The following is a 47548-nucleotide window of genomic DNA, read 5'->3' on the forward strand; positions in this document are numbered from 1 at the left end:
AAACTCAGTGACAGTTTACCCGTCTGTTGACGGGTAACTGAAGTGACTTTAAACATACAAGGGCATCAGGCCGCACGTTATTAACCGCGATTACGCATCACCCCTTCCTGCACCGTCGAGGCGACCAGGACCCCGTCCTGGGTATAAAACTCACCGCGCACAAACCCGCGCGCGCTCGACGCCGACGTACTCTCCACGCTGTAGAGCAGCCACTCGTTCATGTTGAAGGGGCGGTGGAACCACATGGAGTGATCGATCGTCGCGACCTGCATCCCCTTTTCAAGGAAGCCGACGCCATGCGGCTGCAGCGCCACCGGCAGGAAGTTAAAGTCAGACGCATAGCCCAGCAGATACTGATGGACGCGGAAATCTTCCGGCACGGTGCCGTTGGCGCGGATCCAGACCTGACGCTTTGGCTCGGCGGTGTGGCCTTTCATCGGGTTGTGGAACTCCACCGGGCGGATCTCCAGCGGCTTATCGCAGAGAAACTTCTCTTTGACCTGCGGCGGCAGCAGATGCGCCAGCGCGCGAGCGATATCCGTTTCCGATTTCAGATCGTCCGGGGCGGGTGCTGGAGGCATGATTTTCTGATGCTCATAGCCCGGTTCCGGCGCCTGGAAAGAGGCGGTCATGTAAAAGATCGGCTTGCCGCTCTGAATGGCCGCGACGCGGCGCGCGCTGAAGCTGTTGCCGTCTCGCAGCACTTCAACGTCATACACGATAGGTTTTGCGCTATCGCCAGGGCGCAAGAAGTAGCTGTGGAACGAATGCACCAGACGGTCTGCCGGGACGGTCTCCTTTGCCGCGTACAGCGCTTGTCCAACGACTTGACCCCCGAAGACCTGGCGCAAGCCTAAATCTTCGCTCTGTCCGCGATAGAGTCCTTCCTCGATTTTTTCCAGATTCAGTAATGTCAGCAGATTGTTCAGTGCCTGACTCATAGTTGTCCTCAATAAGCGCCGTAGCGAAAGATAGGCAGAGTATAACGCAGAAACGAAAGTGGTCCGATGGGTAGAATAATCTGAATATCGGCACGTTTTCAGGCATAAATCGGTGATCTGTGCCACACTTGAATACGTTATGTGATTGAAACGACATCGGATGGGATCGATCCCGCTGGTGCATTGATGATAAGGAGACTTCAATGAAACTCGTGCCTATGCTAAGTGGTGTGGCGATTGCGGTGGCGTTGTCCGCCTGTGCCGGCAAGAGCGCCCAGGTGCCAGTGCCCGCAGCAGACCCGAACGGGATTAATACCCTTTCGCAGCAATCCATTCAGCAGCCTAACGTTTCAGGTACCATCTGGATTAAGCAAAAAGTTGCGTTGCCGCCGGATGCGGTATTAACGGTGACGCTGTCTGATGCCTCTCTGGCCGACGCGCCGTCGAAGGTTCTGGCTCAGCGTGCCGTTCGTACCGAAGGCAAGCAGGCACCGTTTAGCTTCGTGTTGCCGTATAACCCGTCTGACGTGCAGCCTAAAGCCCGTATTCTGCTGAGCGCAGCGGTAACCATCAACGGTAAGCTGGTCTTTATCACCGATACGGTCCAGGAAGCGATTAACAACGGTGGGACTAAAATCGACCTGAACCTGGTCCCTGTGCAGCAGACCGAAGTACCGGTCGCACCGCAGACCAATCAGCCGTCCCTCCCAACGCCACCGACCCAGATGTAATACGTGCCTTTCCCCTCTCCTCCTGGAGAGGGGATCAGTACACCCAGCGAAACTTTTGCAAATCGATCTGACCCGACCCTGACACTTGTACCCCCTCTGAGAGTAACGCCTGACGCTGACGCTGGAGATCCGGTCCGGTGAGCGAGATGTCGCCATGACGGTTCACCACCCGATGCCAGGGCAACGTACTGCCTTCCGGCAGCCGTTTCAGGACGCCTCCAACCTGTCGCGCCGCGCGCGGAGAACCGGCCAGACGCGCGACCTCGCCATAGGTGGTCACATAGCCTTCCGGGATTGAGGCCACGATTTGCCATACGCGCTGTGGAAAGGAGTCGTGTTCGTCCATACCTTCACCTTGAGGAGTTGCTGGAAAGCTATGGTAAACGAAGATCGCCCTGATTGCTGCGCCGGTTTGCGCAAGAAACCAGCATCCGGTTCCGGGCGGCTTGCAATTGGGCCTTCGCACAGGGATAATGCGCCAGCGCGTTGGTTATCAACGCTCTCAATGGGGGCTCTGTTGGTTCTCCCGCAACGCTACTCTGTTCACCAGGTCAGGTCCGGAAGGAAGCAGCCAGGGCAGACGACGTGTGTGCCGGGATGTAGCTGGCAGGGCCCCCACCCATTTATGCTAAGTACATGATATCCATCATGTAACCCTCTGTTCTCGTGCATTGAAATGGCGGTGATACAACTTTTATGTATCACTTAGGACGCTAATCAATGTCGCATCTTATGCTTTCCCGTCACGGGATCTGGTGCTTCCGTGTAGACAACCTGAACCCAAATCAGACGCTAAAAACGGAAAGTTCGTGGCGGTTTGTGCCGATCCATTCTCAGCTGTTAGCGCTTGGTCTGCTTGATTTCATCAATGACAGGAAAGGGCATTTGTTCTCTGTTTGCACTTGGGCAGCTATGGTCACTATTTCAGTCGTTGGTTTACACGGTTCCGGGGTAAGCATGGTTTGCCTGAGTATCATTCATTGCGCCACTACGCCGCCACAACATTTAAGCAACATGGCTTCCCAGAGCAGTTCGCCTCCCAGGTACTCGGGCAATCAAACGCTACAATTGCTTATAACCGATACGGGAAAGGCGTTAATGTTTCGCGGCTGGTTGAACTGGTGGAGGCTCTACAGAACAAAAAACTATGTGAGCGCAAAGCGGAGGCTGAATTTCCTCCGCTCAGGCTCGATATTACGGTTTTGGGAGAGTCTTATCTGTCTCGCAACGGCTAAGAGGTAGAATTTTAGAACTGTAGATCTGTGTCACCTTCTTATCGTTTTTATTTACGTCAACTCGAATACATGAGCAACCATACCCATAGTTGCCGTTGGTTTTAACAAATTGGTCATCCGGGAAACCCTTTAATTTTTCGATGCCTGGGGCAGAATATCCACCTTGCAACGAAATACCAGCCGCAACTCACTGGCAAAAGCATGACTGCTTAAAATCTGTAAGGCCAATGGTAAAAATTTTCTCATTGCCATTACTCATTGCTGTTTTTTGGACCAACATCCGTGTTTGTGGGCTTGAGAGTGTCAGAATGAACCCAGCCAGTAATGGGATTACCATTTTTTTTGAAATACATGATTGAAGAGAATCCGTTGTAATCTGCATAAACGTTGACCAAGTCCCCTTGTACGATAAAGAGATCTTTAATCCGACAGCTTTCATCAGGAGCACTGTAAAAATAAGTTCTACCAGTATTTTTAATCACATACCCTGAGTTGTCAGAAGGTATTTTTTCCTGTTTTTTAGCGGCTATGTTATCAGCATCGCTGCATTTTGAATTTTGGGCTGGTAATAACCTAAAATCATCTGGATCGCTGCCTTGGTTTGTGTAAATTAGGCCATCAGATTTGCTTATGCGTAGATCAAATAATTTTGCTGATGCCCCTGTATCTCCGCCGCATTCTGGCTTTGAATGATTTTCGCGAACAGGGATTAGAACATAGGCATCATTACTACTATCAATATCAAATGCCAGGCACTCACCTTTGACTGGAGTTAGGTGGTAATCACGGATAGCATCATATGCCTTGAGTACCATTTCATCGTTTTCCGAGCCAAACGCAGAGAAACAGAACCAGACTGAGAATAATAAAAAAAACTTATTTATCAAATTCATATAAATCATACCGTTCCATAAGGTGGATAAGTTTTGGGGCATAATCGGGATCAGTTGCATAGCCGGCTTTAGCAATTTCAGTGATGAATTGGTTTGGCTCAGTGGTGTAACTGAATGCAGGCTTGTATCGTTTGTTTTCGTTCAAAAAACGACCGTAATCATCAGCCGACTCAGCGTAATCTGCGTATGCGCGAAAAGTATCTTTAATATGGATTATCTTACCGTTGATTACTTCAGTTGTCCCAAATGACGTACTGTTCCCGCTAGGTGACTTACCTTTAATGCCAAAGTATGCATTATTTTTGACATGTTTCCCCCAGCCGGATTCCAAAGCTGATTGTGCGAGTAGCACTGACGCTGGAACACCCCATTTAGCTGCGGCAAGCTCTGCTGAATTTGAAGACATGTCAAGAAATTCTTGGACATTTTGAGGTCTGTTTACATTTTTCCGTGACTTAATTTTTATCGCATCGAGAAATACCAGTGGGTGCATATGCCACAGGGTTTCTGTCATCTCCGGCACTTGGTTCATCCAGCGCATGCCTTCCAGATAACTCACCGAATAATCATACCATTCAGGCGCGTCCTGTTTTAACGACTGCAAAAATGTTTGCCAGATAGGGTCACTCGGGCTGAAATACCACTCGCTGGGGTGCTTAACAATCATCTTATCTTTCACATCCCGGTAAGACGGGTTATGAATGGCGCTCAGATATTCTTGCGATGAGTAAGGGCTGATATTGCCATCTATCCGGTACAGTAACCGCTGGTAATTATGCGGCACAGCACGGTGGGTTATCCTCGTGTCCTTACTGGAAGCCTGAAACAACGCATCATAAATCTTGCGGACAAGGCCCTTTGGCGGTGTCTTACCGTCCAGATGGTCAAAGCTCACGGGGGGTTCATCAACCGCTGTTGCAAAGCCCCGCTTTTCAAGGTCGTACTGAGACAGCATTTCTACAGAGGTATCGCTTTTCGGTACATAGCCGTTGGCATAGGACAGAAACCAGTATTCGGTCTTATCTGCGTCCTGCTCTGTTCTGATCTGTTTCACTTTCATAATGGCCTCGCCACGTGTGCTTCTGCCGTCAGGCGTGATGGCTCTGGTGGCCAGGTTTTTGGCACACAGCGGGGTTCCGTCCGGGAACTTTACGTAAACCGGATTATCTTTGCCGACACGCTCCGGGTTTTGCAAAAAGGCGGGTAAGTTCTTATCGGTGCTTATACATTCAATATGCACCTGGTGGCGTTTGTTATAACCGCCATCCTTTGGTAACTGAAAATACCCCATATGGCCCACGGCATCCCCAGCCTTAATCGGGTAAGGGGTCGGGCAGACTACTTTATCAAACTGCATGACCTCTTTTGCCGGAGGCAGCAGGTTAGCCCACCACGCCGGGCGTAGCGGGCCGCTGTCCGGCAACAGATTACCTTTATCGCACACGGTCCAGAGCATATCCCTGGCCTTAAGGGTCATTTTATCGTTTCTCCCCTCCACCAGCGACACATGCGCGTACTGTCGCCCGTTGGCGGTCATATGGGCGGCAGGGTCTGCCTTATTCCAGTTCACATGGGTGCCGGGGGGCAGTGTCGCCGCGACCCACTGCAGGGAATCATCAATATAGGCGCGCAGATGTTGACCGTCAGCGACTTTATACACCCCGCTTTCATCGGAATAGGCCGACCACGGCGCAAGATGAATATACGCCGTATAGAATGTCAGGGCGCTGGCGGCGGTCTGTCCAGGCTGAACCTTATGTCTGACCAGGACAAAAGAGGCAGAGTAAGCCAGTTCACCAGATTCCCATTCAAGGGTCTGGTAATCTCGGTTTACCCGGTAGGCCACCACCTCACCATCTACCATGCAGCGTACCGGCTGTTCGCCTTTATAGGGAACGGGGTAATCAATAGCCTCCTGTGGTGACTTTCCGCTCAGGGCGCACCACGGAGTGGTTTCATCGGTGATATGAATGCCACCGTGCCACATGGCGTTAGAGCCAATGAGGTAATGGCCTGTGGATTCCCCCTGAATATGGGTCCGGAGATCGTCAAGATTACTGAAAACCCCGCCTCGGTTATTTTTCGGTACAGGCCAGCGGATAGTTGGTATCAGAGAACCATTATTCGGCCGTGACATACTAATTCCTTGTACTTTAAATGGTTAAACAGTGCTCATCATACAACGCTCAGGGCGTAACCAAAACTTCCTTAATTTGATCAATTTGTTACTGACTGCCGCTGTAGATATGAAAAATCCCCGGCTCTTGGGGCCATGTGCCAAGCAACTGCTTAGGCCGCTAACCATTTTGCTAGGATCTGTGGAAAATATCACGGGGCTGACTCACCCAGAGATGGGCATTCCTATCCGATGCAGTACATTGCCACAATAGGGCGTTTTACTGTTCATTTTCTGGTCCATTTCACATAATGTTTTTTTATAAGTACTTGACTGTTTTAGTCAGGCAATACCTTTCGGCACGTTGACGTAAAGTAGGGTATACAGCTGCGATTTCACCAACAAAAGGAAAGCAATCAGGAGGATTCGGGGTGAGTTCTCTTGTTCGATTATTTTGGATGAGTTTGCCAGTTCACCACACAATTTCAGGTTTCAGGGCTTTGAATCTGCCAGCGTGTCAAACATGATGAAAGTACAATTCCCTGTTTGTCAGCAGGCATAAAACCATTCCAGCGACATTACCACAACGAGCTGAAGGTCAGCCATCGATAGACGATATTTCCCGGTGAGCCGTCACCGTTATGTACCATTTACCACAAGCGCAAGCAGGCACTGCTACCCCTCCCTGACTTCACCAGAAGCGCTACATGGCGCGTCCCTTATACAAGTAAAGTTCCACAGCACAAGCCCAGCGCCCCGCTAGGATGTTCCCACAGGCCCAAAATGGAGGGTTTTCAGTTGTTTTGCGAAGAAAATTTTTTTTTCGGTATGGAAGGGCGGATCGGTGATTATGTTTAGCCACAACATGGTTGACGAATCTGTCATTATCCACACAAGCTGCGCTATTACTGGCTTCGTTATGTTCATTACAAGAGGACGTTGACTGGATCAGGATCTTCCATCTACCCGTAGGATCAGTAAGTCAGCATTAATAACTGCTATTAATGAGTTATTTTAGGGGGGGCAGGGTTTACGGATCGCTTAACTTCAGCCGATCTGAAAGGTTACTGTAAGCCGGGCAGCACTATTGAGCAGTCCCTTGATGAGATTGAGGCCAATAAGTTTATTCAGATGCGTGCCAAGTTTGAACGCTCCCGCGAATACGCCTATTGGCAGGCTTTGATTTTCAATAAAGTTAACGCTTGGGGGACTCAGCAGCCAGAAATCGATTGGTCGTTAGAATTCTCCCTGAACCAGCGAACCGCTGACCTTCATCAGGATGTTGGTGATGATCCTATGCGTGATATTGACGATCAGATTAGTGCTACAAAAGCATTGATGGGTGGTTTGACTCAATATCTCCGTGGCTGGTTTCTGCTGTGCGGCTCTGATGTCTATCGTGCTGTTCGCTGTCATCCCCAGATTCGCGAGTTACTCGTCTATTCAAATGGGCTTTCCGATGTGCTGTTCCCGTCTGACGTTCTGGCGGGCTTCAGTTCCTTTATGTTGGGTTCTGTACGTCTGATTGAGGTTAGCGATTCAGCGTTTAGTGGTATTAAGTCAAACGAAGCTTTCCTTGTTCCGGTCTTTGGTAATGCTCCGGTTGAGCAGAGTTTGCCTATGGGTCGTTTCGTTGGTCCATGTGCTCGCCATCTGGAAATCTCAGCATCTGGTGTTATTGAAGATTTGTACGCTTTCCGCGCCTACGATGAACTTCGTAATCGGAATTTATATAGTGAATACAGCCTGTTAGCCTATAACTTTAGGCCCGACCAGGTTTGTAAGATGACACTGGTTCCGGTCGAGTATGGTAAATAGCGGCAATTGTGGGAGCGCATTGCTCCCGCGGCCGGGCGAGGCAAAGGAAAGGAGAAACACACATGCACATGAAACTGTTCAATTCGAAAGGTCTACCACTTCTGGCAATGAGCCTTGATAATCGATCCGACAACTGGTTGAATCTGTCAGCCATAGCAAGATACTACAATGTTCCACGGAGTACATTTTTACAGCGTGTGAACGATTACGGCTGGAAGTCGGCTTATGCACACTATGAACAGCAGCGAAAGACCAAACTGAAACATTGAGGCTGGGGCAACCCGGCCTTTTTTGTGTCTGTCGCATGAGAAAACGGCTTGCCTGAGCCTCTTTGGTGATACAAAATCATTTCCCCACCGCTTTTTAGTGCATTGAAATACATAGGTTTTGTTAGAAAAATTTTAGCTGGCAGGGCCCCCACCCATTTCTGCCCTCATCAGTTTCTCCCGCTTCGCCTTTCTCCTGAATCGCTATCCCCGCAATAATATTGTGCCTATATTCTGTAATATATATTTCATCGCACTGAAGTATTAATGTCATAAACCTGTAATAATAGACTGTCATTTTATGATTGGACGGTTATTTTCTTCCATAACTCAAAAAAATATATATCTGGATAACATTGTTAACTTCGTGTATTAAATAAAGTACTTATTCCGAAGGGAAGTGACAAACATGGCTACAGCGGTATTAAACGTTAAAATTGATGACGCGCTAAAAGAAAGGCTTCGCCACTATGCGGAACTTAATAACGAGAATTTAAGCGTGACGACAGAGAAACTGCTGCTGCTGGCGTTCGAAGCAGTAGAAGAGGCGGGAGTATCGGAAGAGGATATTGATAATCAGCACACGGAAGAAGAGAGCGTTTCTCCTTTTACTCCTAAAGAAATCAAAGCTCTACGTAAACTTCTGAAGAAGAGAAAATGAAACAACAACTGTCAACTGCCAGCGACTACAAAGAGGCCTGCGATCTGTTGCGTTCAGGCTACGTGAAGCACGTTCGTCTTGGCTGGAATGTCGGAAGCGATGAGTTCTTTCGTATTGCGTCTGACTGGTGTGATACTGGCGCAAAAATAAAGAAAGACGGTGAAAACTTCGTTATTTCACTAAAAGGTTTTCCTATTCCTGCTCAGCACTAAATCCTGACGGGTGAAAACTGCTGACTGTCTCCATGACAGTCAGCAGTTTTTATTTTTTTATGATCTGCTTCAAAAGTTTTAATATTAGATCACGCTGCGTTTCAATGATGGCACGTTTTTATTCAGGGCGAGCCATAACGGTTTGATCCTCAGCAACGCCTCCTCAAGCTCTGCCGATTCAAGCGAGAAGGGCATCCGCAAATAGCGGTCAAACGCGCCGGATAAACCAAACCGCGTGCCGGTCCCCAGATTGATCCCCAGAATCTCAGCCCGCGCGGCAAGCTGCGTCGCCAGCATGCCCGGAAGTTCAATCCAGTAAGAGAGCCCGCCTTCTGCTTCATGGAATGTCCAGTCCGGGAAGTGTTCGCGCAGCAGTTCACCGCATCGATCCCGACGTTCCGCCAGCATCTTCCGGCGTGCGGGCAGAAACGTCTCGCTGTTGTTAATCAGCCACTCCATCGCCAGCTGTTCCAGCAGCGGCGAGCCTAAATCGAGCGTATCCCGCGTCTGGGCAAGCGTGGCGATCGTGCGCGAGGAAGCGCGGATCCAGCCGAGACGCAGCCCGCCCCAGAAGCTTTTGCCGCCAGAGCCTAAGGTGATGACGGTAGCCTGCGGGTTAAAGGCGGCCAGCGGTGGCGGGGGAGGGGCATCAAACCAGAGATCCACCATCGTTTCATCCACCACCAGCGCCGTGCGGGTTTGGGCGGCAATATCCGTGATGGCCTGACGGGTGGCGATATCCATACAGCGCCCAGTGGGGTTGTGAAAATCAGGCATCAGATACGCCAGGCGCGGTGCCGTCTGGGCAAGCGTCGCCGCGAAGCCGTCCGTATCCCAGCCGGTTTCCGGCAGCGATACCCCCACCGGCCGACACTGCGCGCCCTGAATGGCGGCAATCGCCAGCGGATAGGTGGGATGATCGACCACGACGCGGTCCCCCGGCCCGGTCATCATCCGCAGGACCAGCGCAAAGCCGCTGACGGCACCGTTGACCACCATCACTTCGTCTGCGCGGGTGGGAAGACCCCGTTCGGTATAGCGTGCCGCTATGGCTTCCTGAAGCGCAGGCAGCCCAAGCTGGTCGTAGCCCGTCAGCGAGAGGTGCTGGGTAATAGCCGTCAGCGCATGGGCATAAGCCTGGTGGATCTCCGGCCCGGCATGGAGGGCGGCAGTGGAGAGATCCAGCGCGGCGCTCGCCGCTGAAAGGGTGGGAACGGCGCGCGTATCGGGGAGGATAACGCGCGACCCGCTGCCGTGGCGGCTTTCCAGGTAACCCTCCTCGCGCAGGTGGGCGAGGGCGCTGCTGACTGTGGTCCGGCTAACGCCCAGCGCAGTGGCGAGCTCGCGCTCGCCCGGAAGCCGCGTATTTAAAGCCAGACGTCCATCAAGAATGAGCAGACGCAGCGCGTCGGCCAGCTGTCGCCAGAGCGGGGTGCGGGATGAGGTTTGCTGCCAGTGCCCTAAAAGGCGTACCAGAGACTGGCTGCCGAAGCGACGTGATGACATATGCAGTCCACTATTTAAAAACTGGACATTAATCATAGTGCCATTTTAGGCCAGGATGAAAGCCTGGTTCACGGGAGAAGAAAAAAATGGTACGTCGTCTGCTACAACTCTATGTCGGTTTAGGACTGTATGGCCTTTCCACCGCAATGTTCATTCGTTCCGATTTGGGTGTCGATCCCTGGGATGTTTTCCACCTTGGGGTGGGGATACAGCTGGGGATGACGATCGGGACGGTGATCATTTTGACCGGCGCAGCGGTACTGCTGCTGTGGATCCCCCTGCGTCAGATGCCGGGTCTGGGCACGATCAGCAACGTGATTTGCATCGGTCTGGCGGCGGACGCCAGCATGGCGCTTATACCGGAACTGGATTCATTACCCGTTCGAATTGCTTTCCTGGTGTCGGGCATCGTGATGAACGCGATTGCGACCAGTATGTACATCGGCGCCGGTTTCGGGCCTGGCCCGCGCGACGGCCTGATGACCGGCATTCATGCCCGTCTGGGTTGGTCCATTCGCAGCGTGCGCACCTCAATTGAAGTGACCGTCCTGCTGATTGGGTGCGTGCTTGGCGGCTCCTTTGGGGTGGGTACCGTCCTGTATGCCCTGACCATTGGCCCGCTTATCCAGCTCTGCCTGCCCTGGTTCCGCCAGAAGCCGCGCATTGCTGAAATCGCCCGGCCGGAGCGGGTTGTTTAATTTTGCGAAGCGCTCACATGCTTTAGCGGCGTCGCTGTGCCAGAATAAGGGCACGATAAACGCGATGCCAGAATGCATGAAAGCTATCACCCTTTATGATGTCGCCCTCCTTGCGGGGGTCTCTTACCAGACCGTTTCCCGCGTCATTAACGACGCGGAGCATGTCTCTGCCCGCACGCGAGAAAAGGTGCAGCAGGCGATGGCGGAGCTGCACTACGTGCCTAACCTTCGGGCACAGCAGCTGGCGGGTAAACGCACCCGCACGCTGGGTTTCATCACGACTGACCTGGCCCTGCACGCGCCTTCGCAAATCGTGTCGGCGGTAAAATCCCGTGCGGCGGAACGGGGGGCGAGCGTCCTTATCTCCATGGTGGAACAGCCCCAGCAGTGTCAGGCCGCGCTTCAGGCGCTGCTGGCACAGCGGGTGGACGCGCTGCTGGTGAATGTGCCGCTTGACGATCCCCATGCCGAAGCGCTCAGGGCGCTGGCATCGCCGGTTCCGGTGCTCTTTCTCGATGTATCGCCCTCAGCGCAGGTAAACAGCCTCGTGTTTAACGCGGAGCAGGGGGCGCGTCTGGGCGTGGAGCATCTGCTTTCGCTGGGGCATCAGCGCATTGCCCTGCTGAGCGGGCCGGAAAGCTCGGTCTCTGCCCGGGCGCGCCTGGCGGGATGGAAAGCCGCTCTGGGACGCGCGGGGCATGAGGCCGCTGCGGTGGCCTGCGGTGACTGGAGCGCGGCCAGCGGTTATGAGAAGGGACATTTGCTGTTGTCTGCGGCGACGTTACCGGACGCGATTCTGGTGGCGAACGATCAAATGGCGCTCGGGGTGATGCGCGCCTGCGCGGAAAAAGGGGTAGCGATTCCGGGCCAGATATCGGTGGTTGGGTTCGATGATACGGCCGACAGCGCCTGGTTTTCTCCGCCGCTGACGACCGTTCGCCAGGCGTTTCGCGAGGCGGGTGAACGCAGCGTCGAGTGGCTGCTGGCTCCCACCGGGGACGAGGCGTGCTGGCAGATTCAGCTGCCGGTGACGCTGGTTACCCGTCATTCCAGCGCGCAACGCACGCCGCAGCAGGCCGAACGCGAGGAGCTGGCGCTGCAGCTCAGAAGCCTGGCGCTGCTCGCCGAGCAGCTTGCCCGAAAATAAGACTTTTGTGATCTGACTCGCTACCCTGCGATGGAACGCTTTACCGCCGCAGTGTGCCAGGGCATGTTAACCAAAAATTGTGAGCGCTTCGCAAAGAGGTTGATATGTTTAACATCCCCACGCTGACCCTCAGCGCCCTCCTGACCCGTCGGGACTGGGAAAACCCCGGCGTCACCCAGTGGAACCGTCTTCCCGCACACGCGCCGCTACACGGCTGGCGCAGTGAATCTGCTGCCAGGGAGGATACTGGATCCCTTAGCCGGCACTCTCTCAACGGGCAGTGGCGGTTTAGCTACTTTACCGCGCCCGAGCAGGTTCCTCAGGCGTGGGTAAGCGAAGATTGTGCAGATGCCGTCGCGATGCCCGTGCCGTCTAACTGGCAGATGCAGGGGTTCGACACGCCTGTCTATACCAATGTGACCTATCCTATCCCCGTTAACCCGCCTTTTGTGCCGCAGGAAAACCCGACCGGTTGTTACTCGCTCACATTTGAGGTGGATGAGGTCTGGCTTCAGAGCGGGCAGACCCGAATTATCTTTGACGGCGTGAACTCGGCGTTCCATCTGTGGTGCAACGGAGAGTGGATAGGCTATTCCCAGGACAGCCGGCTACCCGCCGAATTTGACCTCTCGACGGCGTTACGCCCCGGGCAGAACCGCCTGGCGGTCATGGTATTGCGCTGGTGCGACGGCAGCTATCTGGAAGATCAGGACATGTGGCGCATGAGCGGCATCTTCCGCGATGTCTCCCTGCTGCATAAGCCGGAGACGCACATTGCGGATTATCATGTAGTCACCGATCTAAATGCGGAGCTGGACCGCGCGGTGCTGAACGTGGAGGTCGCGCTGGCAGGCGCGGGCTACGCGGAGTGCGACGTGGCGATAACGCTGTGGCGCAACGGTGAACGCTGTGCCAGCGCGACACAACGGCCAGGCTCTGCCATCGTGGACGAACGCGGCAGCTGGGCCGAGCGGCTAGCGGTGGCGATCCCCGTCGAGCGCCCCGCGCTGTGGAGTGCTGAAACCCCGGAACTGTATCGCCTGACGATTACGCTTCTCAATCCGCAGGGAGAGGTGCTCGAGGCTGAAGCGTGCGACGTTGGCTTCCGCCGCGTTGAAATCAGCAACGGCCTGCTGAAGCTCAACGGGAAACCGCTGCTGATCCGCGGGGTTAACCGGCACGAGCATCATCCTGAAAACGGTCAGGTGATGGACGAAGCGACCATGCGTCGCGATATCGAAATCATGAAGCAGCACAACTTCAACGCCGTGCGCTGCTCGCACTATCCGAACCATCCGCTGTGGTACCGGCTTTGCGATCGCTACGGGCTGTACGTCGTTGACGAAGCCAATATCGAAACGCACGGCATGGTGCCGATGAGCCGCCTTGCTGACGATCCGCGCTGGCTGCCCGCGATGAGCGAGCGCGTGACCCGCATGGTGCAGCGCGATCGTAATCACCCCTCAATCATTATTTGGTCGCTGGGCAACGAGTCTGGCCACGGCGCGAATCACGATGCGCTGTACCGCTGGCTGAAAACCACCGATCCGACGCGCCCGGTGCAGTATGAAGGCGGCGGCGCGAACACGGCAGCGACCGACATTGTCTGCCCGATGTACGCCCGGGTCGACTGGGATCAGCCCTTCCCGGCAGTGCCTAAATGGTCAATCAAGAAATGGATCGGCATGCCGGACGAAACGCGTCCGCTGATCCTATGTGAATACGCCCACGCGATGGGTAACAGCTTCGGCGGGTTTGCGAAATACTGGCAGGCGTTTCGCAGCCATCCTCGCCTGCAGGGTGGGTTCGTCTGGGACTGGGTCGATCAGGCCCTGACGAAGCAAGATGAAGCGGGCAATCCGTTCTGGGCATACGGCGGCGATTTTGGCGATAAGCCGAACGATCGGCAGTTCTGCCTCAATGGCCTGGTGTTCCCCGACCGCACGCCGCACCCGGCGCTTTACGAGGCGCAGCGCGCCCAGCAGTTCTTCACCTTTACGCGGGTCAGCGCGACTCCGCTGGTGATAGAGGTGCAAAGCGGCTACCTGTTCCGCCACACCGATAACGAGGTGCTGAGCTGGACGGTTGCCCGCGACGGGGAGGTGCTGGCTTCGGGCGAGGTAACGCTGGCGATGGCGCCTGAAGGCACTCAGCGTCTGGAGATCCCCCTGCCGGAGCTGAACGCCGGACCGGGTGAAGCCTGGCTGAACGTTGAAGTGCGCCAGCCGCGGGCAACGCCGTGGTCACCGGCAGACCATCGCTGCGCGTGGGAGCAGTGGGAGCTTCCGGCTCCTCTCTTTATTGCTCCGCCAGCCCAGGCGGGCGAGCCTCCGGTGTTAACGCAAAACGATCGCATCCTGGAGATCGCCCATCGTCAACAGCGCTGGCGGTTCGATCGCGCCTCCGCAAGCCTGAGCCAGTGGTGGCGAGATGGCGTGGAACTGCTGATTTCACCGCTGACGGATAGCTTCAGCCGCGCGCCGCTGGATAATGACATCGGCGTGAGCGAAGCGACGAAAATCGATCCGAACGCGTGGGTTGAACGCTGGAAAGCGGCGGGCATGTACGATCTCACCTCCCGCGTACTGTCTTGCGATGCAGAGCAGCTTGCTCGCGAGGTGGTGGTCAACACCCTGCATGTCTGGGAGTACCAGGGTAAAGCGCTGTTCCTGAGCCGTAAAACCTGGCGGGTGGACGAGCAGGGCATACTGCATGGCGATATTCAGGTCGATGTGGCGTCTGATATCCCTGAACCGGCGCGGATTGGCCTGAGCGTTCATCTCGCCGAAACGCCTGAAGCCGTTTCCTGGCTGGGGCTGGGGCCGCATGAAAACTACCCGGACAGAAAGCTCGCGGCGCAGCAGGGGCGCTGGACGCTGCCTCTCGAGGCCATGCACACGCCGTATATTTTCCCGACGGAAAACGGCTTGCGCTGCGATACCCGCAAACTGGTACTGGGAAACCACCAGATGAGCGGCGATTTCCATTTCTCGGTCAGCCGCTATAGCCAGCGGCAGCTACGAGAGACCACCCATCATCATCTGCTGCGCGAAGAGCCGGGATGTTGGCTCAACCTCGACGCCTTCCATATGGGCGTGGGCGGCGACGACTCCTGGAGCCCCAGCGTTTCGCCGGAATTCATCCTGCAGACGCGCCAGCTTCGCTATGCCTTCAGCTGGCAGCAGAACCTTTAACTGACCGGGAGAGGCGGCCACCGGGCGTGGCCGCAGTCTTATGCCAGAATGCCGCTCAGGCCGTGCAGGCTCATGTAAATCCCTACCACGGTAATCAGCGCGGCAGAGATCCAGGGGGCTTTGCGGGAGAACTCGCTAAACCCGGGCCAGCGTTTTGTCGCGTGTTTGAGGCTTAAGGCGGCAATCGCGCCGGAAGCGACCAGGGTCAACGCCAGGCCAATACTGAAGCTGAACACCAGCGTCGCGCCGAGGGCAAAGTGCTTCAGCTGCAGGCAGATGAGCAGAACGGTGATGGAGGCCGGGCAGGGGATAAGCCCGCCGGTCAGGCCAAACATCACGATCTGTCCGGTAGTGACGTTTTGACCGCTGAAGCGCCGGTTAATATCCTGCGCGTGAGCGCGCTGGTGGGCGTCCTGCCACTCTTCTGCAATCAGCGTGTGCTCGTGGTGATGATGATGATCATGATGGTGGTCATGGTCATGGTCATGGTCATGGTCATGGTGGTGATCATGGGCGTGATGATGATGATCGTGCGGCTGGCTCTCTTTCCAGGCTCGCCACGCCATCCACAGGGCGATCGCCACGATCAGTACGCCGGAGATCAGCTGGAACCAGGGTTCGGACGTATGCGCATCCCAGCCTCGACCAAACCACAATCCCGCCATCGCAACGAGCCAGACCACCGCAGTATGGGAGAGCGTTGCCGCCAGCCCGAGCAGCACCGCCTGTTTCAGCGTGCCGCGGATCGCCACAATAAAGGCGGCCATCATGGTTTTTGAGTGGCCCGGCTCCAGGCCATGCAGCGCGCCGAGCAGGATAGCGCTGGGAATAAACAGCCAGGCATTGCCCTGCTGAAGGAGTGAAGCAAAATCGGTCATGGGAAATTCCGGAGTGAAAAACGTGCGGAGATACTACTCCCCCCCAGTAGCAATATACTACCCCCCAGTAGAAAAATACTCAGGGGGAGTCGAGCGTGATATGCTTTAAAAGCTAAAAATAAGGGATGCAGAGATGTCACATACCGTTCGCGACAAGAAAATGTTATTGACTCGCCTGAAGAAAATTCAGGGGCAGAGTGCCGCGCTGGAAAAAATGCTTAACAGCGATCACGAATGTGCCGACGTATTACAGCAGCTCGCGGCGATCCGCGGGGCGGTCAATGGAATGATGATGCAGGTGATCGAAGGGCATTTAACCGATCATGTCGTGAAGGAGCCTGAAGAAGCGCAGCGTGAAGCCGATCTTGGCGTGGTGCTTCAGGTGATTAAATCCTATCTCAAGTAGCGTGCGTGGCGAGGTTATTTTCTGCCCAAAGTATAAATTCCGTTTTTGGCAGCGCTTTACTGTAGTACCAGCCCTGGCCGTACTGCACGCCGTGTCTGTGCAGCCAGGCGAGCTGCCCTTCAGTTTCAATACCCTCCGCCACCATCGCCAGCTTCAGCGACTTCGCCATTTCAATAATGTGCGGCGTCACGTTTTTATACTCCAGCGCATCCACGAAGGACTTATCAATCTTGAGCGTGTCGACGTCGAGATCCTGCAGATAGCTCAGGCTGGAATAGCCCGTGCCAAAATCATCAATATAGACGGGGTGCCCCGAACGGCGGAGTGCGGCGATAGCCGGTGCGCTGATTTTTGGATCGGCAAAGCCGCGCTCGGTGAGCTCAAGGGCAATTTGTTTCGGATGGACCTGCCACTTATTCAGCAATTGGCTCAGCAGCGGCGGCAGCGTGCCGGAGGTTAAATCGGCGGGCGCGAGGTTGATGGAGATGTGCCGATCGGCATGCAGGTGCAGCCAGGCGCCCATGTCCTCGAACACCTTTTCGATGACGAGCTGCGTCAGCTGGGAGATAAGCCCGGTTTGTTCCGCAAGAGGAACAAAAATATCCGGTGAGAGGCTGCTTCCGTCCGGCTGGGGCCAGCGCGCCAGCGCCTCAGCCCCCACGATTTTACCGCTACAGAGCGCCACGATGGGCTGATAGTGAACCACAAAATCGCGGCTGTTAATGGCGTCCAGCAGGCGATTACGAGGCGACTGGATACGGCGCAGTATTCGCAGGACGAAGAGCGCGGCCAGCAGGCTTATCAACATGCCGAACGGTAACCAGAAGAGAAGCTGCCGGTGCCAGGTTTCAGCCAGGGGTTTGAGCGCTGCCCAGGCGACGATGGTAAACCCCAGCTCGGGGATGGGCTTCATGACGTACATTGAACCCTTGTACTCTATGCTGGTCATTTCCGTGCCTCCGATCGTGTCGCGAACGTGCGGATCGAGGGGATTGCTGCTGGCAAAGATGAGGTGCGTTGCGCTGCCTACCAGGGCGGCATCAACCGCGATATCCCCGAAGGGGATCACATCGACCAGCGAGGCCGGATCGACCATGACAAGGTAATGACCTTTTCCCAGCACGGTCATGTAGCGATGAAACCCAAGATCGTTTTGCGCGGTTAACCACGCGCTGTAGCCGTCCTCGGTAATGCGCATTGGCGGAGGGAAAGGGTTGGCATGGCTGGTTTGCTCCAAGGAGGAGCAGAGCGGTTGAAGGTTATCGATATAGATCACCTCCTGCACGTAGCGCCAGGAGAAAGCCGCCCGGCGCATCTCCCTTAACTGCAACGGGCTGCACGGTGCGCCCTGAAAGCCCTGCAGATGATTGAGCGCTTCTTTTGCCTGAGCCACGACCCGATCGGTTCGAATCTGCACGCGCGAGGCGTAGTTTTCCAGCGCATCGACAAAATCATCTTCCGCCTGGCGATGGGCCAGCCAGATGCTCAGGCAAATGGGGACCAGCACGGAAAAGATAAGTACGCCAGTCACCAGACTGACCAGATGTAGGGTTTTCATGCTGTCGTGTCCTTCCTCGTATACCCGTTCCTGGGCGCTGAGTTCCCTGCCTGAAGAGAAAGATTTTACCGCGAAATGATATAGTTATAGCATGCGGGGGGCGCGATTTTCATTTTATCTCCGACAAACCAGAAAATATCGTCAGACGAGAGGGGTTGTTTTTTCAACTTTGCCTGGATATTATTTTGTTATGTTATAACAAAACACAAAGGATTTACGATGAAACCCGATATCCACCCAGCCTATCGCACCGTGGTCTTCCACGACACCAGCGCGAATGAATACTTCAAGGTTGGCTCAACCATTAAGACCGACCGCGAAATTGAACTCGACGGTGAAACCTATCCGTACATCACCATCGAGGTTTCTTCAAAATCGCACCCGTTTTATACCGGTAAGCAGAAAACGTTCTCCACCGACGGCAGCGCAGCGCGCTTCCGCAAGCGTTTTGGCGGTTTTCTCAATGCGAAACGGGGTTAATCATGAAGGTACTTAACTCATTGCGCAGTGCAAAACAGCGTCACCCGGATTGCCAGATAGTCAAACGCAAGGGACGCCTGTACGTGATTTGCAAATCCAATCCGCGCTTTAAGGCGGTTCAGGGACGTAAAAAAAGACGCTAGACGCGCGTTTCTCGCCAGCTTTCCAGGGTTCGTTTCTGTTTGCCATCGGCAGTAAAATTGTCGATGGCAAGCCAGCTTTCAAACGCGCTCGCCAGCGCCGGCCACTCTTTATCGAGAATCGAAAACCAGTCGGTATCCCGGTTGTGGCCTTTTATGACCAGCGCCTGGCGAAAGCGCCCCTCAAACTGAAAGCCCAGCCGCAGCGCTGCTTTACGGGAAGGTTCGTTCAGGCTGTTGCACTTCCACTCATAGCGCCGGTACCCCAGGGTATCGAACACATACCGCATCAGCAGGTATTGCGCTTCCGTCGACATTGGCGTGCGGCTTAAGAGAGGAGAGAAGTGAACGTGCCCCACTTCCACGACCCCGTTTTTAGGATCGATCCGCATCAGAGCCAGCGTTCCGACCGGCGCCCGGGTCTGATTATCAATCACGGCAAAGTGCATCGGGTCAGACAGGTCGCCTACGCTCGCTACCCATTCTGCAAACGCCTCTGCGGTGGCATCGGGTTCTCGCAGCAGCCACGTCCAGCTGCGCGTATCTTCGGCCAGGGAATACGCAGAGAACAGCGCGTGGGCATGCGCCGCGCGCAGTGGCTCAAGCCGACAATAGCGGCCTTCGAGGACCACACGGGACGGATGCGGGCGCGGTTGCCAGTCGTTTAAGGGGATACCGACAGGCTGTCCAAACTCATTGAATGTATTCATCTTTATTTCCATGACGTTGAAAAGATCTCCAGATTAGTGAATTGCTGGTTCCCTAAAAAGAACCACCAGGCTATGTTTTTCTGGTACCACAAGGAGGAGAGATGAACATACCGGGTGATGAGCTTTACGCTTTGCTCCATGCTGCGCTAAAAAAGCGTGGGCAAGAGACGCTCCAGCGCGCGCTCTATCATGCTTTGCGGGAGGCGATACTCTGCGGCAGGCTTCGGTCCGGGAGCCAGCTGCCCGGTTCGCGAACGCTGGCGCAGCAGATCTCGGTTTCCCGAAACACGGTCAATGCGGCGCTGGACCAGCTCACGCTCGAAGGCTATTTGCTGCGTAACCGTCAGGGGACACGGGTGGGGCAATTCGCTCATCGTACGGTTTCCCGGACGTTGCCGGATCCTGACGTCAGGCTGACAAAACGTGTCACCCTGCTGCCCGCGGCTGTGCCGCGCGACACGCCGGTGATGGCGTTCACGCCGGGAACACCTGCCATAAACTATTTCCCCCTGCCGCTGTGGCGGCGATTGTACGATCGTGTCCTGCGCGAGGAGGGGAGTGCCCTGCTGGGGTATGGCGACCCGGCCGGAGAACCGTCGCTGCGGGCCGCGATTGCCCGGCATCTTGCACTGTCACGCGGTATCGGCTGCGACGCCAGCCAGATTGTCATCACGGAAGGGGCGCTTGAGGGCGTTAATCTCTGCACCCTGCTGCTGAGCGAGCCGGGGGACGTTGCCTGGGTAGAAAACCCCGGCTATAGCGGGGCGAAGAGTGCGTTTGTTAAAACCGGCCTGAGCATGACGGGGATCCCGATTGATGACGAGGGGATGCGCTGGGAGGGGCTGAATGCACCGTCTCCCACGTTAATTTTTACCTCACCTTCACACCAGTTTCCCTACGGAAGCGTGCTCAGTGCCCGACGGCGGCTGGCGCTGCTGGAGCTGGCCCGGCAGCACAACGCGTGGATCGTTGAAGACGATTACGACAGCGAATTCCGCTATGCCGGTGAGCCCGTACCGGCAATGCTGGGAATGGTCAACAATGCGCCCGTTGTGTATCTGGGGACGTTTAGCAAAACGCTATTCCCGTCGCTTAGAATGGGGTTCATGGTATTGCCGCCAGCGCTGGCGAAAGCGGCTCGCCCGGCCATCGGCTCGCTGCTGCGCGGCGGCCATCGTGCGGAACAGCGTACGCTGGCGCTGTTCATCGAGGAGGGTCACTATGCCCGCCATCTTGCCGCCATGCGTCGGCTTTACCGTAAACGCTACCGCCAGCTGCGGGAAGCGCTGGCCGCAGAGCTTCATTCCCCGCACCGTATTCTGGCCGGGGAAGGCGGGATGCACCTGACGCTGGCCATAGACGGTATTGACGATCGGAGGCTGGTGGAGCAGGCAAGGGCGTTTCAGCTGGCGCCTGCGGCACTGAGCGGGTATTACCTGGAGGCGAAGCAGGGGCAAACCGGTCTGGTTTTAGGTTACGGCAATACCTCTGCTTCTCAGTTTGCGCCGGGGATCCGACGCCTGCAGGCGTTAATTACGCAGCAGCGGGGCGGGAAAGGGTAAAGACGTCATAGAAGGAGAGCTGACCTTTGGTAGAGACCATTTTCTGCAGCTTCTCTTTTTGCACGGTTTCAACGGCCGGAGAGTGCATGATGCTGTCGATCAGCTCCGCTGGAACGTAGCGCGTGTTATACCATTCGCCGTTATAGCAGACCCGGAAATCGAGGACGTCGATATCTTCGTAACGGTAGCGCGGATTCACGTCAAAAAAGAAAAAGGCGTTAAAGACGACAAACAGGACAACCAGCAGCCAGACGGAGTCCACCAGCGTTTCAGACTTGAGCATCACAATCAGCGTCGCCAGCCAGGCGGCATACATGGCGACAAACAGTCCAGGATGTTTGCGGATAAAGCTAATGCTGAAGCGCGGGCGATTGTCGCGCTTTTCGCGGAGGTTAAGATCGTCGATGGTGGCGGTAAGCAGGCGCTGTATCTCGGTCATTTTTTGCCTTCATGAGAGTTGACAATACAGGGTGTCTGCCAATTTTAGGGGAGCCATCAGGCTGAAAAAAGTAACAGTCTGGCGCTAAAAGACCATAACAGTTGACTCCCCGGGACCTCACAGCGTTTTGATGATTTTTGCCGGGTTGCCCCCCACGACGACGTTAGCCGGGACGTCTTTCGTCACCACGGCGCCGGAGGCCACCACCACATTATCACCAATGGTGACGCCAGGGTTAATGACCGCCCGACCACCTATCCAGACGTTATTGCCAATGCTGACCGGTTTTCCAAACTCCACGCCGCTGTTGCGTTCCTCCGCGTCCAGCGGATGGGTTGCCGTATAAATATGAACACCCGGCGCGAGCATGCAGTTATCGCCAATATGAACGGGGCAGACGTCCAGCATTACGCAGTCGAAGTTAGCGTAAAAGTTTTTACCGAGATAAATGTTATATCCGTAGTCGCAGCGGAAGCTCGGTTCTATATATGCGCCTTCGCTTTTGCCCAGCAGTTCCGCCAGAATGTTCTGGCGTTCTGTTTTTTCATCAGGCGCGGTGTGGTTAAAGCGGTAAACCAGATGGCGGGCCCGCAGTCGGTCTGCCCGTAACGTCTCATCGCCGGGGCGGTAATGTTCACCGGCAATCATTTTCTGTTTTTCTAAGCTCATTGGAAACCTCGCTGGATGGGATTACCGCAGAGTAATCGGAACAGGCCAGGAGGGGAACGTTCCCGAAAAGCCGATGTGACTGGCGTCACAACATTGCTGCTGCTGAACGCGTTTTACATGGATACCTGGCCTGAGCACAGGGAGCATAACGGGATAGGTAAAAAACGGAGAACGTGGCGTAGAACTCTACAGACACTCTTCAACGATTAACGGACAAATTTCCATACAGATGTAGGGATTTTGTCATACAGCTTATTCATGGTCAGTTCAGCCAGACGATGGTCAGCGGCTGAATAAAATACCGCCAGTTCATTATCAGAAAGCTCGTATTTATTCTTTTCAATGACGCGCTCGAGCGTGTCGATTGACTGACAACGTCGTAAGCGCATCAAATAATCGATCTTTGTGAGTGGTTTATCAGACATAAATTCACCTTAGTAATTGTAATAATTTTAACAGGAAAGACTAACCGGGTTAGCTCTGCTCACGTTGATGAAACAGCGGAATAGCCGGTTTCCCGATTTACGCCATTTTTGCAAATCCTGGGCGTTAATGCCGTAACTGCTGAACAACATAAAGGTGTCGTCCAGGTATTCATCAATTTGCTCAATGAGCTTATTATCTTCATTGTACTTAATTTTATAATTAAGTGCGAAGGTTGCGATATGCTCTATCAGCTCATTCAACTGTAAATTGATGGCAGACGTTGGGTCGTTTACCCAGCCATGGTTGCTTTCATCAAGATTGGCAAGGCAGTCATGGTACAAGGATTCGCAGAGAAATTTCAACTGCGCGATATCATGCCTTTTTGGCGAGTACTCGTCCATAGCGCATCCCCTTTTGAGTGATTTCTTACTCACCGAACATCATTGTCGGGATGGATACAACTGACTTAGCTACATGAGCGCTGTGTTCCTGATAACCTAACTATAAGCCACTCCTTCCTGGATTTCACCGCGCTATTACGAAAAATTACAAATAAAACCGCAGACTGCGAGCATGTACGCAAAGGGGCATCCTGAACTCAACTTTGTTAACCCAATTAATGCGCGCGTTTTATCGCTTCCTTACGTTTCATTGGTTTAGCAAAAATGATGAGAAAAGTTCGGATTCAGTCTTTTCTTTGTAAGAACTTTTTATTAGGAATATTCCTAATCGCTTAAGCGGGGAAATGAAATTAAAAAAATCCTAAATTCACCGATTAAGTTATCAGTTAATTATGATATGTCTAATTAAGATGGCAGAAAATAAATAGAGCGACAATAAGCGTAATTTATGATTTTTTCTGAAAAAGAAAAAGGCCGCTAATGCGGCCTTTTTATCATGTGAAACCGGTATCAGTGAGGTTCTACCGAATGACTGTGTTCAACATCTTCATTCTTGCGGCTAAAGCGGCGGCGAACCACCACGAAGAACACCGGAACGAAGAAGATAGCCAGTACGGTCGCGGTAACCATGCCGCCCATCACACCCGTACCTACCGCGTTCTGCGCGCCGGAGCCTGCACCTGAGCTGATAACCAGCGGCAGTACGCCGAGGATAAACGCCAGTGACGTCATCAGGATTGGGCGCAGACGCATACGAACCGCCTCAAGCGTCGCCTCAATCAGGCCTTTACCCTCTTTCTCCATCAGATCTTTGGCGAATTCAACGATAAGTATCGCGTTCTTCGCCGACAGGCCAATGGTTGTCAGCAGGCCTACCTGGAAGTAAACGTCATTGGTCAGCCCGCGGAACGTTGCCGCAAGCAGCGCACCGATAACCCCGAGCGGTACCACCAGCATAACGGAGAACGGAATCGACCAGCTCTCATACAGTGCCGCCAGACACAGGAACACCACAATCAGTGAAATGGCGTACAGAGCAGGGGCCTGGTTTCCGGACAGACGTTCCTGATAGGACATGCCGGTCCAGTCATAGCCGATACCCGCAGGCAGTTTACTTGCCAGCTCTTCCATCAGGTTCATGGCTTCACCGGTGCTTCGGCCCGGCGCGGCCTGACCGAGGATCTCCATGGATGGCAGACCGTTATAGCGTTCCAGACGCGGCGAACCGTATTCCCAGCGTGACGTTGAGAATGCCGAGAATGGTACCATCTGGCCATTGCTGCCGCGCACGAACCAGCTGTTGATGTCGTTTGGCAGCATGCGGTACTGCGCCTCTGACATCACGTATACTTTCTTCACGCGACCGCGGTCGATGAAGTCGTTAACGTAGCTACCGCCCCAGGCCGCGCCCAGCGTGGTATTGATGTCGCTGATGGATACGCCCAGCGCCTGGGCTTTCTCCTGGTCGATATCGATTTTGTACTGCGGGGTATCTTCCAGGCCGTTTGGACGTACGCCGACCAGCAGGTCAGGGTGCTTGGCCACTTCGCCAAACAGCTGGTTACGCGCCTGCGTCAGTTTTTCGTGACCCAGACCGCCCTGGTCAATCAGCTGGAAGTCGAAGCCGGTCGCGGTACCCAGTTCAACAATCGCTGGCAGGTTAAAGGCGAAGACCATAGCATCCTTAATCTGCGAGAAGGTGCCCATTGCACGACCGGTAATGGCCTCAACTTTGTTCTCTTCGCCCGGACGTTCAGACCAGTCTTTCAGAGAAACGAAGGCGATACCGGTGTTCTGGCCACGACCCGCAAAGCCAAAGCCGTTAACCGCAAACACGGACTCAACGTTCGCTTTCTCTTTAGTAAGGTAGTAGTCCGTCACTTCATCCAGCACTTTCTGGGTACGCTCTTGCGAAGCACCTGCAGGAAGCTGCGCCATCGTCAGGAACACGCCCTGGTCTTCATCCGGCAGGAAAGAGCTTGGCAGACGAACGAACAGATAGGCCATGCCGACGACAATGATGATATAGAGCAGCAGGTAACGACCGGTGCTGCGCAGGATGTTGCCCACGCTGTCGGTGTAGTGGTGCGTGCTCTTATCAAACATGCGGTTAAACCAGCCGAAGAACCCTTTATGCTCGCCGTGACCGCCTTTCTGAATTGGCTTCAGCATGGTGGCACACAGCGCAGGCGTCAGGATCAACGCGACCAGCACCGACAGCGCCATCGCGGAAACGATGGTAATCGAGAACTGACGGTAAATTGCACCGGTTGAGCCCCCGAAGAAGGCCATCGGAATAAATACCGCCGACAGCACCATCGCGATACCGACCAGCGCGCCCTGGATCTGGCCCATTGACTTACGGGTCGCTTCCTTCGGCGGCAGACCTTCTTCCGCCATGACGCGCTCGACGTTCTCTACCACCACGATGGCGTCATCCACCAGCAGGCCGATGGCGAGCACCATCCCGAACATCGTCAGGGTGTTTATCGAGTAGCCGAATATCGACAGGATCGCAAAGGTCCCGAGCAGAACAACCGGCACGGCGATGGTTGGGATCAGCGTCGCGCGGAAGTTTTGCAGGAACAGGTACATTACCAGGAAGACGAGAATAATCGCCTCAACCAGGGTTTTAACCACTTCGTGAATCGAGATTTTAACAAACGGCGTGGTGTCGTACGGGTAAACGATTTTCAGACCTGACGGGAAGAAAGGTTCCATCTTCTTCAGCTCTGCGCGGATCGCCGTGGCGGTGTCCAGGGCGTTAGCGCCTGTCGCCAGTTTAATACCCAGACCGGAAGCCGGTTTACCGTTGAACTTCGCGATGATGTCGTAGTTCTCGCCGCCCAGCTCAACTTTCGCCACGTCGCGTAGGCGAACCTGCGAACCGTCCTGATTCACTTTCAGGAGAATTTTGCTGAACTCATCGGCAGAGGTCAGACGGGTCTGCGCGATGATCGAGGCGTTAAGCTGCTGGCCTTTCACCGGCGGCGTACCGCCTAACTGACCGGCTGCGACCTGGGCGTTTTGTGCTTTAATCGCGCTGATCACGTCAACCGGGGTCAGCTGGAAGTTGTTCAGCTTATTCGGATCCATCCAGATACGCATCGCGTACTGGGAACCGAACAGCTGCACGTCACCCACGCCGGAAGTACGGCTGATGGCGTCCTTCATGTTGGCGCCCACGTAGTCGGAAATATCCTCCTGCGTCATGGTGCCGTTGGTGTTGATAACGCCGACAACCATCAGGAAGCTGCTGGACGATTTCTCGACGCTCACCCCCTGCTGTTGTACTTCCTGCGGCAGCAGCGGCATCGCCAGCTGCAGTTTGTTCTGCACCTGAACCTGCGCAATGTCAGCATCCGTACCTGACTGGAAGGTCAGGGTGATCTGCACTGTACCGGTGGAGTCACTGTTTGAGGACATGTACATCAGGTTATCGATACCGTTCATGTTTTGTTCGATAACCTGGGTGACGGTGTCCTGTACCGTTTTCGCATCAGCCCCCGGGTAGGTTGCGGAGATGGTCACCGCCGGTGGCGCAATCGTTGGATATTGCGCGACAGGCAGCTTCAGGATCGCAAGTCCCCCGGCCAGCATGATGATAATGGCGATCACCCACGCAAATATGGGGCGATCGATAAAGAAATTAGGCATGTCTTAACGGCTCCTGTTTAAGTTAAGACTTGGTTTGTTCTGACTGGCCAGCGGCCGAAGCCTGTTGTTTATCGTCAGACTTCACTTCCTGTGCTTTAACCTGCGCGCCAGGACGAACTTTTTGCAAACCAGTAACAATCACGCGATCGCCATCTTTCAGACCTTCCGTCACAAGCCATTTATCGCCAATCGCCTGGGTGGCGGTGATATTGCGCGTTTCGACTTTGTCATCAGCCCCGACAACCAGCGCGCTCGCATCGCCGCGTGGCGTACGGGTCACACCCTGCTGTGGAACCAGAAGTGCGGTTGGGTTGGTACCTTCTTCCAGACGCGCGCGAACAAACATACCCGGCAGCAGATTTTTGTCAGGGTTCGGGAAAATCGCACGTAGGGTGATGGAACCGGTGGTCTGGTCAACCGTCACGTCAGAGAATTCCAGGGTACCTTCCTGCGGGAACTTGATGCCGTCGTTGGTAATCAGCTCCACTTTGGCTTTGCCGTTTTCCTGTTTCAGGGTGCCGTTAGCCAGCTCCTGTTTCAGGCGCAGGAAATCATTGCTGGACTGCGTCACGTCAACGTAGATCGGATCGAGCTGCTGCACGGTCGCCAGCGCGGTGGTCTGACCGTTCTGCACCAGTGCGCCTTCCGTGACGGAAGACTTACCAATACGACCGCTGATAGGGGAGGTCACTTTGGTATAGGCCAGGTTAATGCGCGCGGTTTCGACGGCCGCTTTCGCTGCCACTACGGCCGCGTTAGCCTGCTGTGCATCTGCCAGGGCGGTATCGTAATCCTGTTGGCTGATGTACTTAGTACCGAGCAGTTTCTGGTAGCGGTTCAGCGTCAGCTGGGCGATTTTGGCTGCGGCTTGCGCCTTCGCCAGGTCGCCTTTCGCGCTTTCATACGATGCCTGATAGGTTGCTGGATCAATCTGATACAGAGACTCACCGGCCTTCACATCACCGCCTTCGGTGAAGTTACGCTTCAGGATAATGCCGCTAACCTGAGGACGTACTTCCGCAATACGGTAAGCATTTGTCCGGCCTGGTAATTCGGTGGTGATTTGTAGAGGTTCAGATTTGAGCGTCACGACGCCTACTTCTGGCGCCTGCTGAGCTCCTTGTTGAGCCGGTTTGTCGTCACATCCTGTTAGCGCTAAGCTGCCTGAGAGCATCAGAACGACCGCCAGAGGCGTTAACCCTCTGTTTTTGTTCATATGTAAACCTCGAGTGTCCGATTTCAAATTGATCAAGGGTCCTGAGTCTAAAACCCATTGCTGCGTTTATATTATCGTCATGCTATGGTACATACATTCACAAATGTATGTAAATCTGACTCCTGTAAATTCACCCACCTATGGCACGAAAAACTAAACAACAAGCGCTTGAAACCCGACAACACATACTTGATGTGGCAATACGTTTGTTCTCGCAGCAGGGTGTTTCTTCTACCTCGCTGGCACAAATTGCTCAGGCTGCCGGTGTGACGCGGGGCGCGATTTACTGGCATTTTAAGGACAAGTCAGATCTGTTCAGTGAAATCTGGGAGCTTTCAGAGTCCAGCATTAGCGATCTCGAGAGTGAGTATCGGGCAAAATTCCCTGACGATCCACTCTCAGTATTAAGAGAAATATTAGTATATATCCTTGAAGCGACGGTAGTTGAAGAACGTCGCAGATTAATGATGGAAATTATTTATCATAAATGCGAGTTCGTGGGCGAAATGGCGGTGGTGCAGCAGGCGCAACGCAGCCTCAGCCTGGAAAGCTATGACCGTATCGAACAGAACCTCAATCAGTGCATGCAGGCCAAACTGCTCCCGGCCAACCTCATGACCCGTCGGGCGGCAATCCTGATGCGCAGCTACATTTCAGGCCTGATGGAAAACTGGCTTTTCGCGCCACAATCCTTTGATCTCAAAGAAGAAGCCCGCAGCTACGTGGCGATTTTACTGGAGATGCTGCAGCTCTGCCCCACGCTGCGCAACGACGCGCCTTCGCTAACGGCCTGATCCCTCTCCAGGATTTATCTCAGAGGGTAACGTTCGCGCTATTCTGCTTTCGGCGAGCGTGATATTCTTCACGCCGGACTATTTTCGGTCATCTTCTGACATCATTCACAACTATGCTGCCCATCAATCGCTCGCAACATCCTGTTTTTGCATTGCTCCTTGCGATGCTGTTTTTCTTCGCCACGGCGCCGCTGACCTGGGCCCGCGCCGATAACAGCAATGATATTCCCTCGCGCGCCGATGTTCAGTCGCAGCTCGACTCGCTGAACAAGCAAAAAGAGCTCTCGCCTCAGGAGAAACTCACCCAGCAGGATCTGACGGAAACGCTGGAAACGCTGGATAAAATTGAACGCGTCAAAGCTGAAACCACCCAGCTTCGCCAGAAGGTGGCGCAGGCTCCTGAAAACATGCGTAAAGCGACGGAATCGCTGAATGCCCTGAGTGACGTTGATAACGACGACGAAACGCGCAAAACGCTCGCCACGCTCTCCTTACGCCAGCTTGAGTCGCGCGTCGCACAACTGCTCGACGACCTGCAAACCGCGCAGTCCGATCTCGCCACCTATAACAGCCAGCTTGTCTCTCTGCAGACCCAGCCCGAGCGCGTGCAAAATGCGATGTACGCCGCGTCTCAGCAGCTGCAGCAGATCCGCAACCGCCTCAACGGCACAACGGTAGGAGAGGGAACGCTACGTCCGACGCAGCAAACCCTGCTGCTGGTTCAGCAGACCTTGCTCAACGCGCAGATTGATCAGCAGCGTAAAAGCCTGGAAGGGAATACGGTGCTGCAGGATACGCTGCAGAAGCAGCGTGATTACGTCACCGCGAACATTAACCGTCTGGAACACCAGCTTCAGCTGCTGCAGGAAGCGGTCAACAGCAAGCGCCTGACGCTAACGGAAAAAACCGCCCAGGAAGCCGTATCCCCTGACGAAACCGCCCGCATTCAGGCCAATCCGCTGGTGAAGCAGGAGCTTGAGGCCAACCACCAGCTTAGCCAGCGCCTGATACTGGCGACGGAAAACGGTAACTCGCTGGTTCAGCAAAATATCAAAGTGAAGAACTGGCTGGATCGCGCGCTGCAGGCGGAGCGCAACATCAAAGAGCAGATCGCGGTCCTGAAAGGCAGCCTCCTGCTGTCGCGTATTCTCTACCAGCAGCAGCAGACGCTCCCGTCCGCCGACGAGCTGGAGGACATGACCAACCGCATTGCGGATTTACGTCTGGAACAGTTTGACGTCAACCAGCAGCGCGATGCCCTTTTCCAGAGCGATACCTTTGTCGCCAAAATTGAGGAAGGGCATTCCAGCGACGTGAATCCGGAAGTGCACGACGCGCTGCTCCAGGTTGTCGATATGCGTCGCGAGCTGCTGGACCAGCTCAACAAACAGCTGGGTAACCAGCTGATGATGGCCATCAACCTGCAGATCAACCAGCAGCAGCTGGTGAGCGTCTCGAAAAGCCTGCAGGAGATCCTGACCCAGCAGATTTTCTGGGTGAACAGCAACAAGCCGATGGACTGGGACTGGATTAAATCCTTCCCTGAGACGCTGAAAACGCAGATCAAGAGCATGAAAATTACCGTGAACTGGGAGAAAGCCTGGCCTGCGGTAATGATTGCTTTGCTGGCCGGTTTACCGCTGCTTCTCATTGCGGGGATGATTCGCTGGCGTTTGAAATGGCTTAAACAGTACCAGGCGAAGCTGGCCTCCGAAGTGGGTCAGCTGCGCAATGACAGCCAGCTCCATACGCCAAAAGCGATTCTGATCGACCTGATTCGCGCCCTGCCGGTGTGCCTGATTATTCTGGCCGTGGGCCTGATTCTGCTCACCATGCAGCTCAACGTCAGCGATCTGCTGTGGGCGTTCAGCAAAAAACTGGCAGTGTTCTGGCTGGTGTTTGGCCTGTGCTGGAAGGTGCTGGAAAAAGACGGCGTGGCGGTGCGTCATTTCAACATGCCGGCGCAGCTGACCAGCCACTGGCGGCGTCAGATTGTGCGCATCAGCCTGGCGCTCCTGCCGCTGCACTTCTGGTCAGTTGTCTCCGAGCTTTCCCCGCTGCATCTGATGGATGACGTGCTGGGCCAGCTGGTCATCCTGCTGAACCTGCTGCTGATTGCGATCCTGATGTGGCCGATGTGCCGCGACAGCTGGCGTGATAAAGAGTCCCACAATATTCGCCTGGCCACCGTGACGGTGCTGGCGATCATTCCGCTGGCGCTGATGGTGCTGACGGCAACGGGCTACTTCTATACCACGCTGCGCCTGTCCGGGCGCTGGATTGAAACGGTCTATCTGGTGATCGTCTGGAACCTGCTCTATCAGACCGTGCTGCGCGGCCTGAGCGTGGCGGCCCGCCGTATTGCCTATCGCCGCGCCATCGCGCGTCGTCAGCATCAGGTGAAAGAGGGGGCCGAGGGCGCGGAGCCGCAGGAAGAGCCGACCATCGCGCTGGAACAGGTTAACCAGCAGACGCTGCGCATCACCATGCTGGTGATGATCGCCCTGTTTGCCGTGATGTTCTGGGCTATCTGGTCCGATCTTATTACCGTTTTCGCCTATCTCGACAGTATTACGCTCTGGCAATACAACGGAACCGAAGCGGGCGCGGCGGTCATGAAAAGCGTGACCATGGGCAGCCTGCTGTTTGCGCTGGTGTCGTCGGTGGTGGCTTGGGCGCTGATTCGCAACCTGCCGGGCCTGCTTGAAGTGCTGCTCCTGTCGCGTCTGAATCTTCGCCAGGGGGCGTCGTACGCCATTACCACGATCCTTAACTACGTCATCATTATTGTTGGGGCGATGACGGTATTCGGTTCGCTGGGCGTCTCGTGGGATAAACTGCAGTGGCTGGCGGCGGCCCTGTCGGTCGGTCTGGGTTTTGGCCTGCAGGAGATCTTCGGTAACTTCGTGTCCGGCCTGATCATCCTGTTCGAACGCCCGGTGCGTATCGGCGATACCGTTACCATCGGCACGTTCTCGGGAACGGTCAGCAAGATCCGCATTCGTGCCACCACGATTACCGATTTCGATCGCAAAGAGGTGATCATCCCGAACAAGGCGTTTGTGACCGAGCGTCTGATCAACTGGTCGCTTTCCGACACGGTGACGCGCGTGGTGATCCGCCTGGGCGTAGCCTATGGATCGGATCTGGATAAGGTGAAAGAGGTGCTGCTCAAGGCGGCGTCTGAGCATCCGAAAGTGATGCACGATCCGGCTCCGGCGGTCTTCTTCACCACCTTTGGCGCGAGCACGCTGGATCACGAGCTGCGTTTATACGTGCGCGAGCTGCGCGACCGCAGCTACACGGTGGATGAGCTGAACCGCTCTATCGATCGCCTGTGTCGTGAAAACGATATCAATATCGCCTTCAACCAGCTTGAGGTTCACCTGCGCAACGAGAAAGGTGATGAGCATACGGAAGTGAAGCGCGAGATTAAGGGTGATGACCCTCACCCTAACCCTCTCCCTTGAAGGGAGAGGGAATAATCTGGTGCGGTCTGCTTTTGCTTTTACCCTCTCCCCTCAGGGGAGAGGGCCGGGGTGAGGGGGAAGTTTCCCCTCAAAATCCCGCCGCACAATCTCCAGCGCCTTCAGCACCGTCTCCGTCGGGATCTCATGATTCTCCAGCAGCATAATCAAATCGACGGCCAGCTTGACCTCATCGGGTGCATTTTCCAGTGACATGGGTGTGGCTCCTGTTAGCGGGTCAAACGTCCAATGACGCGTTCAATCTCGTCCAGCGCCTGACGGCAGCGGACGATGCGTCCTTCCAGCGCGCTAATCTCGCGCATCAACAGCTGCTGCTCTTCCAGCGTTTCGCTGTTGTTCAGCCGCACTTCGCGCTCGCGCTTCATCTCAAACAGTCGGCGCTCAAACTCCTGGTTCTCCAGCCGCTTGCGCTGCCATTTGCCGAGCCCCGGCGAGGCGCTGTCCCAGGCGCGCAGCGGCCAGGCGGCGATTTCGCGATGCAGGGCGATGATCTGCTCGGTGAGATGCTCGGCAAGCCACGCCACCTGTTCCTGCTGTTTATTCTCAACCGCATGGCTAAGCTCGTCGAGGTTGGTCTGCGCTTCGGCAAGGTAATCCTGAAATACGGTGCTGCGGGTGCGAAAAAGCTGCCGGTCAAAGCGCGGTTTCAGCGTGGCGTGCCCCATCAGCGGCGTCGCCTGCGCCCGCAGAGCAATCAGCTGATTTTGCAGCTTCTCAAGAAGCAGTGCTGTTTTCAAGACGCTCTCCAGTGGTAAAGTAGCCGTTCAGTTTGATAACGATTCGCATTATGCAGCGTACTATTTTAATCATCATTGGCTGGCTGGCGGTAGTGCTGGGCACGCTGGGCGTGGTTTTGCCCCTGCTGCCGACCACGCCGTTTATCCTGCTGGCGGCCTGGTGCTTCGCCCGCTCGTCTCCGCGCTTTCACCACTGGCTGCTCTATCGCTCATGGTTTGGCGGCTATCTGCGGCACTGGCAACAGCACCGGGCCATGCCGCCCGGGGCGAAGCCGCGCGCGATCGCGGTGATCCTCATCACCTTCGCCATTTCATTATGGCTGGTGAAAATGATGTGGGTGCGGATCCTGCTGCTGGTCATCCTGACCTGCCTGCTTATCTTCATGTGGCGGATCCCCGTGGTTGATGAAAAGCAACAAAAGCACTGAAGCCTCATAATGGCTGTTGCAATTATTGCGTACAGCCAGTAAATTCGACCGTTTTCGAGCACAGGCGCGCCTGGTTAAAGGTTAAACAATTGTTGCCTTTACCCACTACGTTGCGCGCCGTGAGTAACACTGTTTCATTTAGGCACAAACCGATGACCGCAACTGCACAGCAGCTTGAATATCTGAAAAACAGCATCAAAAGCATCCAGGACTATCCAAAGCCTGGCATTCTTTTCCGTGATGTCACCAGCTTGCTGGAAGACCCGAAAGCGTACGCGCTCAGCATTGAACTGCTGGTCGAGCGTTATAAAAACGCCGGGATCACCAAAGTAGTAGGTACCGAAGCCCGTGGCTTCCTGTTCGGCGCACCGGTTGCGCTGGCGATGGGCGTGGGTTTTGTGCCGGTGCGTAAGCCGCGCAAGCTGCCGCGCGAAACCATCGCAGAAAGCTACGAGCTGGAGTACGGCACCGATCAGCTTGAGATCCACGTTGACGCGATCAAGCCTGGCGACAAAGTGCTGGTGGTGGACGATCTGCTGGCAACCGGCGGCACCATTGAAGCGACCGTGAAGCTGATCCGCCGTCTGGGTGGGGAAGTGACCGACGCGGCCTTCATCATCAACCTGTTCGATCTCGGCGGTGAACAGCGTCTGGAAAAACAGGGCATCACCAGCTACAGCCTGGTGCCTTTCCCGGGTCATTAATCCCGGTTTTCACAACCTCGCTCAATGGGTGAGGTTGTGATAGCATTCCCCTCCATAAATTCACCTTCCAGCGTTGCAGAGCCTGCCCATGAGTTATCAGGTGTTAGCCCGTAAATGGCGACCACAAACCTTTGCTGACGTTGTCGGTCAGGAACATGTGCTGACGGCCCTGGCGAACGGCTTGTCGCTAGGTCGCATCCATCACGCCTATCTTTTCTCCGGCACCCGCGGCGTCGGCAAGACCTCTATTGCCCGTTTGCTGGCAAAAGGTCTCAACTGCGAAACCGGGATCACCGCCACGCCGTGCGGCGTGTGCGATAACTGCCGGGAGATCGAGCAGGGGCGTTTTGTCGATCTGATCGAGATCGACGCCGCCTCGCGCACCAAAGTGGAAGATACCCGCGATCTGCTCGACAACGTGCAGTACGCCCCGGCGCGTGGCCGCTTCAAGGTCTACCTGATCGATGAAGTGCACATGCTGTCGCGCCACAGCTTCAACGCCCTGCTGAAAACGCTGGAAGAGCCGCCCGCGCACGTGAAGTTCCTGCTGGCGACCACCGATCCGCAAAAGCTGCCGGTCACCATTTTGTCACGCTGCCTGCAGTTCCATCTGAAGGCGCTGGATGTCGAACAGATCCGCGCGCAGCTTGAGCACATTCTTGATGAAGAGAAGATTGTCCACGAACCGCGCGCCCTGCAGCTGCTGGCCCGCGCGGCGGACGGCAGCCTGCGCGATGCGCTAAGCCTGACCGACCAGGCGATTGCCAGCGGTGACGGCAAGCTCTCCACCGAGGCGGTCAGCACCATGCTCGGCACGCTGGATGACGATCAGGCGCTGTCGCTTATCGAAGCGATGATTGCCGCTAACGGTGAACGCGTGATGTCGCAGGTGAACGCGGCCGCTGCCCGCGGTATTGAGTGGGAAGGGCTGCTGGTTGAAATGCTCAGCCTGCTGCACCGCGTGGCGATGCTCCAGCTTTCTCCGTCGGCGATTGGCGCGGATATGGCCGCCATTGAACAGCGGATGCGCGAGCTTGCCCGCACCGTGCCGCCTGCCGACGTGCAGCTTTACTACCAGACGCTGCTGATTGGCCGCAAAGAGCTGCCGTTTGCCCCGGATCCGCGTATGGGCGTAGAAATGACGCTGCTGCGCGCGCTGGCGTTCCACCCGCGCATGCCGCTGCCGGAGCCGGACGTGCCGCGCCAGTCATTTGCCCCGGTCGCCCCGACGGCGGTGATGTCGCCGCAGCAGGTGCCTCAGCAGCCGACGCCGCCACCGCAGCAAAACGTGCCGCTGTCGGATGCCACCAGTTCGGTGCTTGCCGCGCGCAGCCAGCTGCAGCGTGCGCAGGGAGTAACCAAACCAAAAAAGAGTGAACCGGCAGCGCCAGGAAGAGCGCGGCCGGTGAACAACGCCGCGCTTGAACGACTGGCCTCGGTAACGGAGCGCGTACAGTCGCGTCCGGCACCGTCCGCGCTCGAGCAGAAAGCCCCGGTGAAAGAAGAGGCTTACCGCTGGAAGGCGACCACCGTTGTCGACACGGTGAAGGAAGAGGTCGCCACGCCGAAAGCGCTGAAAAAGGCGCTGGAGCATGAGAAAACGCCGGAGCTTTCCGCAAAGCTTGCCGAAGAGTCCATTGCGCGCGACGCCTGGGCCGCCGAGGTCAGCAAACTCCAGCTGCCGAAGCTGGTTGAGCAGGTTGCGCTGAACGCCTGGAAAGAGCAGGACGGCAATCAGGTGCGTCTGCACCTGCGCCCGGGTCAACGGCACCTTAATTCCCCTGGCGCGCAAAAGGTGCTGGCCGAGGCGCTCGCCGCTTTACAGGGTGCGCCGGTTGAATTGACTATCATTGAAGATGATAATCCGACAGTGAAAACGCCGCTCGAGTGGCGCCAGGCCATTTATGAAGAGAAGCTCGCGCAGGCGCGCGAGGCGATTATTGCGGATAACAACATTCAGACCCTGCGCCGGTTCTTCGACGCCGATCTGGATGAAGAGAGTATTCGCCCCATTTGATCGTGAGTCTGACTTACGGTTGTAATCCTTAAACGTGAAAGAAGAGAGAAGCCTATGTTTGGTGGAAAAGGCGGTCTGGGTGGCCTGATGAAGCAGGCTCAGCAGATGCAGGAAAAAATGCAGAAGATGCAGGAAGAGATCGCTCAGCTGGAAGTCACGGGTGAGTCCGGTGCCGGTCTGGTCAAGGTGACCATCAACGGCGCGCACAACTGCCGTCGCGTGGAAATCGACCCGAGCCTGCTCGAAGACGACAAAGAGATGCTGGAAGATCTGGTTGCTGCCGCGTTTAACGATGCCGCTCGCCGTATCGACGAAACCCAGAAAGAGAAAATGGCCTCCGTTTCCAGCGGCATGCAGCTGCCGCCGGGCTTCAAGATGCCGTTCTGATGCAAACCAGTCCGCTGCTCACGCAGTTAATGGAAGCACTGCGCTGCCTGCCGGGCGTTGGCCCGAAGTCGGCGCAGCGCATGGCGTTTACGCTATTGCAGCGCGACCGCAGCGGCGGGATGCGCCTGGCGCAGGCTTTGACCCGCGCCATGTCGGAAATTGGTCACTGTGCGGATTGCCGCACCTTTACCGAGCAGGACGTGTGTAACATCTGTACGAACCCGCGCCGTCAGGAAAACGGCCAGATTTGCGTGGTGGAGAGTCCGGCGGATATCTACGCCATCGAACAAACCGGGCAGTTTTCCGGCCGCTACTTCGTGCTGATGGGGCATCTCTCCCCGCTGGACGGTATTGGCCCTGATGATATCGGTCTTGACCGCCTTGAACAGCGTCTTGAGTCCGAAACCATCAAGGAGGTGATCCTCGCCACCAATCCGACGGTGGAAGGGGAGGCAACCGCCAACTACATCGCCGAGCTGTGCGCGCAGTACGGCGTTGACGCCAGCCGCATCGCCCATGGCGTGCCGGTGGGCGGCGAGCTGGAAATGGTCGACGGCACCACGCTGTCGCACTCTCTGGCCGGACGTCACAAGATTATTTTCTGACCAAACGGAGGCTGCGCGCGCGGCCTCCGCTTGAAAATTCCCCCCCTTATCCCCATCTCTCACTCAACGTTTTACAACCCCATTAAATGGCATTGTTGAGGTCGACTTAGATGAAAGGACAAGAAACCCGTGGTTTCCAGTCAGAAGTAAAACAGCTTCTGCACCTGATGATCCATTCCCTGTATTCCAACAAAGAAATCTTCCTGCGTGAGCTGATTTCCAACGCCTCGGACGCGGCGGACAAGCTGCGCTTCCGCGCGCTGTCTAACCCGGATCTGTACGAAGGCGACGGCGAGCTGCGCGTGCGCGTCTCGTTCAACAAAGAGAACCGCACTCTGACCATCGCCGATAACGGTATCGGGATGAACCGCGACGAGGTGATTGACCACCTCGGCACCATCGCCAAATCCGGCACCAAAGCGTTCCTCGAGTCCATGGGCTCTGACCAGGCGAAAGACAGCCAGCTCATCGGCCAGTTCGGCGTCGGTTTCTACTCGGCGTTCATAGTGGCGGACAAAGTCACCGTGCGCACCCGCGCGGCGGGCGACAGCGCGGAGAACGGCGTGCTGTGGGAATCTAAAGGGGAAGGTGAGTACACCGTTGATGACATCACCAAAGCGGATCGCGGCACCGAGATCACTCTTCACCTGCGTGAAGGCGAAGACGATTTCCTGAACGACTGGCGCGTGCGCTCCATCATCAGCAAATATTCCGACCACATTGCCCTGCCGGTTGAGATTGAAAAACAGGAAGAGAAAGACGGTGAAACCGTCGTTTCCTGGGAGAAAATCAACAAGGCGCAGGCGCTGTGGACGCGCAACAAGTCTGAAATTAAAGACGACGAGTACAACGAATTCTACAAGCACATCGCCCACGACTTTACCGACCCGCTGACCTGGAGCCACAACCGTGTGGAAGGTAAGCAGGAGTACACCAGCCTGCTGTACATCCCGGCACAGGCGCCGTGGGACATGTGGAACCGCGATCACAAGCACGGCCTGAAGCTGTACGTGCAGCGCGTGTTCATCATGGACGACGCCGAGCAGTTCATGCCGAACTACCTGCGCTTTGTGCGCGGTCTGATAGACTCCAACGATCTGCCGCTGAACGTCTCGCGTGAAATTCTGCAGGACAGCACCGTCACCCGTAACCTGCGCAACGCCCTGACCAAACGCGCGCTGCAGATGCTGGAAAAACTGGCGAAGGACGATGCGGAAAAATACCAGACCTTCTGGAAACAGTTCGGCCTGGTGCTGAAGGAAGGCCCGGCAGAAGACACCGCGAACGTTGAAACCATCGCTAAACTGCTGCGCTTCGCCTCTACGCACGCCGACTCCTCCGCGCAGACCGTGTCGCTGGAAGAGTACGTCTCCCGCATGAAGGAAGGGCAGGAGAAGATCTACTACATCACCGCCGACAGCTACGCCGCGGCGAAGAGCAGCCCGCACCTGGAGCTGCTGCGTAAGAAAGGCATCGAAGTGCTGCTGCTGTCCGACCGCATCGACGAGTGGATGATGAACTACCTGACCGAGTTCGACGGTAAGGCGTTCCAGTCCGTAGCCAAAGCGGACGAGTCCATCGACAAGCTGGCGGATGAAGTGGACGAAAGCGCGAAAGAAGCCGAGAAGGCGCTGGAGCCGTTCGTTGAGCGCGTCAAAACCCTGCTGGGCGATCGCGTGAAAGAGGTACGCTTCACGCACCGCCTGACGGATACCCCGGCGATTGTCACCACCGATGCTGACGAAATGAGCACCCAGATGGCGAAGCTGTTCGCCGCCGCGGGCCAGGCGATGCCGGAAGTGAAATATATCTTTGAGCTTAATCCGGATCATCCGCTGGTGAAACGCGCGGCGGATACCCAGGACGACGCCCGCTTTGCCGAGTGGGTTGAGCTGCTGCTGGATCAGTCCCTGCTGGCCGAGCGCGGCACGCTGGAAGATCCTAACCTGTTCATTAAACGTGTGAATACGCTGCTTCTGGCGTAACTCAACACCTGCCCCTCACCCTGCCCTCTCCCCAAAGGGGAGAGGGTATAATCGTCCCCTCTCCCCTTTGGGGAGAGGGATAGGGTGAGGGGGAATCAACCGCACTTACCCAAATTATCTCCCCCCGTTAACCGTTTCAGCCTTCCCGCCTTCCTTGAGCGATGCCCGTTCTGGTGGTATTGTTTAGCGCTTTTGAAAAATTGAAACGACATTTGAGGGGATTTTCGCAATGCGTATTATTCTGCTTGGCGCTCCGGGCGCGGGTAAAGGAACTCAGGCTCAGTTCATCATGGAGAAATACGGTATTCCGCAAATCTCCACCGGTGATATGCTGCGCGCCGCTGTGAAATCTGGCTCCGAGCTGGGTAAACAGGCGAAAGACATCATGGATGCAGGCAAGCTGGTAACCGACGAGCTGGTGATTGCTCTGGTTAAAGAGCGCATTGCTCAGGAAGACTGCCGTAACGGTTTCCTGCTGGACGGCTTCCCACGCACCATTCCTCAGGCTGACGCCATGAAGGAAGCGGGCATCAACGTGGACTACGTTCTGGAGTTCGACGTGCCGGACGAGCTGATCGTTGACCGCATCGTTGGCCGTCGCGTACACGCTGCTTCTGGCCGCGTTTACCACATCAAATTCAACCCGCCTAAGGTTGAAGGCAAAGACGACGTGACCGGCGAAGAGCTGACCACCCGTAAAGACGATCAGGAAGAGACCGTGCGCAAGCGCCTGGTGGAATACCATCAGATGACCGCGCCGCTGATCGGCTACTACACCAAAGAAGCGCAGGCGGGTAACACCAAATACGCTAAAGTCGACGGCACCAAAGCCGTGGCCGACGTACGTGCAGAGCTGGAAAAAATCCTCGGCTAATTGCGCGCCTCTCACCCGGACCCCCGGGTGAGAAATATTCTCATCTTGCCTATTACAGCAATGGGTTTCGTTTAAACGCATTTCCGCTACAATTGACAACCTATCAAATGGTTAAGAGGCGTGAATGAGTCAGGCGAAAACCGGCATCCTGCTTGCCAATCTGGGCACTCCAGAAGCACCTACATCAGACGCGGTAAAACGCTACCTGCGACAATTTTTAAGCGACACGCGCGTCGTGGATTTTCCACGGCTGCTGTGGTGGCCGCTGCTGCGTGGCGTCATTCTGCCGATTCGTTCGCCGCGCGTCGCCAAACTCTATCAGTCCGTCTGGATGGAGGAGGGCTCGCCGCTGATGGTCTACAGCCGTCGCCAGGAAAAAGCGCTGGCTGCCCGCCTGCCGGATACGCCCGTCGCGCTAGGCATGAGCTACGGCAAACCGTCCCTGGAAAGCGCGGTAGAATCCTTGCTGGCGCAGGGCGTGGACCACATCGTCGTGCTGGCGCTCTATCCGCAGTACTCCTGCTCGACGGTGGCCGCCGTCTGGGACGAGCTGGCGCGCATTCTGGCGACCCGTCGCCGCATTCCGGGCGTGACCTTTATTCGTGATTACGCCGATAACGATCTCTACATCAACGCGCTTGCCAACAGCGCCCGCGCGTCGTTTGAAAAGCACGGCGAGCCGGATCTGCTGCTGCTCTCCTATCACGGGATCCCGCAGCGTTTCGCTAACGAAGGGGATGATTATCCGCAGCGCTGCCGCGATACCACCCGCGAACTGGTTTCCGCCCTCGGCCTGCCGCCGGAAAAGGTGATGATGACCTTCCAGTCGCGCTTCGGCCGCGAGCCGTGGCTGACGCCGTACACCGATGAAACCCTCAAAATGCTCGGTGAGAAGGGCGTGAAGCACATTCAGGTGATGTCGCCGGGCTTCTCGGCAGACTGTCTGGAAACGCTGGAGGAGATCGCGGTGCAAAACCGGGAATTTTTCCTTGAGGCTGGCGGCGAAAAGTACGAGTACATTCCGGCGCTTAACGACTCGCCCGAGCATATCGACATGATGGTCTCGCTGGTCACGAACAGCCGCTGATCGCACTCGGGGCCGGGTTTGTGCTACCATTCCCGGCCCATATTCTTCGCACAGTTCAGACCATGAAATTTCCCGGTAAACGCAAATCCAAACACTACTTTCCCGTCGATGCCCGCGATCCGCTCCTGCAGCAAATCCAGCCAGAAAATGAAACCAGCGCGGCGTGGGTCGTCGGTATCGACCAGACGCTGGTGGACATTGAAGCGAAAGTGGATGACGCGTTTGTCGCCCGCTACGGTCTGAGCGCCGGGCACTCGCTGGTGATTGAGGACGACGTCGCCGAAGCGCTGTACCAGGAGCTGGTGCGCGAAAATCTGATTACCCATCAGTTCGCCGGCGGCACCATCGGCAATACCATGCATAACTACTCCGTGCTGGCAGACGACCGCTCGGTGCTGCTCGGCGTGATGTGCAGCAACATTGAAATCGGCGGCTATGCCTACCGCTATCTCTGCAACACCTCCAGCCGTACCGATCTTAACTACCTTCAGGGCGTTGACGGGCCGATTGGACGCTGCTTTACGCTGATCGGGGAATCCGGCGAGCGTACCTTTGCCATCAGCCCGGGTCACATGAACAAGCTGCGCGCCGAGAGTATTCCGGAAGAGGTCATCGCGGGCGCCTCGGCGCTGGTATTGACCTCCTACCTGGTGCGCTGCAAGCCCGGCGAGCCGATGCCGGAAGCGACCATGAAGGCGATTGAGTACGCCAAAAAGTACGATGTGCCGGTGGTACTCACGCTGGGCACCAAATTCGTGATTGCCGATAACCCAGAATGGTGGCAGGCCTTCCTGAAAGAGCACGTCTCGATTCTGGCGATGAACGAAGAAGAGGCCGAAGCGCTGACCGGCGAAAGCGATCCGCTGCTGGCGTCTGACAAAGCGCTGGACTGGGTAGATCTGGTGCTCTGCACCGCCGGCCCGGTTGGGCTGTATATGGCAGGCTTCACGGAAGAAGAGAGTAAACGCAAAACCCAGCACCCGCTGCTGCCGGGCGCGATCGCCGAGTTCAACCAGTACGAGTTCAGCCGCGGCATGCGCTACAAAGATTGCGTGAATCCGCTGCGGATCTACTCCCACATCGCCCCGTATATGGGCGGACCGGAGAAGATCATGAACACCAACGGCGCGGGCGACGGCGCGCTGGCCGCGCTGCTGCACGACATCACCGCGAACGCCTACCACAAAACCAACGTGCCGAACTCCAGCAAGCACAAGTTCAGCTGGCTGACCTATTCGTCGCTGGCGCAGGTGTGTAAGTACGCGAACCGCGTGAGCTATCAGGTGCTGAACCAGCATTCCCCGCGCTTAACGCGTGGCCTGCCGGAACGGGAAGACAGCCTCGAAGAGGCTTATTGGGACAGGTAAACCCCTCACCCTAACCCTCTCCCCTATGGGGAGAGGGAACTTGAACACCCTCTCCCCATAGGGGAGAGGGCTGGGGTGAGGGGACCAGACCGCACAAAACCTACCCCGTCACCGCCTCTTCAACCGGCGGTTTCTCCAGCAGCGTCAGCATGGTATTTGCAATCTCGCGTTCACCCATTACCACCTTATCCGCACCGCGCTCGGTAATGTACTCCACCTCGTCGTCATAGTGCGCCCGGGCGATAATCTCAATCGTTGGGCACTTCGCGCGCGCGGAGGCCACGATCTCACCCGCTTCATAGCCGTTCGGTATGGTCAGCAGCAGCCAGCGGGCGCAGTCCAGATGCGCCAGATTCATGATCTCTTCGTTCGCCGCGTTGCCCAGCACCGCGCGGATACCGCGCTCGCGCAGCTCGTCGACGCGGGTGCGTGAGGTTTCAATCACCACCAGCGGAATGCCCTGCGCCATCAGCTTCTCGCCGAGCAGGCTGCCCACGCGGCCAAAGCCGACCAGCAGGGCGTGATTGCAAATATCGACCGGGATCTGCTTCTCCTCTTCGATGGCTTCTTCCAGCGTCTGTTCTTCCAGCGTCTCGGTTTTATCGAGGTATTTTTCCAGCAGGGCAAACAGCACCGGGTTCAGCATAATCGACAGGATCGCCCCTGCCAGCACCAGGTTTTGTCCGGCCTGGGGCAGCAGGTTCAGGGCCATGCCCAGACCGGCGAGAATAAAGGCGAATTCGCCAATCTGCGCCAGGCTGGCGGCGATGGTCAGCGCCGTGCGCGGGGAGTGGCCGAACATTCGCACCAGGAAGAAGGCGGCGAGCGACTTACCAAAGATGATGATCGCCAGCGTGCCCAGCACGGCCAGCGGTTGATGAATCAGGACCATTGGGTCAAACAGCATGCCGACGGAGACGAAGAACAGTACGGCAAACGCATCGCGCAGCGGCAGCGTGTCGTGCGCCGCGCGGTGGCTCAGCTCGGATTCGTTCAGCACCATCCCGGCGAAGAACGCGCCCAGGGCAAAGGAAACGTCAAACAGCTCAACGGCACCGAAGGCGATACCCAGCGCCAGCGCAAGAACGGAAAGCGTAAACAGCTCGCGCGAGCCGGTCGCCGCGCTGCGGGACATGATCCACGGCACCAGACGGCGTCCTACCAGCATCATGATGGCGATAAACGCCACCACCTTACCGATGGTAATGCTCATATCCAGCGCCAGCGAGGCAAAGCCGACGTTGTCTTTTTCTATCATCCCGGCGACGGCGGGCAGCAGCACCAGCGTCAGCACCATGACAAGGTCTTCAACAATCAGCCAGCCAATCGCGATCTGCCCGCGCTGGCTGTCAATCAGCTGTCTCTCCTCAAGCGCGCGCAGCAGCACCACGGTACTGGCGGTTGAGAGACACAGCCCAAATACGATACCGGTCATTAGTGACCAGCCCAGCACCGCCGAAAGCGCCATCCCCAGCAGCGTCGCCACCCCTATCTGGGCGATCGCTCCCGGTATGGCAATCGACTTTACCGCCATCAAATCCTTCAGGGAAAAATGCAGGCCGACGCCAAACATCAGCAGAATCACGCCTAATTCCGCCAGCTCAGGGGCCAGTTTGGTATCCGCGACGAAGCCCGGCGTGAACGGTCCCGCCAGGACACCTGCCAGCAGATAGCCGACAAGAGGAGAAATACGCAGTTTATTGGCAATCATGCCGAGGATAAAAGCGAGCACAAGTCCACCAACAATGGTGGTGATAAGCGGTGTGGCGTGGTGCATTCCGTCTCCTTTCGCGGTGAGTGTTCCATTTTTGGCGTGAATACCAAAAGACCAAGTAATAGTTTATGACAATTTTTGCCCTTATGTTTATGAATAATTGTTGAAGTTTGAATAAAACGGCAATATGCGCGTAAAAAAGCGCATATTGATAAATTCAGGTCAGGGATGGAGAGGAAACCCTTATGGCATAAGGGTGGCAGGTAGCCAAAGTTTTACTTTGGCTACCCGTAATTCACGCTTTGTGACGGTTATCAGGCAGGAATATGGTCAACATCCCCAGAAGCGGCAGGAAAGCACAGATTTTGTAAACCAGGAAGATGCTGGTGTGATCCGCAACCATCCCCAGCACCGCTGCACCAAGCCCGCCCATGCCGAAGGCAAAACCGAAAAAAAGTCCGGAAACCATACCGATACGGCCGGGCAGCAGCTCCTGGGCATAGACCAGAATGGCGGAAAACGCGGAGGCGAGGATGAAACCAATAATCACGGTTAAAATTCCCGTCCATTCGAGGCTGGCGTACGGCAAAATGAGGGTAAAGGGCGCCACGCCGAGGATAGAGCCCCAAATCACGTATTTACGCCCAATCTTATCCCCCACAGGCCCGCCAATGACCGTGCCGGCGGCGACGGCGAACAGGAAGGCAAACAGGTGGAACTGCGCGTTTTGCACCGATAATCCGAATTTTTGCATCAGATAAAAGGTGTAATAGCTGCTGATGCTCGCCATATAGAAGTATTTCGAGAAAATCAGCACCAGCAGCACCGAAACGGCCAGGATAACCTTATTGCGCGGGAGGGGATTGATAACCTTCGCTTTAGGTTTCCCTTTGTTTACCCGATGCTGCGCGGCATACCAGCGGCTGATCTGCGCCAGCACGATAATCGCCAGTAGCGCGGCCAGCACAAACCACGCCACGTTGCCTTTGCCGTACGGGGCGATAATCACCGCCGCCAGCAGCGGGCCGAGGGAACTGCCGAAGTTACCGCCGACCTGGAAAAGCGACTGCGCCAGCCCGTGACGCCCCCCTGAAGCCATACGCGCCACGCGCGAGGACTCAGGGTGGAAGACGGACGAGCCGGTGCCCACCAGCGCGGCGGCAATCAGCACGGCTTCAAAACTCCCGGCCATGGCCAGCAGCACCAGCCCGCTTAGGGTAAAGCACATGCCGATCGGCAATGACCACGGCATCGGGTATTTATCCGTCCAGTAGCCCACCACCGGCTGCAGCAGCGAGGAAGCCAGCTGGAAGGTCAGGGTGATCGTCCCGATCTGCACGAAGGTTAACGAAAACTCGGCCTGCAGCAGCGGATAAATAGCCAGAATCAACGACTGGATCATGTCGTTGAGCAGGTGCGAAAGGCTGATTGCGCCTAATACTTTAAAGGAGGTGCGCGATTTTGGCGACGACGCCGGGGTTGATTCACTGATTGCCATAGAGAGAAGTACCACGTCTATTGTTATTAGAGATGCAGGGCGTAATTATTATCCGACTAACATACCCGCCTGCGACATTTGAAGAAAGTCGCAATTATGAAAACTTATTTGTCTATTATTGTGAGTCACTGTAATTTCTGCCTTTGTCTATGGGTCAGGGAGAGAGAAGATGAAGTTAATGAAGCGAGGCGTCGCGCTGGCGCTCATCGCGGCGTGGGGGCTGGTAAGCCTGCCCGCGCAGGCGTATGAAAAAGACAAAACCTATAAAATCACCATTCTGCACACCAACGATCACCACGGTCATTTCTGGCGCAGTGAGTACGGCGAATATGGCCTGTCGGCGCAAAAAACGCTGGTGGACGGCATTCGCAAAGAGGTGGCGGCCCAGGGCGGCAGCGTGCTGTTGCTCTCAGGTGGCGATATCAACACCGGCGTACCGGAATCTGATTTACAGGACGCCGAGCCGGATTTCCGCGGCATGAACCTGATTGGCTACGACGCGATGGCCGTGGGTAACCATGAGTTCGATAACCCGCTGACGGTGCTGCGTCAGCAGGAAAAATGGGCCAAATTCCCGTTCCTTTCCGCCAACATTTACCAGAAAAGCACCGGCGAACGGCTGTTTAAACCCTGGGCGCTGTTTAAGCGTCAGGATCTGAAGATCGCGGTGATTGGCTTAACCACCGACGATACGGCAAAAATCGGCAACCCTGAGTTCTTCACCGATATCGAATTCCGCAAGCCGGCAGACGAAGCGAAGCTGGTGATTCAGGAGCTGCAGCAAAACGAAAAGCCGGACGTGATTATCGCCACCACGCACATGGGGCACTACGACAACGGCGAGCACGGCTCTAACGCACCGGGCGACGTGGAGATGGCGCGCAGCCTGCCTGCGGGCTCGCTGGCGATGATTGTGGGCGGTCACTCACAGGATCCGGTCTGCATGGCCTCGGAGAACAAAAAGCAGGTGGACTACGTGCCGGGCACGCCGTGCGCGCCGGACCGTCAGAACGGTATCTGGATTGTGCAGGCGCACGAGTGGGGCAAATACGTGGGCCGGGCGGACTTTGAGTTCCGTAACGGCGAGATGAAGCTGGTGCACTATCAGCTCATTCCGGTCAACCTGAAGAAGAAAGTGACCTATCCGGACGGGAAAAGTGAGCGCGTACTTTACACGCCAGAGATCGCTGAAAACCAGCAGATGCTCTCCCTCCTGACGCCGTTCCAGAACAAAGGCAAGGCGCAGCTGGACGTGAAAATCGGCACGCTGAACGGTCGTCTGGAGGGGGACCGCAGTAAGGTTCGCTTCGTGCAGACCAACATGGGTCATCTGGTGCTGGCGGCGCAGATGGCGCGCACCGGCGCGGACTTTGGCGTGATGAGCGGGGGCGGCATTCGTGACTCTATCGAAGGTGGAAACATCGCCTATAAGGACGTCCTGAAGGTGCAGCCGTTCGGTAACGTGGTGGTCTATGCCGACATGAGCGGGAAAGAGGTTATTGACTACCTGACCGCCGTGGCGCAGATGAAGCCGGATTCCGGAGCCTATCCGCAGTTTGCCAACGTCAGCTTTGTGGCGAAAGACGGCAAGCTTAACGATCTTAAGATCAAAGGCGAACCGGTCGACCCGGCCAAAACCTACCGTCTGGCGACGTTAAGCTTTAACGCCACCGGCGGCGACGGCTATCCGCATCTCGATAACAAACCGGGCTACGTGAATACCGGCTTTATCGACGCGGAAGTGCTGAAGCAGTTTATCGAGCAGAATTCGCCGATTGACGTGAACGCGTATGAGCCGAAAGGTGAGGTGAGCTGGCAGTAGCGTTGTGCGGCCTGATGCCCTTGTATGTTTAAAGTCACTTCAGTTACCCGTCAACAGACGGGTAAACTGTCACTGAGTTTG

General features: G+C 55.9%; 42 protein-coding genes, 1 other RNA gene and 1 other annotated feature. Of the genes, 24 read left to right on the forward strand and 19 right to left on the reverse strand.

Features of this window, described 5'->3' with window-relative positions; genetic code table 11:
- Positions 1 to 80 precede the first annotated feature (80 nt).
- Entirely contained in the window at positions 81 to 941 is an 861-nt protein-coding gene (gene tesB, locus L6R44_RS22530) for an acyl-CoA thioesterase II (protein WP_237425472.1), read from the reverse strand.
- 203 nt (positions 942 to 1144) lie between these two features.
- On the opposite strand from tesB, the gene L6R44_RS22535 reads away from it, so the two are divergent.
- On the forward strand, positions 1145 to 1672 hold the full coding sequence (locus L6R44_RS22535) for a YbaY family lipoprotein (RefSeq protein ID WP_237425473.1): 528 nt from the start codon (positions 1145 to 1147) through the stop codon (positions 1670 to 1672).
- Between the two features lie 34 nt (positions 1673 to 1706).
- Here L6R44_RS22535 and L6R44_RS22540 read toward each other — a convergent pair whose 3' ends face one another.
- The gene (locus L6R44_RS22540; protein ID WP_032638518.1) at positions 1707 to 2018 is read right to left on the reverse strand and encodes an MGMT family protein; all 312 of its coding nucleotides are present in this window, start codon (positions 2016 to 2018) and stop codon (positions 1707 to 1709) included.
- Between the two features lie 169 nt (positions 2019 to 2187).
- Between L6R44_RS22540 and ffs the strand changes: the two genes are divergently transcribed.
- Positions 2188 to 2284, forward strand: an RNA gene (ffs, locus tag L6R44_RS22545) — signal recognition particle sRNA small type.
- 582 nt (positions 2285 to 2866) lie between these two features.
- Here ffs and L6R44_RS25075 read toward each other — a convergent pair.
- The 3 genes from L6R44_RS25075 to L6R44_RS22555 all read right to left on the reverse strand — a co-directional run bounded on the left by L6R44_RS25075 (position 2867) and on the right by L6R44_RS22555 (position 5937).
- Positions 2867 to 3076, reverse strand: a complete 210-nt coding sequence (locus L6R44_RS25075; protein ID WP_442876518.1) for a DUF4087 domain-containing protein — start codon at positions 3074 to 3076, stop codon at positions 2867 to 2869.
- A gap of 82 nt (positions 3077 to 3158) precedes the next feature.
- The gene (locus L6R44_RS22550; protein ID WP_237425474.1) at positions 3159 to 3809 is read right to left on the reverse strand and encodes a hypothetical protein; all 651 of its coding nucleotides are present in this window, start codon (positions 3807 to 3809) and stop codon (positions 3159 to 3161) included.
- Positions 3784 to 5937, reverse strand: coding sequence for a glycoside hydrolase family 73 protein (locus L6R44_RS22555; protein ID WP_237425475.1), 2154 nt, complete (start codon positions 5935 to 5937; stop codon positions 3784 to 3786). The genes L6R44_RS22550 and L6R44_RS22555 overlap by 26 nt, the downstream gene beginning before the upstream one ends.
- 1065 nt (positions 5938 to 7002) lie before the next feature.
- On the opposite strand from L6R44_RS22555, the gene L6R44_RS22560 reads away from it, so the two are divergent.
- The 3 genes from L6R44_RS22560 to L6R44_RS22570 all read left to right on the forward strand — a co-directional run bounded on the left by L6R44_RS22560 (position 7003) and on the right by L6R44_RS22570 (position 8873).
- Positions 7003 to 7734, forward strand: a complete 732-nt coding sequence (locus L6R44_RS22560) for a major capsid protein (protein ID WP_237425493.1) — start codon at positions 7003 to 7005, stop codon at positions 7732 to 7734.
- Between the two features lie 675 nt (positions 7735 to 8409).
- Entirely contained in the window at positions 8410 to 8661 is a 252-nt protein-coding gene (locus tag L6R44_RS22565; protein WP_032638522.1) for a hypothetical protein, read from the forward strand.
- Positions 8658 to 8873 (forward strand): hypothetical protein, encoded by a 216-nt coding sequence (locus L6R44_RS22570; protein WP_008503298.1) that lies wholly within the window; start codon positions 8658 to 8660, stop codon positions 8871 to 8873. The genes L6R44_RS22565 and L6R44_RS22570 overlap by 4 nt, the downstream gene beginning before the upstream one ends.
- Before the next feature lie 84 nt (positions 8874 to 8957).
- Here L6R44_RS22570 and yczR read toward each other — a convergent pair whose 3' ends face one another.
- Positions 8958 to 10379 carry a MocR-like transcription factor YczR gene (gene yczR / locus L6R44_RS22575; protein ID WP_237425476.1) on the reverse strand — a complete coding sequence of 474 codons (1422 nt, stop codon included), beginning with the start codon at positions 10377 to 10379 and terminating at the stop codon, positions 8958 to 8960.
- Between the two features lie 86 nt (positions 10380 to 10465).
- Here yczR and yczE point away from each other — a divergent pair, with 86 nt between their 5' ends.
- The 3 genes from yczE to L6R44_RS22590 all read left to right on the forward strand — a co-directional run bounded on the left by yczE (position 10466) and on the right by L6R44_RS22590 (position 15418).
- The gene (yczE, locus tag L6R44_RS22580) at positions 10466 to 11077 is read left to right on the forward strand and encodes a membrane protein YczE (protein ID WP_237425477.1); all 612 of its coding nucleotides are present in this window, start codon (positions 10466 to 10468) and stop codon (positions 11075 to 11077) included.
- 76 nt (positions 11078 to 11153) lie between these two features.
- Positions 11154 to 12224, forward strand: a complete 1071-nt coding sequence (locus L6R44_RS22585; protein ID WP_237425478.1) for a LacI family DNA-binding transcriptional regulator — start codon at positions 11154 to 11156, stop codon at positions 12222 to 12224.
- Positions 12225 to 12328: 104 nt separating this feature from the next.
- Positions 12329 to 15418, forward strand: a complete 3090-nt coding sequence (locus L6R44_RS22590; RefSeq protein WP_237425479.1) for a beta-galactosidase — start codon at positions 12329 to 12331, stop codon at positions 15416 to 15418.
- Between the two features lie 38 nt (positions 15419 to 15456).
- Here the strand turns inward: L6R44_RS22590 and L6R44_RS22595 are convergent, their stop codons facing one another.
- Positions 15457 to 16296 carry a nickel/cobalt efflux protein RcnA gene (locus tag L6R44_RS22595; protein ID WP_237425480.1) on the reverse strand — a complete coding sequence of 280 codons (840 nt, stop codon included), beginning with the start codon at positions 16294 to 16296 and terminating at the stop codon, positions 15457 to 15459.
- Positions 16297 to 16429: 133 nt separating this feature from the next.
- On the opposite strand from L6R44_RS22595, the gene L6R44_RS22600 reads away from it, so the two are divergent.
- Positions 16430 to 16702 (forward strand): metal/formaldehyde-sensitive transcriptional repressor, encoded by a 273-nt coding sequence (locus L6R44_RS22600; RefSeq protein WP_020885193.1) that lies wholly within the window; start codon positions 16430 to 16432, stop codon positions 16700 to 16702.
- Here the strand turns inward: L6R44_RS22600 and L6R44_RS22605 are convergent.
- Positions 16695 to 18260, reverse strand: coding sequence for an EAL domain-containing protein (locus tag L6R44_RS22605; RefSeq protein WP_237425481.1), 1566 nt, complete (start codon positions 18258 to 18260; stop codon positions 16695 to 16697). The genes L6R44_RS22600 and L6R44_RS22605 overlap by 8 nt on opposite strands.
- Before the next feature lie 219 nt (positions 18261 to 18479).
- Between L6R44_RS22605 and L6R44_RS22610 the strand changes: the two genes are divergently transcribed.
- On the forward strand, positions 18480 to 18740 hold the full coding sequence (locus L6R44_RS22610; RefSeq protein WP_010428154.1) for a type B 50S ribosomal protein L31: 261 nt from the start codon (positions 18480 to 18482) through the stop codon (positions 18738 to 18740).
- A gap of 2 nt (positions 18741 to 18742) precedes the next feature.
- Positions 18743 to 18883: a type B 50S ribosomal protein L36 gene (gene ykgO / locus L6R44_RS22615; RefSeq protein WP_072011136.1), complete on the forward strand. Its 141-nt coding sequence runs from the start codon at positions 18743 to 18745 to the stop codon at positions 18881 to 18883.
- Here ykgO and L6R44_RS22620 read toward each other — a convergent pair.
- Positions 18880 to 19590 (reverse strand): GNAT family N-acetyltransferase, encoded by a 711-nt coding sequence (locus tag L6R44_RS22620; RefSeq protein WP_237425482.1) that lies wholly within the window; start codon positions 19588 to 19590, stop codon positions 18880 to 18882. The two genes, ykgO and L6R44_RS22620, sit on opposite strands and share 4 nt — an antisense overlap.
- Positions 19591 to 19691: 101 nt before the next feature.
- Between L6R44_RS22620 and pdxR the strand changes: the two genes are divergently transcribed.
- Positions 19692 to 21152 (forward strand): MocR-like pyridoxine biosynthesis transcription factor PdxR, encoded by a 1461-nt coding sequence (gene pdxR, locus L6R44_RS22625; protein ID WP_237425483.1) that lies wholly within the window; start codon positions 19692 to 19694, stop codon positions 21150 to 21152.
- Here the strand turns inward: pdxR and L6R44_RS22630 are convergent.
- From L6R44_RS22630 to acrA, 6 genes are all read right to left on the reverse strand, one after another.
- Positions 21124 to 21591 carry a YlaC family protein gene (locus tag L6R44_RS22630; protein WP_032638540.1) on the reverse strand — a complete coding sequence of 156 codons (468 nt, stop codon included), beginning with the start codon at positions 21589 to 21591 and terminating at the stop codon, positions 21124 to 21126. The genes pdxR and L6R44_RS22630 overlap by 29 nt on opposite strands.
- A 117-nt stretch (positions 21592 to 21708) precedes the next feature.
- Positions 21709 to 22260, reverse strand: coding sequence for a maltose O-acetyltransferase (maa, locus tag L6R44_RS22635; protein ID WP_237425484.1), 552 nt, complete (start codon positions 22258 to 22260; stop codon positions 21709 to 21711).
- Positions 22261 to 22466: 206 nt separating this feature from the next.
- Positions 22467 to 22685, reverse strand: coding sequence for an HHA domain-containing protein (locus L6R44_RS22640; RefSeq protein WP_008499287.1), 219 nt, complete (start codon positions 22683 to 22685; stop codon positions 22467 to 22469).
- A gap of 27 nt (positions 22686 to 22712) precedes the next feature.
- Positions 22713 to 23087 carry an Hha toxicity modulator TomB gene (gene tomB, locus L6R44_RS22645; RefSeq protein WP_020885187.1) on the reverse strand — a complete coding sequence of 125 codons (375 nt, stop codon included), beginning with the start codon at positions 23085 to 23087 and terminating at the stop codon, positions 22713 to 22715.
- Positions 23088 to 23597: 510 nt separating this feature from the next.
- The gene (gene acrB / locus L6R44_RS22650) at positions 23598 to 26744 is read right to left on the reverse strand and encodes a multidrug efflux RND transporter permease subunit AcrB (RefSeq protein WP_237425485.1); all 3147 of its coding nucleotides are present in this window, start codon (positions 26742 to 26744) and stop codon (positions 23598 to 23600) included.
- A gap of 22 nt (positions 26745 to 26766) precedes the next feature.
- A complete protein-coding gene (acrA, locus tag L6R44_RS22655) occupies positions 26767 to 27960 on the reverse strand; it encodes a multidrug efflux RND transporter periplasmic adaptor subunit AcrA (protein ID WP_023310601.1) in 1194 nt (397 codons plus the stop codon).
- Positions 27961 to 28100: 140 nt separating this feature from the next.
- Here acrA and acrR point away from each other — a divergent pair, with 140 nt between their 5' ends.
- Positions 28101 to 28754 carry a multidrug efflux transporter transcriptional repressor AcrR gene (gene acrR, locus L6R44_RS22660; protein ID WP_032638545.1) on the forward strand — a complete coding sequence of 218 codons (654 nt, stop codon included), beginning with the start codon at positions 28101 to 28103 and terminating at the stop codon, positions 28752 to 28754.
- Positions 28755 to 28867: 113 nt separating this feature from the next.
- Positions 28868 to 32224, forward strand: a complete 3357-nt coding sequence (mscK, locus tag L6R44_RS22665) for a mechanosensitive channel MscK (protein ID WP_237425486.1) — start codon at positions 28868 to 28870, stop codon at positions 32222 to 32224.
- Positions 32225 to 32275: 51 nt separating this feature from the next.
- On the opposite strand, the gene rsmS is transcribed toward mscK, so the two are convergent.
- Positions 32276 to 32437, reverse strand: coding sequence for a pleiotropic regulatory protein RsmS (gene rsmS / locus L6R44_RS22670; protein ID WP_237425487.1), 162 nt, complete (start codon positions 32435 to 32437; stop codon positions 32276 to 32278).
- A gap of 14 nt (positions 32438 to 32451) precedes the next feature.
- The gene (gene priC, locus L6R44_RS22675) at positions 32452 to 32979 is read right to left on the reverse strand and encodes a primosomal replication protein N'' (protein ID WP_237425488.1); all 528 of its coding nucleotides are present in this window, start codon (positions 32977 to 32979) and stop codon (positions 32452 to 32454) included.
- Positions 32980 to 33029: 50 nt separating this feature from the next.
- Here priC and L6R44_RS22680 point away from each other — a divergent pair, with 50 nt between their 5' ends.
- The 9 genes from L6R44_RS22680 to L6R44_RS22720 all read left to right on the forward strand — a co-directional run bounded on the left by L6R44_RS22680 (position 33030) and on the right by L6R44_RS22720 (position 42433).
- Positions 33030 to 33407 (forward strand): DUF454 family protein, encoded by a 378-nt coding sequence (locus tag L6R44_RS22680; protein WP_032638552.1) that lies wholly within the window; start codon positions 33030 to 33032, stop codon positions 33405 to 33407.
- 152 nt (positions 33408 to 33559) lie between these two features.
- The gene (gene apt, locus L6R44_RS22685; RefSeq protein WP_000127359.1) at positions 33560 to 34111 is read left to right on the forward strand and encodes an adenine phosphoribosyltransferase; all 552 of its coding nucleotides are present in this window, start codon (positions 33560 to 33562) and stop codon (positions 34109 to 34111) included.
- Positions 34112 to 34199: 88 nt separating this feature from the next.
- The gene (gene dnaX / locus L6R44_RS22690) at positions 34200 to 36128 is read left to right on the forward strand and encodes a DNA polymerase III subunit gamma/tau (protein WP_237425489.1); all 1929 of its coding nucleotides are present in this window, start codon (positions 34200 to 34202) and stop codon (positions 36126 to 36128) included.
- Positions 35458 to 35522: a sequence feature (DnaX frameshifting element), on the forward strand. It overlaps the preceding gene by 65 nt.
- A 54-nt stretch (positions 36129 to 36182) precedes the next feature.
- On the forward strand, positions 36183 to 36515 hold the full coding sequence (locus L6R44_RS22695; protein WP_003858972.1) for a YbaB/EbfC family nucleoid-associated protein: 333 nt from the start codon (positions 36183 to 36185) through the stop codon (positions 36513 to 36515).
- Positions 36515 to 37120 (forward strand): recombination mediator RecR, encoded by a 606-nt coding sequence (recR, locus tag L6R44_RS22700; RefSeq protein ID WP_006809843.1) that lies wholly within the window; start codon positions 36515 to 36517, stop codon positions 37118 to 37120. Before L6R44_RS22695 ends, recR begins: the two co-directional genes overlap by 1 nt.
- A gap of 110 nt (positions 37121 to 37230) precedes the next feature.
- On the forward strand, positions 37231 to 39105 hold the full coding sequence (htpG, locus tag L6R44_RS22705; RefSeq protein ID WP_237425490.1) for a molecular chaperone HtpG: 1875 nt from the start codon (positions 37231 to 37233) through the stop codon (positions 39103 to 39105).
- Between the two features lie 229 nt (positions 39106 to 39334).
- Positions 39335 to 39979, forward strand: a complete 645-nt coding sequence (gene adk, locus L6R44_RS22710; RefSeq protein ID WP_006809841.1) for an adenylate kinase — start codon at positions 39335 to 39337, stop codon at positions 39977 to 39979.
- A 124-nt stretch (positions 39980 to 40103) separates the two neighbouring features.
- The gene (gene hemH, locus L6R44_RS22715; RefSeq protein ID WP_032638560.1) at positions 40104 to 41066 is read left to right on the forward strand and encodes a ferrochelatase; all 963 of its coding nucleotides are present in this window, start codon (positions 40104 to 40106) and stop codon (positions 41064 to 41066) included.
- Positions 41067 to 41128: 62 nt separating this feature from the next.
- A complete protein-coding gene (locus L6R44_RS22720) occupies positions 41129 to 42433 on the forward strand; it encodes an inosine/guanosine kinase (RefSeq protein WP_047716279.1) in 1305 nt (434 codons plus the stop codon).
- A gap of 100 nt (positions 42434 to 42533) precedes the next feature.
- Here the strand turns inward: L6R44_RS22720 and ybaL are convergent, their stop codons facing one another.
- Both ybaL and L6R44_RS22730 read right to left on the reverse strand, forming a co-directional pair.
- Positions 42534 to 44210 carry a YbaL family putative K(+) efflux transporter gene (gene ybaL / locus L6R44_RS22725; RefSeq protein ID WP_032638567.1) on the reverse strand — a complete coding sequence of 559 codons (1677 nt, stop codon included), beginning with the start codon at positions 44208 to 44210 and terminating at the stop codon, positions 42534 to 42536.
- Between the two features lie 232 nt (positions 44211 to 44442).
- Entirely contained in the window at positions 44443 to 45645 is a 1203-nt protein-coding gene (locus tag L6R44_RS22730; protein ID WP_237425491.1) for an MFS transporter, read from the reverse strand.
- 169 nt (positions 45646 to 45814) lie between these two features.
- On the opposite strand from L6R44_RS22730, the gene ushA reads away from it, so the two are divergent.
- Positions 45815 to 47467 (forward strand): bifunctional UDP-sugar hydrolase/5'-nucleotidase UshA, encoded by a 1653-nt coding sequence (gene ushA / locus L6R44_RS22735; protein WP_237425492.1) that lies wholly within the window; start codon positions 45815 to 45817, stop codon positions 47465 to 47467.
- Positions 47468 to 47548: the final 81 nt, after the last annotated feature.

This window comes from Enterobacter cloacae complex sp. ECC445, from assembly GCF_021892025.1.
GTDB lineage: Bacteria > Pseudomonadota > Gammaproteobacteria > Enterobacterales > Enterobacteriaceae > Enterobacter > Enterobacter chengduensis.

Bases quoted from the DNA above. Each gene is read 5' to 3' on its own strand.
- rsmS (WP_237425487.1), bottom strand. From the start codon at position 32,437: ATGTCACTGGAAAATGCACCCGATGAGGTCAAGCTGGCCGTCGATTTG.
- yczR (WP_237425476.1), bottom strand. From the start codon at position 10,379: ATGTCATCACGTCGCTTCGGCAGCCAGTCTCTGGTACGCCTTTTAGGG.
- L6R44_RS22730 (WP_237425491.1), bottom strand. From the start codon at position 45,645: ATGGCAATCAGTGAATCAACCCCGGCGTCGTCGCCAAAATCGCGCACC.
- mscK (WP_237425486.1), top strand. From the start codon at position 28,868: ATGCTGCCCATCAATCGCTCGCAACATCCTGTTTTTGCATTGCTCCTT.
- L6R44_RS22540 (WP_032638518.1), bottom strand. From the start codon at position 2,018: ATGGACGAACACGACTCCTTTCCACAGCGCGTATGGCAAATCGTGGCC.
- dnaX (WP_237425489.1), top strand. From the start codon at position 34,200: ATGAGTTATCAGGTGTTAGCCCGTAAATGGCGACCACAAACCTTTGCT.
- yczE (WP_237425477.1), top strand. From the start codon at position 10,466: ATGGTACGTCGTCTGCTACAACTCTATGTCGGTTTAGGACTGTATGGC.
- L6R44_RS22605 (WP_237425481.1), bottom strand. From the start codon at position 18,260: ATGAAAACCCTACATCTGGTCAGTCTGGTGACTGGCGTACTTATCTTT.
- L6R44_RS22695 (WP_003858972.1), top strand. From the start codon at position 36,183: ATGTTTGGTGGAAAAGGCGGTCTGGGTGGCCTGATGAAGCAGGCTCAG.
- ykgO (WP_072011136.1), top strand. From the start codon at position 18,743: ATGAAGGTACTTAACTCATTGCGCAGTGCAAAACAGCGTCACCCGGAT.
- ushA (WP_237425492.1), top strand. From the start codon at position 45,815: ATGAAGTTAATGAAGCGAGGCGTCGCGCTGGCGCTCATCGCGGCGTGG.
- L6R44_RS22585 (WP_237425478.1), top strand. From the start codon at position 11,154: ATGAAAGCTATCACCCTTTATGATGTCGCCCTCCTTGCGGGGGTCTCT.
- acrA (WP_023310601.1), bottom strand. From the start codon at position 27,960: ATGAACAAAAACAGAGGGTTAACGCCTCTGGCGGTCGTTCTGATGCTC.
- L6R44_RS22680 (WP_032638552.1), top strand. From the start codon at position 33,030: ATGCAGCGTACTATTTTAATCATCATTGGCTGGCTGGCGGTAGTGCTG.
- L6R44_RS22630 (WP_032638540.1), bottom strand. From the start codon at position 21,591: ATGACCGAGATACAGCGCCTGCTTACCGCCACCATCGACGATCTTAAC.
- acrB (WP_237425485.1), bottom strand. From the start codon at position 26,744: ATGCCTAATTTCTTTATCGATCGCCCCATATTTGCGTGGGTGATCGCC.
- L6R44_RS22620 (WP_237425482.1), bottom strand. From the start codon at position 19,590: ATGAATACATTCAATGAGTTTGGACAGCCTGTCGGTATCCCCTTAAAC.
- pdxR (WP_237425483.1), top strand. From the start codon at position 19,692: ATGAACATACCGGGTGATGAGCTTTACGCTTTGCTCCATGCTGCGCTA.
- L6R44_RS22550 (WP_237425474.1), bottom strand. From the start codon at position 3,809: ATGATTTATATGAATTTGATAAATAAGTTTTTTTTATTATTCTCAGTC.
- maa (WP_237425484.1), bottom strand. From the start codon at position 22,260: ATGAGCTTAGAAAAACAGAAAATGATTGCCGGTGAACATTACCGCCCC.
- L6R44_RS22565 (WP_032638522.1), top strand. From the start codon at position 8,410: ATGGCTACAGCGGTATTAAACGTTAAAATTGATGACGCGCTAAAAGAA.
- tomB (WP_020885187.1), bottom strand. From the start codon at position 23,087: ATGGACGAGTACTCGCCAAAAAGGCATGATATCGCGCAGTTGAAATTT.
- L6R44_RS22720 (WP_047716279.1), top strand. From the start codon at position 41,129: ATGAAATTTCCCGGTAAACGCAAATCCAAACACTACTTTCCCGTCGAT.
- adk (WP_006809841.1), top strand. From the start codon at position 39,335: ATGCGTATTATTCTGCTTGGCGCTCCGGGCGCGGGTAAAGGAACTCAG.
- htpG (WP_237425490.1), top strand. From the start codon at position 37,231: ATGAAAGGACAAGAAACCCGTGGTTTCCAGTCAGAAGTAAAACAGCTT.
- L6R44_RS22595 (WP_237425480.1), bottom strand. From the start codon at position 16,296: ATGACCGATTTTGCTTCACTCCTTCAGCAGGGCAATGCCTGGCTGTTT.
- tesB (WP_237425472.1), bottom strand. From the start codon at position 941: ATGAGTCAGGCACTGAACAATCTGCTGACATTACTGAATCTGGAAAAA.
- L6R44_RS22535 (WP_237425473.1), top strand. From the start codon at position 1,145: ATGAAACTCGTGCCTATGCTAAGTGGTGTGGCGATTGCGGTGGCGTTG.
- acrR (WP_032638545.1), top strand. From the start codon at position 28,101: ATGGCACGAAAAACTAAACAACAAGCGCTTGAAACCCGACAACACATA.
- L6R44_RS22640 (WP_008499287.1), bottom strand. From the start codon at position 22,685: ATGTCTGATAAACCACTCACAAAGATCGATTATTTGATGCGCTTACGA.
- L6R44_RS22610 (WP_010428154.1), top strand. From the start codon at position 18,480: ATGAAACCCGATATCCACCCAGCCTATCGCACCGTGGTCTTCCACGAC.
- L6R44_RS22555 (WP_237425475.1), bottom strand. From the start codon at position 5,937: ATGTCACGGCCGAATAATGGTTCTCTGATACCAACTATCCGCTGGCCT.
- apt (WP_000127359.1), top strand. From the start codon at position 33,560: ATGACCGCAACTGCACAGCAGCTTGAATATCTGAAAAACAGCATCAAA.
- L6R44_RS22600 (WP_020885193.1), top strand. From the start codon at position 16,430: ATGTCACATACCGTTCGCGACAAGAAAATGTTATTGACTCGCCTGAAG.
- L6R44_RS22570 (WP_008503298.1), top strand. From the start codon at position 8,658: ATGAAACAACAACTGTCAACTGCCAGCGACTACAAAGAGGCCTGCGAT.
- hemH (WP_032638560.1), top strand. From the start codon at position 40,104: ATGAGTCAGGCGAAAACCGGCATCCTGCTTGCCAATCTGGGCACTCCA.
- L6R44_RS22590 (WP_237425479.1), top strand. From the start codon at position 12,329: ATGTTTAACATCCCCACGCTGACCCTCAGCGCCCTCCTGACCCGTCGG.
- ybaL (WP_032638567.1), bottom strand. From the start codon at position 44,210: ATGCACCACGCCACACCGCTTATCACCACCATTGTTGGTGGACTTGTG.
- recR (WP_006809843.1), top strand. From the start codon at position 36,515: ATGCAAACCAGTCCGCTGCTCACGCAGTTAATGGAAGCACTGCGCTGC.